The organism is Microbacterium sp. HJ5 (genome assembly GCF_054824025.1).
The window spans coordinates 111,626-166,504 of the sequence record NZ_JSYE01000012.1; the positions used below are offsets into that span (position 1 = coordinate 111,626).

Consider the following 54,879-nt stretch of genomic DNA (forward strand, 5'->3'; position numbering starts at 1 on the left):
CCGCGCTCACCGCCTTCCGCGAGCGCAGCGCCGACATCGTCCTGCTGGACCTCATGCTGCCCGGGATGCCGGGCACCGAGGTCTGCCGGCAGATCCGCACCACCTCGACCGTGCCGATCATCATGCTCACGGCCAAGGACTCCGAGGTCGACATCGTGGTGGGCCTCGAACTCGGCGCCGACGACTACGTGACCAAGCCCTACTCGGCACGCGAGCTGCTCGCCCGCATGCGGGCGGTGCTGCGACGCTTCTCGCAGGTCGACTCCGACCTCGACGAGCGCGTGCTCGAAGGCGGGCGGGTCGTGCTCGACATCGACCGCCACACCGTGGCCGTCGACGGGGGCGAGATCAGCATGCCCCTCAAGGAATTCGAGCTGCTCGAGGTGCTGATGCGCAACGCCGGCCGCGTGCTCACGCGCGGGCAGCTGATCGACCGCGTGTGGGGGAGCGACTACTTCGGCGACACGAAGACCCTCGACGTGCACATCAAGCGCATCCGCTCGCGCATCGAGCTCAACCCGAGCGCCCCCGAGATGCTCGTGACCGTGCGTGGCCTCGGCTACCGCTTCGAGGGCTGAGTCGCTTCGAGGTGAGCGCCGACACGACGAAGGCCGCCCCGCGCCGAGCGCGAGGCGGCCTTCGTGTCGAAGAAGGGGAGCCGCCGGGTCAGGGGACCAGCGGGGCCAGGTAGTTCAGCTCGCCGTCGAGGACGGGGACCGAGATCAGGGTGCCCTCGCCGTCGCCCGACTGGAAGTAACCGGGGATGTCGGATCCGGGAAGGGTGTCGAGGTTCTCGACGAGGATGGGGTCTTCGCCCTCCGCGCCGAGGCTGACGGTGGTCCGCGCTGCGACCCGGATCGTGATGGGGTCGGTGCCCGAGCCGTCGCCGAGTTCGATGCGCAGCGTGTGCGACTCATCGGTCGGGTTGACGATGGCGGCGACGAAATTGCCCTCGGCGCCGTCTTCGGTGGCGACGATGAACGCGTTGCGCACGTCGAGCGGTCCGGAGTTGTAGACGTTCACGCCCTCCGCCGCCGAGTACTCGATCGTCGTCGCCTGCGGCGAGATCATGCTGCAGCCGGTCGTGCCGAGAACCAGAGCGGTTCCGACGGCGATCGACGCGATGAGGCGCGGTTTCACAGATCCTCCCAGGACGGATGCGGGCTTCCTCAGCATTCTAGGGGTTCGCCGCGACCGTCGTGGAGCCGGGTGCCGCGCCCGGGGCGGAGAACCTTAGCGTATGTCGCCTGTGGTATCCTGGAGGTTGCCGAAAGGACATAACTCCATGCTTTTTGAGGTTGGCGAGACGGTCGTTTACCCCCACCACGGCGCGGCAACGATCATCGAGGTCAAAGACCGCATCATCAAGGGCGAGACCAAGAGATACCTGAAGCTCAACGTCACGCAGGGCGACCTGATCATCGAGGTCCCCGCTGAGAACGTCGATCTGGTCGGCGTCCGCGATGTCATCGGCAAAGAGGGTCTCGACAAGGTCTTCGAGGTGCTGCGCGCCCCCTTCACGGAAGAGCCCACGAACTGGTCTCGCCGCTACAAGGCGAACCTCGAGAAGCTCGCCTCGGGCGATGTGATCAAGGTCAGCGAGGTCGTGCGCGACCTGTGGCGCCGCGATCAGGACCGCGGGCTCTCGGCCGGCGAGAAGCGCATGCTCGCGAAGGCCAAGCAGATCCTCATCTCGGAGCTCGCGCTCGCCGAGAAGACCGATGAAGAGAAGGCCAGCGTCATCCTCGACGAGGTCCTCGCGTCCTGACGTCTACCGGGTGCGGCGCGGCCGGTAGCGTGATCGGGTGACCATCGCACCCGTACCCCGCGTCGGCATCATCGTGGTCGCGGCCGGATCGGGCACGCGTCTCGGCGCCGGCGCGCCGAAGGCGTTCGTCGGCATCGACGGACACACGATCCTGCGCCACGCGCTCGAACGCGTCTTCGCGGCGCCGTCCGCGCAGGTGGTCGTCGTCGTACCGTCCGGCCGCGAGGGCGACGCGCTGAGCGAAGCGCTCGAGGCCGCCGGAGAACGGCGCGACCTGGTGTCGGTCGTCGTCGGCGGGCAGACGCGGCAGGCGTCGGTGCAGGCCGGCCTCGGTGCACTGTGGGCCGACGTCAAGATCGTGCTGGTGCACGATGCGGCGCGGGCGCTCACCCCGCCCGAGGTGTTCGGGCGCGTCGTCGCTTCGATCGATGCAGGCCGCGCGGCCGCGATCCCGGTGCTGCCGGTCATCGACACGATCAAGCGGGTCGACGGCGCCGAGGTCGTCGCGGCTGTGGACCGCTCCGAGTTGTCCGCCGCGCAGACCCCGCAGGCGTTCCGGCGCGACGTCCTCGAGCGGGCGTACGCCGAGGCGGTCGCCGACTTCACCGACGACGCCGCCCTGGTCGCCGAGGCCGGTCACGCGGTCGCGGCTGTGGCGGGGCATCCGCTCGCCTTCAAGATCACCACGGCGTCAGACCTCGACCGGGCGCGATCACTGGTGGCCGCGGCGCCCATCGCGCCCGCCGCCGCCAGGCTCGAGCACGACGTCGCGATCCCGCGCGTCGGCCTGGGGACCGATGTCCACGCCTTCGGCGGGGACGGACCGCTCTGGCTCGCCGGACTCGAATGGCCGGGCGAGCCGGCGCTGTCGGGTCACTCCGACGGCGACGCGGTCGCGCACGCGATCGTCGACGCCCTGCTGGCCGCCGCGGGCCTGGGTGACATCGGCACGCACTTCGGCACCGACCACCCCGAGTACGCCGGCGCGCACGCCGACGTCTTCCTGGCGCGCACGCTCGGCCTGCTGGGCGAGGCGGGCTTCCGCGTGGGGAACGTCTCGGTGCAGGTGCAGGCGAATCGGCCGCGCTTCGCCGCACGCCGCGCCGAGGCGGAAGCCGCGCTGTCGGCCGCGCTCGGCGGTGCGCCCGTGTCGGTGTCGGCGACCACCACCGACGGGTTGGGCTTCCCGGGCGCCGGCGAGGGCGTCGCCGCGTTCGCCGTGGCGCTGGTCGTCAAGGCCTGATCCGGTCGCCCGCGCCGAGCCCCGGCTCACAGCGCGCGCGTCATGAAGACCGAGTAGGGGTCGAGGACGTACCCCTCGAAGGGGCCGCAGGTCGCGAAGCCCTCGCTCTCGTAGAGGCGCTGCGCCGGAAGGAACTCGGGCGTGCTGCCGGTCTCGAGCCACAGGCTCGTCATGCCCCGCTCGCGCGCCTCGTCCATGACGTGCCGCAGCAGCGCCCGGCCGACGCCGAAGCCGAGGAACCGGTCGTCGACGCGCATCGACTTCACTTCGCCCCGGCCGGCGCCGATCGCCTTCAGCGCGCCGATTCCGGCCAGCTCGCCGTCGACCCACGCCGACCAGAACGACACGGCGGGATCGCCGAGCGCCTCGAGGTCGAGCGCGTGCACGCTCTCGGGCGGCGACGTGTCGTGCATCCCGGCGAGGTGGAAGGCGATGAGGCGCCGGGTGGCGTCACCGCTGAGGTCGTCCGGCCGGATCAGGATCGTCGCGCGCATGTCGCCCTCAGTGTGCCACCCGCGCGTTGCGAGAAGGTTTCGTCAGGCCTCGACCGCGTAGGGCTTCGGATCGCGCGGCGAACGCGAGCCCCACGCCAGCAGCGCGAGCCCGGCCGCGAGGACGATGAGCCCGATGATCGCCAGCGCCGACAGGCGCTCGCCCAGCACCGTGATGCCCAGGACGCTGGCCGTCAGGGGCTCGCCGAGGGTCAGCGTCGCCGCCGTCGCGGCCGTGAGCCCCGACAGACCCCAGGTGAACAGCACGTACGCCACCGAGATCGTCGCGAGCCCGAGCCACAGCGCCATGACCACGCCGCTCGCGGTGCCGAGCCACGCGAGGTCGACGAAAGGCACGGCGAAGGCGCAGATCACCGCCGACGACGCGCCCATCGCGCCCACGACGGTGAACGGGTCCCAACCCTCGTCGAGCAGCCGGCGCTGGGCGTTGGCGATGACCGCGAACGACGCTCCCGCGCCGATCGAGCCGAGCAGTCCGATGGGGTCGGTGCCTCCGGCGCCCCCGGCGCCGCCCGCCTCCCCGCCGAACCCGAGCAGCACGACGCCGAGGGTCGCGAGCGCCGTCGCTCCCATCCACGTCGGTGTCGGCATCCGTCGCGTGAGCGCCCATTCGAGCAGCCCCGCGAGGATCGGCGCAGACCCGAGAGCGACGACCGTGCCCACGGCGACGCCGTTCAGCGACGTGCCGAGGAAGAACAGCGGCTGGTAGATCGCGAGGCATGCACCGGTCAGCACCATGAGCGAGAGGGGCCGCGGGCCGAGCCGCGGCGGAGGAGCGGCGTCGACCGGTCGCCGCCGCGCGTGACGCGCGGCGAGGAGGAAGGCGATGACCGCGAGCCCGGTGCCGCCGATCACCATGCGCATGACGCCGATCGAGAGCGGTGTCGTGCCGTCGGGTCCGAGCGCCTGCGACGTGCCGGTCGTGCCGAACAGCATCGCGGCGGCCAGGACGGCGAGCACATGCATCACACTCAGTTCTAGCGGAAACCCGGCCGGTAGGCTGGTGCGGTGACGGTTCAGCTCTACGACAGCAAGGCACAGGCCCTGCGCGACTTCGTTCCGCTCGACCCCTCGAACATCACGATCTACGTCTGCGGCCCGACGGTGCAGTCCGGTCCGCACATCGGCCATCTGCGCGGCGCGCTGAGCTTCGACATCCTGCGCCGCTGGCTCGCCCACCGGTATGAGCGCGTGACGTTCGTGCGCAACGTGACCGACATCGACGACAAGGTGCTCGCCAACGCGTCCGACGGCGAGGCGTGGTGGGCGCTCGCCTACCGCATGGAACTCGAGTTCTCACGCGCGTACGCGGCGATCGGCATCCTTCCCCCTACGTACGAGCCGCGGGCGACCGCCTCCATCACGCAGATGCAGGAGATCATTCAGCGCCTCATCGAGGCGGGTCACGCATACCCCGCAGAAGAGGGATCGGATGCCGCGGGCGACGTCTACTTCGACGTGCGGTCGTGGCAGGCCTACGGCGAGCTGACCCGTCAGAGCCTCGACGCCATGGAGCCCGCCGCCGACGCCGACCCGCGCGGCAAGCGCGACCCGCGCGACTTCGCCCTCTGGAAGGGCGCCAAGGCCGGGGAGCCCTCGTCGGCGACGTGGGACTCGCCGTGGGGTCCCGGCCGCCCGGGCTGGCACATCGAGTGCTCGGCGATGTCGCGCCGCTACCTGGGGCCGGAGTTCGACATCCACGGTGGCGGCCTCGACCTGCGCTTCCCGCACCACGAGAACGAGCTCGCGCAGTCCACTGCGGCGGGCGACGCGTTCGCCCGCTACTGGGTGCACAACGGTCTCGTGACCGTCGACGGCCAGAAGATGTCGAAGTCGCTCTTCAACTTCGTGCTCGCACGCGACGCGCTGGACGAGTTCGACCCGCTGGTGATCCGCTACGCCCTCGTGGCCGCGCACTACCGCTCGAGCCTCGACATCTCGCAGCGCGGCTTCGACGAGGCCGCTGCCGCGGTCGATCGCATCCGCACCTTCCTCGAGCGCGTGCAGCGCGTGCCGAGCCCGTTCGAGTGGCGGGCGGACCGGCCGACGGACTCCGACCCGGACACGGGCGCGTTCGAGCCCGAGCCCGGCCGCGCCTTCTCCGACGAGCCGCCGGCTTCCTTCGCCCAGGCGATGGATGACGACCTCGGGGTGCCGCAGGCGCTCGCGGTGATCCATGAGGCCGTGCGAGCCGGCAACTCGGCTCTGGATGCGGGCGACGACGAGACGGCGTGGGAGCGGGCGCTGCAGGTACGGAAGATGACCGGGATCCTGGGCATCGACCCCCTCGACCCGCAGTGGTCGAAGACGGATGCCTCGGCCGAGGCATCCGCTCTCGACACACTCGTGCAGACGATGCTGGCCCAGCGCGCCGACGCGCGGGCCGCGAAGGACTGGGCGGCGGCCGATCGCATCCGCGATGCGATCGCCGCCGCAGGGATCACGCTGGAAGACAGCGCCGACGGAACGCATTGGAGTGTCGCCGACACTCCTGCTCCGCGCAGCGGAGCCGACGGGGCGCAGCCCCGCGTGAGGAGAACAGATGGCTAAGCCAGGACGCCCGGGCGCCGCAAAGGGCAAGAAGGGCCCCACCAAGGGCACCGGCGGCAAGAACAAGCGCTCTCTCGAGGGTCGCGGGCCGACCCCCAAGGCCGAGGACCGCGCGTGGCACCCCGCCGGCAAGCGCAAGGCCGCGGCTGAGCGCTACGCCGCCGCGGGCGGCAAGGGCAAGCCCGGCGGTGCGGGCGGTCAGAACCGGACTACGCGCGCGAAGAAGGACGACGACACCGAGACGGTCACCGGCCGCAACTCAGTGCTCGAAGCGCTGCGGGCGAAGATCCCGGCGACGGCGTTCTACATCGCGCAGCGCGTCGAGATGGACGACCGCGTCAAGGAGATGCTGTCGATCGCGACGCACCGCGACATCCCCGTGATGGAGGTCACGCGTCCGGAGCTCGACCGCATGGCGGGCTTCGACGGGGTGCACCAGGGCGTTGCGCTCAAGGTGCCGCCGTACGAGTACGCGCATCCGCAGGACCTCCTCGCGGAAGTCATCGACGCCGGGCAGACGCCGCTCTTCGTGGCCCTCGACGGCATCACCGATCCCCGCAACCTCGGCGCGATCATCCGCTCGACGGCCGCCTTCGGCGGTCAGGCCGTCATCGTGCCGCAGCGGCGCTCGGCGAGCGTCAACTCCGCCGCGTGGAAGACGAGCGCCGGCGCGGCCGCGCGCATCCCCGTGGCGATCGCGGCGAACCTCACGTCGATGCTCAAGGAGTTCAAGAAGCAGGGCGTGTTCATCCTCGGCCTCGACGGCGGCGGCGACGTCTCGCTGCCGAGCCTCGAGCTCGCCGATCGTCCTGTCGTGATCGTCGTCGGCTCCGAGGGCAAGGGCCTCTCGCGCCTCGTCACCGAGACGTGCGACCAGATCGTGTCGATCCCCATCTCGGGCGCCACCGAGTCGCTGAACGCCGGGATTGCGGCATCCGTCGCCCTCTATCAGGTCGCGACCCTGCGGACGCAGTCCGACAGCTGAGCGGATCCCGCAACCCGCCGTATTCGCGGGAATGAATCGCTCCGCGCCCGGCTTGGGCCTGACATCACCAGCGAAAGGGAGACCATGGCACGCATCGCCGTCATCGGAGGGACCGGCTACGCCGGCAGCCACATCGTCGCGGAGGCGGTGAGCCGCGGCCACACGGTGGTGTCGGTCGCCCGCTCCGTGCCTGCCGAGCGCGTCGAGGGCGCGACGTACATCGAGGGCACGCTCCTCGACGTGCCCAGCCTCGTGGCCGAGCTCGAGGGCGTCGACGTCGTGGTCCTCGCGGTGCCCGCGCGCGGCGACATGGAGGGCAATGTGCGCTCGAACGTCGACGAGCTGCTGGTCGAGCTTCCGGCCGACGTGCGTGTCGGCGTGATCGGCGGCGCCGGCGGGAGCCTCATCGAGCCCGGGGGCGAGCGTCTCGTCGACCAGCCGTCGTTCACCGAGGAGTACAAGCCCGAGGCGCTCGAGGCGATCGGCATCCTCGAGGATCTGAAGGGCGGACCCGCCGCGCGCGACTGGTTCTACGTGCACCCCGCGGGCGGCTTCGGCGCCTGGAACCCGGGCGAGCGCACCGGCTCGTACCGTGACGGCGGCGACGTGCTGGTGACGGATGCCGAGGGCGAGTCGTTCATCTCAGGCGCCGACCTGGCCGTGGCCGTCGTCGATGAGATCGAGGAGCCGAAGCACTCGCGCGAGCGCTTCACCGTCGGCTACTGACGGCTGTCGAAGGCGCGTGTCCGGCTCGTCCGGGTGCGCGCCTTCGCCGTTCTCACACCAGGTCGCGCCAGTCGATCTCTTCGTCTTCGTCGTCGTCGACCACGGGCATGCTCGAGGTGATGACCGACAGCGAGACCGTCTCGGTCGGCGGGCCCATGAGCGTCGCCTCGTCCCGCCTATGGCGCAGCACCTCGTCGATGTAGCTCGAGAGCACCTCGGCCAGCGGCACCGCCTTGCCCCGCGCCTGCGACATGTACCAGCGGTGCTCGAGCACCTGGTGGAACACCTCGGCCGGCTCGAGCTTGGCGCGGAGGTCCCACGGGATCGCCTTGACGACGGGCTCGAAGACGCGCGTCAGCCACTCGTGGGCGACCATCTCCTCGTCGTCGCCGAGGCGCGAGATGCGCACGCGGAACTCGTCGAGGTCGTTGAGGAGGCGACGGGCCTGGTTCTCCTCGACATCGAGTCCGGTGAGCCGGATGAGGCGCCGCTGGTGGTGGCCGGCGTCGACGACCTTCGGCTGGATCGAGACACGTGTGCCGTCGGCCGTCGTCTTGATCGACATCTCGCCGATGTCGAAGCCGAGGTCGTTGAGCCGCTGGACGCGCTCGGTCAGCCGCCAGGCCTCGTCGGCGCCGAACGACTCCTTGTCGGTGAGCGCGGCCCACAGCGAGTGGTACGACGAGACGATGCCGTCGGCGATGGCGATCGCGTCGACGCCGCCCTCCAGGCGCCCGCCCGCCTCGAGGTCCATGATCTCGCCGGCGATGTTCGTGCGCGCCACGTCGAGGTCGTGCGCGCGCTGGCCGGGGGTGAGTCCCGACTCGTGGAGCTCGCCCGTCTCGGCGTCGACGAGGTAGGCGGCGAAGGCCCCGGCGTCACGGCGGAAGAGGGTGTTCGACAGCGAGACGTCGCCCCAGAAGAAGCCCACGTTGTGCAGGCGCACCAGCAGGGCCGCGAGCGCGTCCACGAGCCGCGTCGCCGTGTCGGGGCGCAGCACCTGAGTGAACAGGGCGCGATAGGGGAGGGAGAACTTCAGGTGCGCGGTCACGAGGGCGGCCGGCAGGGGCTGGCCCGCGGCATCCGTCCGCCCGGCGATCACGGCGACGCGCTGCACGCACGGCACGTCCAGGCGATCGAGGTTGCCGAGCATGTCGTACTCGCGCCGGGCCATCTGCTCCGTCGTCTCCTTGATCGCGACGACGCGACCCGAGAGGTTGGCGAACCGCACCAGGTGCCGCGAGATGCCCTTGGGCAGGTACACGATGTTGCTCGACGGCCAGTCTGCGAGGGTCGTCGACCAGGGCAGCGTGAGCAGGCCGGGATCGACACTGCTGGCTGTGATGCTCAGCGCCTCGGGCACGGCCACCACCCTCCTGGAAATGCGCGACGGCGCGGGGGGAATTCTCCCACCCGCGCCGTCGCGACCGAAATTCGGTTACGCCGAGGCGATCGCCTGCTGCGTGAGGCGGTCGCCAGACTCGAGGTCGAACACGTGCACGTGACCGGGAACCGGCGCGAGCGTGACGGTGTCGCCGGCCATCGGGTGGCGGCGGCCGTCGACGCGGGCGACGATGTCGGTGCGCTTGCCGTTGACGTCGGTGTGACCGTAGAGGTAGCCGTCGGCGCCGAGCTCCTCGACGAGGTCGACCTTGACCGAGAGGCCCTTGCCGTCTTCGGGAGCCACGACGATGTCCTCGGGACGGACGCCGATCGTGACCTCGGTGCCGTGGGCGCGGCCGAGCGTGTCGGCCTCGATGCCGACGACCTTGTCGCCGAACTGGATGCCGCCCTCGGCGAGGTGCGCCGGGAAGAGGTTCATCGCGGGCGAGCCGATGAAGCCGGCCACGAAGACGTTCTTCGGCGTCTCGTAGAGGTCGCGCGGCGTGCCGACCTGCTGGAGCAGGCCGTCCTTGAGCACGGCGATGCGGTCGCCCATCGTGAGGGCCTCGGTCTGGTCGTGCGTGACGTAGACCGTGGTGACGCCGAGGCGGCGCTGGAGCGAGGCGATCTGGGTGCGCGTCTGCACGCGGAGCTTGGCGTCGAGGTTCGACAGCGGCTCGTCCATGAGGAACACCTGGGGCTGACGCACGATGGCGCGGCCCATGGCGACGCGCTGACGCTGGCCGCCCGAGAGCGCCTTCGGCTTGCGGGTCAGATACTGCTCGAGGTCGAGGAGCTTGGCCGCCTCGAGGACGCGCGCGGCGCGCTCCTCCTTGCCGACGCCGGCGATCTTGAGCGCGAAGCCCATGTTCTCGGCGACGGTCATGTGCGGGTACAGCGCGTAGTTCTGGAAGACCATCGCGATGTCGCGGTCCTTCGGCGGGACGTCGGTGACGTCGCGGTCGCCGATGAGGATGCGGCCGGAGTTGACCTCTTCGAGGCCGGCCAGCATGCGCAGCGACGTGGACTTGCCACAGCCGGAGGGGCCGACGAGGACCAGGAACTCGCCATCGGCGACGTCGAGGTCGAGCTTGTCGACAGCGGGGCGCGTGCCCCCGGGGTACAGACGGGTTGCGTTGTCAAAGGTGACGGACGCCATGTTCTCTTCTCCTTCACCGGCAGGTACGTGCCGGACGATCCGTAGTGATGGAATGAGCGGGGGCTTGCCCGCACGCCCGTCATCGGGCGCAAGGTCAAGTATGACACGGCGCGCGTGGAGCCTCCGTCTGGGCATTTCACAGGGTGGCTGACTAGCATCGTCAACGGCCCATTTCCCCGGAAGGCCACGCCCACCCAGGCCCCCGCATCCGTCCCGAGAGGTTCCATGTCGAGCGACGAGTCACCGAACGCCGCTGCCGCGAGCGAGCGGCGTGACGCCGTGCGCGAGAAGGCGCAGCAGGTGCAGGCGCGGCAGTCTCGTGCGCGCGCCATCCGCGGTGCGACCATCGCGACCGTGGTCCTCGCGGTCGTCGCCGTCGCCGCAGTCGTGGTGACCTGGGCCGTCTCGTCGGCCGCTTCCAAGCCGATGCTGAGCCCCGAGAACGTCACCGACGACGGCTTCGTGGTGACGGGCGTCACCGGTCTCGGCCTGACGGCTGAGGACCCCTCGAACAGCGGCGCCATCGAGGGCGAGGCGACGCCCACGGCGACCCCCACCCCCGAGCCCACCGCCGACCCCACGGCGACCGCGCAGCCGGCGGTCGACATCCGCGTCTACGTCGACTACCTGTCGACGGGTTCGCGCGACTTCCAGCTGGCGAACGTGCAGCAGCTGTCGAAGTGGGTCAGCGAGGACGCGGCGACCCTGACCTACTACCCGGTCGCGATGCTCACGTCGAAGTCGAACGGCACGAAGTACTCGCTGCGTGCCGCAAGCGCGGCGGCCTGCGTCGCGACGCACTCGCCCGACTACTTCTTCGCCTTCAACAACACCCTGCTCACGCAGCAGCCCGACGTCGACTCCGACGGCTATACCGACAGCGAACTGGCCGCGATGGCGATCGCCTCCGGTGCCGAGGGCGCGAAGGTGGTGCGCTCGTGCATCGAGGACCAGGCGTTCACGTCGTGGGCCAAGACGGCGACCGAGCGCGCGCTCGGCGGGCTGCCCGACACCGACGACGTCGCCCTCACCGGCACGCCGATGGTCCTCGTGAACGGCACCCCCTACATCGGCGCCCTGAACGACCCGAAGGAGTTCGCGCAGTTCGTGCTCACGGTCGCCAGCGACGCCTACTACGACGAGACGCCGAGCCCGACTCCGACTCCCACGCCGACCCCGTAGCGGTCGCCGAACGCGGCGGTGCGGCTGCCCGCCGTTAGACTGGTGGCCTGCCGGCTTGGCGCAATTGGTAGCGCACCTAACTTGTAATTAGGGGGTTACGGGTTCAAGTCCCGTAGCCGGCTCGATGAGCTCCTCTTCCTCGCCGCGATCGGGCGTGCCCGTCTGGGTCGCGCTCACGGCGGCGGCGGTCATCGGCATGCTGACGGCGATCCAGGCACGCGTGAACGGTCAGCTCGGCGTCCGGCTCGGCGACGGCTTCGTCGCCGCCGTGGTCTCGTTCGGGTCGGGGCTCGTGATCCTCATCGTGCTGTCCTCCGCGATGCCATCGGGCCGGGCGGGCTTCGGCCGGCTCGTCGCGGGGGTGCGCTCGCGCGGCATCCCGTGGTGGATGCTGGCGGGTGGCGCCGCCGGAGCGCTCACGGTCGCGACGCAGGGTCTCGCCGTCGGGCTGATCGGCGTCTCGCTCTTCACGGTCGGCGTCGTGGCGGGGCAGACGGTCAACGGACTCGTGCTCGACCGCATCGGCTACGGCCCGGCGGGCGTCGTCGCCGTCACGGTGCCCCGACTGCTCGGCGGCGCGCTCGCGCTCGCCGCCGTCGGGATCGCGCTCGTGGGCGACGGGCTCGCCGACGTGCCCGTGTGGATGCTGGTGCTGCCGTTCGCGGCCGGAGCCGGCATCGCGTGGCAGCAGGCGACGAACGGCAGGCTGCGCCAGCGCGTCGGGACTCCGCTCACGGCCACCCTGGTGAACTTCATCGGCGGGACGGTGCTGCTTGCGATCGCGGCGATCGTGCACGTCGCGATCGTCGGACCGCCCCGGCCGTTCCCGACCGATCCGTGGGTCTACCTCGGCGGCCCGATCGGCGTCGCCTACATCTTCCTGTCCGTGGTGATCGTCAAGTACACGGGAGTGCTGCTGCTCGCGCTGGGCTCGGTGGTGGGCCAGCTGCTGACATCGGTGCTGCTCGACGCCCTGTGGCCGGCGCCCGCGGGCCCCGGACTCGGCCAGCAGGCGGCGATGGTCGCCGTGGCGCTCGCCTCCGTGGTCGTCGCGGCGGTTCCGTGGCGCCGCCGGAGCTGACGCCGCCCCGACCGCCGAGCGCTGTGCGCCGCCGACCCGCCGGAATCAGTCCTTCTTCGCCTTCGGCATGCGCGACACGTGCTTGCGAGCCTCGACGCCCTTGCGGCGGCCGAGGCGAGCGCGAGGCGGCTTGCCGCCGACGTACAGCCAGCCCAGCAGCTCCTCGTTCTTGTCGAGGCCGTGGGCCTTGGCGACCGCCTTCGATCGCGTGTAGCCGCCGGTGCGCCAGATCACGCCCCAGCCCGCTTCGTCGAGGAGGAGGCTGAGCACGTGCGCGACGCCCGAGGCCACCGCCTCCTGCTCCCACCGGGGCACCTTGTCGCTCTTGCGGTAGCTGGCGACGACGGCGATCAGCAGCGGCGCGCGCAGCGGCTTCGACGAGGGGCTCTTGTCGCCCTCGGCCTTCGCGATGGCGCGTCCGAGTCTTTCGCGGTCGGAGCCGCGCAGCTCGATGAGGCGCCAGGGGCGCAGCGACGAGTGATCGGCGACGCGGCCGGCGGCGGAGACGAGAGTCAGCAGCTCGGCGTGGGTGGGGGCCGCGTCGGTGACCTTCGACCACGAGCGCCGCGCGCGCACGGCGTCGAGCGCCGGGCGCTCCGGCGCGTCGGCCGCCGGCTCCGGCGAGTGGTCGCCGGTCACTCCGTCTCTTCCGGTGTGAACTGCAGCGAGAGCGAGTTCATGCAGTAGCGGTCGCCGGTGGGCGTGCCGAAGCCGTCGGGGAAGACGTGCCCGAGGTGCGAGCCGCACGTCGCGCAGCGCACCTCGGTGCGCACCATCCCGTGGCTGTTGTCCTCGATGAGCTCGACGGCCTCCGGGCGGATGGACTCGTAGAAAGAGGGCCACCCGCAGTGCGAGTCGAACTTGGTGCCGCTCTTGAACAGCTCGGCGCCGCACGCCGCGCACGCGTAGAGGCCGGCCCGGCTCTCATCGAGCAGCTCGCCCGTCCAGGCCCGCTCGGTGCCGGCTTCGCGCAGCACCGCGTACTGCTGCGGGGTGAGCTCTTCGCGCCACTGGTCGTCGCTCTTGTCGACGGTGTACGTCATGAGTCCTCCGGTGCTCGTGCGAGTGGAACCCCTCCATTCAACCCCAGTCCCGGCGGGGTCGGCCCGCCGCGGCGGAGAGCATGCCGTGACAATGGACGGATGAGATCGGATGCCGCGTCCGCCGTCGCCGAGCGCTACCGGCGCTTCGCGCGCGACGAAGCACCGGGCCGGTCCGCGCTCTACGCCGACTGGGCGGCCGGCGTCGCCGGCGACCCGGCGACCGCCGGCATCCTCGCCCACATCCCCGAGACGCACCGCCAGCCGCCGCTCGTGTTCGCCGTGACCCGCCTGCTGGGTGCGCCCGAGGTGCCCTTCGCGGCCTGGTCGGCGTGGCTGGCCGCCCACGCCGACGACGTCGTCGCCGAGGCATCCGCTCGCCGTCTGCAGACCAACGAGCCGCAGCGCTGCGCCGCGCTCCTGCCCGCGCTCAGCACCGTGGAGGGGCCCATCGCGCTGCTGGAGCTGGGCGCGAGCGCGGGCCTGTGCCTGTACCCCGACCGCTATTCGTACCGGTTCCGCGGCGGTCCGTCGCTCGACCCTCCGGATGGTCCGTCGGCGGTGTTGCTCGCGTGCGACCTCACGGGCGATCCGCCGCTGCGGCTGCCCGAGGTGGTGTGGCGCGGGGGAGTGGACCTCTCGCCGCTCGATGCCTCCGACCCGTCGGACCGCCGGTTCCTCACCGCGCTCGTGTGGCCGGGCGAGGAGGGCCGGGCGGCGCGCATCGAGGCGGCCCTCGACATCGTGGCCGACGAGCCGCCGAGGCTGTTCACCGGCGACGCGTCCGATCCCGCGGTGCTCGCCGCCGCAGCGGCGCACGCCCCGGCGGGAGCGACCCTCGTCGTGACGACCCCCGGCGTGCTGCCGCACATCCCGCGCGCGGGGCGCGAGCGCCTGCTCGATGCGCTGCGCCGGCTCGAAGCGGTGTGGATCTCGATCGACCCGCCCGGCCTGCACGACGCATGGCGGCCGGCCGTCGACCCCGACACCTGGGGCGGGTTCGTCCTCGGCCGCGACGGCGAGCCCCTCGCCACGGTGGATCCGCTCGGCGCCTCCGTGGAGTGGCGCGCCGGCGCGGCGCCCCGCCGCGGCTAGCGTGAGGACGTGCCCCTCTCCGACCGCGACCTCGCCATCCTCGCCTTCGAGGCGGAGTGGCGCCGGCACGCCGGGGCGAAGGAGGAGGCGATCCGCGCCGAGCTCGGGCTGGCTCCCGCCCGCTACTACCAGCTGCTGGGCCGCCTGATCGAAACGGCCGACGCGCAGGCGCACGACCCCATGCTGGTGAAGCGCCTGCGGCGTCTCCGCGACGCACGTGCGCAGGCCCGGGCGGGCCGGGCGGGCTCCCAGGCGCGCGCCCGGTAGCATCGTCGGGTGCCGAATACGACCTTCCCCCGGGATCGCTTCGACGATCTTCCGGATGCCGGGCGAGTCGGCGCCCACCGGGCTGAGAACCCGCGCATGCGCGGCTGGGTCGTGCTGCTGTGGGCCGCGCTCGCGACCATCGTCCTCATCGTCGTCGGCATCTTCGGCACTCTGCTGGTCTCCGGCCGCATCGAGCTGTTCCCCACGCCCGAGCCCACCGCCCAGCCCACCGCGCAGGTGACCCCGGTCCTCGACACGAGCTATCAGGTGGTCATCCTCAATGCGACGCCGGAGCAGGGTCTCGCGACCCAGATGAAAGACGTCGTCGTCGGGGCGGGATGGACCGACGGCCAGGTCCTTCCGAGCGACGCGAGCGCCGACGACTTCGCCGAGACGACGGTGTACTACGTCACCCCCGAGGACCAGGCGGCGGCTGCCGGCCTCGCCGAGGCGATCGGCGGCGCGCGCGTCGAGCAGAGCGAGGTCTACCAGCCCGCCGACCCCGAGACCAGGCAGCTGACGATCGTCATCGGGCTCGACCGCACGGCCGCCGGTCAGTCGGCGACACCCACCCCCTGACGCCGGTGGCGGGCCGGGTGTTACGCCCCGGTAAACAGTTGTGTCCCCCTGTGTCAACAAGTCGCCGAGCGGTCGTCGGCCGGTATCGCCGCGTGCATACGATGAAGCCAGTCGTACCAGCATCAGGAGATTCGCATGACTCAGGGCACCGTCAAGTGGTTCAACGCCGAGAAGGGCTTCGGCTTCATCACGGCGGAAGGACAGGACGTCTTCGTCCACTACTCGAACATCGACATGTCGGGCTTCCGCGTGCTCGAAGAGGGGCAGACCGTGGAGTTCACGGTCGGCACCGGCCAGAAGGGGCCGCAGGCGGAGTCGGTGCGCGTGGTCTGACCCGGCGCTTCCGAAGACCAGGGACGGGATGCCGCGGCATCCCGTTTCTGCGTGTTGCGGCGCCTCTCACGGTGGCTTGCACTCCCCAGGGGTGAGTGCCAGAATGGATTAGCACTCCGGTTCGCTGAGTGCTAATCCATAAGCCCCGTCCTGGGAGGACGAAACACACATGGCAAAGATCATCGCTTTCGATGAGGAGGCCCGTCGCGGTCTCGAGCGCGGCCTGAACACGCTGGCCGACGCCGTCAAGGTGACCCTGGGCCCCCGCGGTCGCAACGTGGTTCTCGAGAAGAAGTGGGGCGCACCCACGATCACGAACGACGGTGTCTCCATCGCCAAGGAGATCGAGCTCGACGACCCGTACGAGAAGATCGGCGCGGAGCTCGTCAAGGAGGTCGCGAAGAAGACCGACGACGTCGCCGGTGACGGCACGACGACGGCCACCGTCCTCGCCCAGGCGCTCGTGCGCGAGGGCCTGCGCAACGTCGCGGCCGGCGCCGACCCCATCTCGCTCAAGAAGGGCATCGAGAAGGCCGTCCAGGCCATCACGACCCAGCTGCTCTCCGACGCCAAGGAGGTCGAGACCAAGGAGGAGATCGCCGCCACCGCGTCCATCTCCGCCGGCGACCCCGAGATCGGCGCGCTCATCGCGGAGGCCATCGACAAGGTCGGCAAGGAGGGTGTCGTCACCGTCGAGGAGTCGCAGACCTTCGGCACCGAGCTCGAGCTCACCGAGGGCATGCGCTTCGACAAGGGCTACATCAACCCCTACTTCGTCACGGACCCGGAGCGCCAGGAGGCCGTCTTCGAGGACCCGTACATCCTCATCGCGAACCAGAAGATCTCGAACATCAAGGACCTTCTGCCGATCGTCGACAAGGTGATCCAGGACGGCAAGGAACTCCTGATCATCGCCGAGGACGTCGAGGGCGAGGCCCTCGCGACGCTCGTGCTCAACAAGATCCGCGGCATCTTCAAGTCGGTCGCCGTCAAGGCCCCCGGCTTCGGCGACCGTCGCAAGGCTCAGCTGCAGGACATCGCGATCCTCACGGGTGGCCAGGTCATCACCGAGGAGGTCGGTCTCAAGCTCGAGAACGCCACCCTCGACCTGCTCGGCCGTGCGCGCAAGGTCATCATCACCAAGGACGAGACCACCATCGTCGAGGGTGCCGGTGAGGCGTCGCAGATCGAGGGTCGCGTGACCCAGATCCGTCGCGAGATCGAGAACACCGACAGCGACTACGACCGCGAGAAGCTTCAGGAGCGCCTCGCCAAGCTCGCCGGCGGCGTCGCCGTCATCAAGGCGGGCGCGGCGACCGAGGTCGAGCTCAAGGAGCGCAAGCACCGCATCGAAGACGCGGTCCGCAACGCGAAGGCGGCCGTCGAGGAGGGCATCGTCCCCGGCGGTGGCGTCGCGCTCATCCAGGCCGGCAAGGCAGCCTTCGCGGGCCTCGAGCTCTCGGGCGACGAGGCGACCGGTGCGAACATCGTGCGCGTCGCGATCGAGGCTCCGCTGAAGCAGATCGCCCTCAACGCCGGCCTCGAGCCGGGCGTCGTGGCGAACAAGGTCGCCGAGCTCCCCGCGGGCCAGGGCCTCAACGCCGCCACGGGCGAGTACGTCGACATGCTGGCCGCCGGCATCAACGACCCGGTGAAGGTGACCCGCTCCGCGCTGCAGAACGCCGCGTCGATCGCCGGTCTGTTCCTCACCACCGAGGCCGTCGTCGCCGACAAGCCCGAGAAGGTCGCGGCTCCGGCCGGCGACCCGACGGGTGGCATGGATTTCTGACGCGAGACGGATCAATGCCGCGAAGCGGCGTTGACGCGGCTCGGGTCAGGGTTGAGTAGCCCGCGAAGCGCGCGTATCGAAACCCCAGCCACGCACGAAGGGCCCCTCCTCACGGAGGGGCCCTTCGTCGTTCCCGGCCTGCCAGCTCAGCGGAACAGGCTCGTCGTGGCGAGCTCGGCCTCGGCGTACTGCCGGCCGGCGGCGGCCAGTGCGACGTTGATGCCCGAGAGCGACTCCTCGACCTGACGCTGGGTCGCGCGCCAGTTGTCGGCGACGGAGTGGAACGCGATCGATGCGGATCCCGTCCATGACGACTGCAGCTGCGTGAGCTGCGTCATCATCGCGTTGGACTCGGCCTGCAGCCGCTCGAGCGTGCCGCGGACGGCCGCGGTGGTGGCGAGGACCGCGTCGCTGTCGACGGAGAAGACGGCCATGATTGCTCCCTTCGTGGGGCGACCCGATGCCGCGCCCTCGTGTCCGCCACGCTATGAGCGGTGGCCGCGGGCGGCCGGCCCTGCCGCCGATGCCGGGGAGGCATCGCCCGCGCGACCCGCTGGGGAGGAGCCGGTGCGTCAGTCGGTCCCGGGCGACGGGCGCCGGATGGGCTGCGTCTCGATGTGGACGTGCTCCGCGGCATCCGTGTCCTCATCGAGCGGGAAGGACACGCGGAACGTCGCGCCGCCGCCCGGGGTGTCGGTCACGCCGACCGAGCCGTGCAGCGCCTCGACGATCGACGCCACGATCGACAGGCCGAGACCCGACCCGCCGGTCTCGCGCGTGCGCGACGTGTCGGCGCGCCAGAAGCGCTGGAAGATCTTGTCCTTGATCTGATCGGGCACGCCCTCGCCGTGGTCGACGATCTCCACCCAGCCTGAGCGCATCGCGGGGTCGACGCCGACGCGCAGCTCGATGGGGGAATCCTCGCCGGTGAACCTGCGCGCGTTGCCGATGAGGTTCGTGACGACCTGGCGGATGCGGTTGTCGTCGCCGAGCACCACCGGCACGAGTGCTTCGGCGAGTAGGGGCTCATCGTCGACGGGAACGACCGCGGTCGCCTCCCGCACGCCCGCGGCGCTCGTCGCGGGGACCGGCTTCGGGCGCCGGCGCAGCAGCGACAGCGTCGCCCCCGCCCGCGTGAGCGCGGTCGTCGGAGGCCGGCGCTTCTCGGGTGCCCCAGGCGGCTCGTCGGGCGTCGGCGGGGCGGGGTGGTCCTCGGCGGTCGTGTCGATCACCGTCACCGGCCGCAGCGGCGCGGACGCGCGCAGGTCGAGGGCGGCGTCCCGTGCGATCGGGCGCAGGTCGACGGGGGCGATCACCACGTCGCGCCGCTCGTCGAGGCGTGCCAGCGCGAGGAGGTCCTCGACGAGGACGCCCATCCGGATGGCCTCCTTCTCGATGCGGTCCATCGACTGGGCGATGTCCTCGTCGCCGCGGATCGCTCCCATGCGGTACAGCTCGGCGTACCCGCGGACCGTGACGAGGGGCGTCCGCAGCTCGTGGCTCGCATCCCCGATGAACCGGCGCATCTGCCGCACGGTGGCATCGCGCTGCGAGAGCGCGGCGTCGACCCGGTCGAGCATGGCGTTGATCGCGGTCTTGAGCCGCCCCACCTCGGTCGAGGTCGGTTCGATGTCGGTCATGCGCAGGCTGAACTCGCCGCCGGCGATGGCCTCGGCGGTGGACTCGACCTGGCCGAGGCTGCGGAACGTGAGGGTGACCAGCCACCGCGTCGCGAAGGCGCCCGCCACGAGGATGAGGACGGCCAGAATGCTGTAGATGCCGACGTAGCTGGCGACGACCTGGTTGATCGGGGCGAGCGGCACGGCGACCATCTGGGAGTACAGGATGCCGGTGTTCTGGTACTCCTGCACCGTAACGGTGGCCTGGAAGGCCGCTTCGCCGTCCTCGGAGGGGATCGTCACGATCTCGAGCTGATCGGACTGCGCCGCATCGAGCGGGTACTTCATCGGGAAGGCGGGCGGCGACTCCGCACCGCCGCCCGCGGTCGCGAGGTGCGTGCCCTCGACCGGCTCGTACACCGCGACGAAGAAGTCTGTGGGCGGCGCGTCGTCGGCGGGCGAGACCTCGAGCTGCCCGTTGCGCACGGTGAAGTCCAGCAGCGACCCGGCGACCTCGCTGCGGGCGAGCGCGTCGACCTGCTGGTCGATGCTGAGGATGAGGCTGTTGCGCAGGAAGGCCATGGTGCCGATCCCCGCGACGAACAGCCCGATCGCCAGGAGCGCGACCGTGACCCCGGTGACCTTCGCGCGCAGGCTCGTGCCGCGCCACCACCGGGTGATCGCGTCGGTTTTCTGCGCCAGAGGTGGCTCCCTCGATCGTGCCGCGGACTACGCGGTCTTGCCCGCCTTGAGCATGTAGCCGAAGCCGCGCTTGGTCTGGATGAGCGGCTCGGACGAGTGCGGGTCGATCTTGCGCCGCAGGTACGAGATGTAGCTCTCGACGATGCCGGCGTCTCCGTTGAAGTCGTACTCCCAGACGTGGTCGAGGATCTGCGCCTTGGACAGCACCCGGTTGGGATTGAGCATGAGGTAGCGCAGCAGCTTGAACTCGGTCGGGCTGAGGTCGATGCTCGCGTCGCCGACCTGGACGTCGTGCGTGTCCTGGTCCATGGTGAGCTCGCCTGCGCGGATCATCGACTCTTCATCGGCCTGCATCGTGCGGCGGAGGATCGCCTGGATGCGCGCGACGATCTCGTCGAGGCTGAACGGCTTGGTCACGTAGTCGTCACCGCCGGCGTTGAGCCCGGTGATCTTGTCCTCCGTCTCGTCCTTCGCGGTGAGGAACAGGATCGGCGCGGTGTATCCGGCTCCGCGCAGGCGCTTGGTGACGCTGAACCCGTTCATGTCGGGCAGCATCACGTCGAGGATGATGAGGTCCGGCTCCTCCTCGAGGACAGCCGAGATCGTCTGAGCGCCGTTGGACACGGCCCTCACCTGGAACCCCGCGAAGCGGAGGCTCGTGATGAGCAGGTCGCGGATGTTCGGCTCGTCGTCGACGACGAGGATGCGAGGTGCTGTCATGCCCTCATTATGGCCACGTAAGTCATGCCCTGTCTGGAAATCACCCGGAGAGGCGGAGATGCCGATGCCTCAGTCGAGACAGGCGCGCACGGCACGCTCGACCACGGGACGGATCTCGGCATCAGGATCGACGGTCACGCGATGGAGGATGAGCCCGTCGCCCGCGGCCATGAGCGCGCGGACGGCCTCGTCGGGAGAGCGGGCGCCGACGCGGGCGAGGAGGGCCGTGGTCCACTCGACGAACACGCGTCGCTGGGCCAGCAGCGGTGCCAGCATCTCGGCGTCGCCCGCGCCCTCGAGGAAGAGGGCGAAGCGCGCCTTCGTGCGAGGAGCGAGCGGGCCGCTCTGAAGGGCGATCACCTGGCTGAGCGCGTCGATGAGCTGCTCGGGGGTGTCGATGGCCGGTGCCTCCGTGCCGCCGAAGTCGGCGCGCTCGCTCTCGGCGAGCCATGTCGCGACGCCCGCGACGAGCGCGGCACGCGTGCGGAACCAGTTCGACGTCGAGCCCTTGGGCAGGCCGGCGCGTTCGTCGACCCGGGCATGGGTGAGCGCGCGGATGCCCTCGGTGCCGACCAGCTGGACGGCCGCGTCGAGTGCGCGTTAGCGGGTGGTGCTCATGGCGGGAAGCCTATGCTCGTCGGTTTACTATCTATGTAGTGACACGGTACTACGAAAGTAGTATCATGACGCCCATGACCGAGACCACCGGCATCCGCTCACGAACGGTCACCGCGAACGGACTGCGCATGCACGTGACCGAAGCCGGCGCGGGGGCGCCGGTCCTGCTGCTTCACGGGTTCCCGCAGAGCGCACGCGAGTGGGCGCCCGTCATGGCCGCGCTGTCGGGTCGTGCGCATCTCATCGCGCCGGACCTGCGCGGCGCGGGGGAGACCGAGGCGCCGGACGGCGGCTACGACTCGGCCACCGTCATGCGCGATCTGATCGCGCTGCTCGATGACCTCGGTCTCGACCAGGTCGACCTCGTCGCGCACGACTGGGGAGCGCTCGTGGGGTTCGACCTGTGCCTGGACCACCCCGACCGCATCCGCCGCTATGTCGCGGTCGCCGTGCCGGCGCCGTACTTCCGGATGAACCGCGCGCTCGCGGTGGGGATGATGAAGGCGATGCCGCACCTGTGGTTCCAGTGGGCGATCGCGACGCCCGGGCTCGGCCCACGCCTGCTCTCGGGCGGTCGGCAGCGGCTCACGCACTGGCTGCTTCGCGGGTTCGAGACGAAGCCGATGGACGCCGCCGATGTCGCCGCCTACGTCGAGGCGCTGCGCGATCCCCGCCGGGCTCGGGCCGCCTCGAAGCTGTACCGCGGACTCATCCTGCCCGGATTCATGAACATCATGCGCGGCCGCTACCTGGGGCGCGTCCTCCAGACCCCCACGCTGGTGCTGTTCGGCGCCGACGATGCCCTGTTGCCGAAGGACGCGATGAACGTGCGCCCGGAGGACGCCCCGCACACGCGGGTGGAGTTCGTCCCGGGCGGCGCGCACTTCCTCGTCGACGACAACCCCGCGGAGGTGTCTCGGAGGATCGCCGCCTTCCTGCTCGACTGACGCCCGCGCGCTCGCGAGGCCGCGGCGCAGCGAGGCGATCTCGCGAATCGAGGGCGGGCGCGCGGCATCCGTCCTCTCCCGGCGATTCCTCCTCGCCCACGTGCGCCGACGGCGCCGACGCGGCCGGCGCGCCGACGCGCCGACGCGGCCGGCGCGGCCTCAGGCGGCGATGCCGTCGGCGTCGAGGATCGTGTAGGCGTAGCCCTGCTCGGCGAGGAAGCGCTGGCGGTTCTGGGCGAAGTCCTGGTCGACCGTGTCGCGCGCGATGAGCGTGTAGAAGCTCGCCGTGTTGCCGGACTCCTTCGGGCGCAGCAGGCGTCCGAGGCGCTGGGCCTCCTCCTGGCGCGATCCGAACGAGCCCGACACCTGGATGGCGACGGATGCCTCGGGCAGATCGATCGAGAAGTTGGCGACCTTCGACACCACGAGCAGCGAGATCTCGCCGACGCGGAACGCCTGGTACAGCTCCTCGCGCTCGTCGACCGGCGTCGCCCCTGTGATCTTCGGCGCGTTCAGCGCCTCGGAGAGCACGTCGATCTGGTCGAGGTACTGCCCGATCACGAGGATGCGCTCGCCTGCGTGACGGTCGACGAGCCGGCGCACCACGCCGATCTTCGCGGGCGCCGTGGCGGCGAGGCGGTAGCGCTCGTCGTCGGCAGCGGCTGCGTACTCGAGGCGGTCGCCCGCGGGCAGGTCGACGCGCACCTCGTAGCAGACCGCGGGCGAGATGAATCCCTGGGCCTCGATCTCCTTCCACGGCGCGTCGAAGCGCTTGGGGCCGATGAGGCTGAACACGTCGCCCTCGCGGCCGTCTTCGCGCACGAGGGTCGCGGTGAGGCCGAGGCGGCGGCGGGCCTGCAGGTCGGCGGTGAGCTTGAACACCGGCGCGGGGAGCAGGTGCACCTCGTCGTAGACGATGAGGCCCCAGTCGAGGGCGTCGAGCAGAGCGAGGTGGGCGTACTGTCCCTTCCGCTTCGCGGTGAGGATCTGGTACGTCGCGATCGTGACGGGCTTGATCTCCTTCGACTGCCCGGAGTACTCGCCGATCTCCTCCGGAGTGAGCGACGTGCGCTTGAGCAGCTCGTCACGCCACTGCCGGGCGCTCACCGTGTTGGTCACGAGGATGAGCGTCGTCGTCTTCGTCGCGGCCATCGCGCCGGCGCCGACGAGCGTCTTGCCCGCGCCGCACGGGAGCACCACGACGCCCGAGCCGCCGTCGGTGAAGATGTCGACGGCCTGCCGCTGGTAGGGGCGCAGGTTCCAGCCGTCTTCCGCAAGATCGATCGGATGCGGCGTCCCCGGCGTGTATCCAGCGAGATCCTCGGCCGGCCAGCCGATCTTCAGCAGCTCCTGCTTGATGTGGCCCCGGGCCCACGCGTCGACGACGAAGGCGTCGGGGGAGGGACGGCCGATGAGCAGCGGCTGGATCCGCTTGTTCTTCGACACTTCGGCCAGGACCGCGGCATCCGTCGACCGGAGGATCAGCTCACCGCCGGACCCGTCCTCGGCGAGGGGGGCGCGCTCGATCACGAGCCGTCCGTACCGCCCCACCGTCTCCGAGATGTCGATCGACACCGACGGCGGCACGGGGAAGCGCGACCAGCGGTCGAGGGTCGCGAGCATGTCGGCGGCGTCGTGCCCCGCGGCGCGCGCGTTCCACAGTCCGAGCCGCGTGATGCGGTACGTGTGGATGTGCTCGGGGGCGCGCTCGAGCTCGGCGAAGATCGCGAGTTCGTGCCGGGCGCTCTCGGCGTCGGGGTGAGCGACTTCGAGCAGCACGGTGCGATCGCTCTGGACGATGAGGGGGCCGTCAGCCATAACGGGCAATTCTACCGGCGCGGGCCGCAGATGGCGCGAACCGGCCGGGTCACGCGGGTCGCATCACGCACGCCGGATCACGCAGGCCGCACGGTGACGATGCTCGCCACGGGCAGCGTCCGCTCGATGTCAGCCGCGCGGTCGCGGCCGCGCAGGCGGCCGCCGCCCAGGCCGGACGCCTCGAGCGTGAGGGTGCGCTCCGACCCGTCGGGCATGCGCACCACGACGACGATCTCGGCGCGGGCGCGCACCGCCTGCTCGAGCTCGCGGCCGAGCCATCCCTCTTCGCCCTCGGTGCCGTGGCCGCTGCGCAGCGCCGAGAGGAGCCGCGCGTACGTGTCGGCGGAGGTCGCCGCGCCGGACTCTGCGGGCGCCGACGCCGCGCGGCGTCGCACCGGCTCGGGAGCCCCGGCGTCGTCGAGCGCGATCACGGGGTAGCGCGCGTCGGCCAGCGTCCAGTAGACGGCGTCGCGGGCGACTCGCGAGACGAGCGTGTCGCCGTCGGCGAGCAGGCCGAGGGGACGCAGGGCCTGGTCGATCGCGATGGTGTCGCGGAGCGAGGCATCCGGACTCTCGATCCGCGTCCGTCCTGCGGCCTGATCGGCGCGCACGCGCACCAACCCGTGGCGAGCAGCGGTGCTCTCGATCAGGTACTCGAGCGGCTGCGGGATGCCGGTGAGCGACAGCCCCGCGAGGAAGTCGCGCATCGTCGCGGCGGTCTCGCCCTCGGTCATGCCGGCGCCGATCGAATCGGCCGTGAAGCGATAGGTGGAGGCCTGTGCCCGCGACTCGCGGATCGCGATGCCCCGCAGGCGCAGGTCGAGCGCGGGGGCCAGCGGCCCGGGCGCGATCGCCGTCAGATCGGCCTGGAGGTACACGCGGTCGATCTCGGCCGGGAGGTGCGCGGAGAGAGCGGACGGATCGGCCTCGGCGCCGGAGCGCAGCGCCGTCGTCCACGAGAACTCCACGGCATCGCCGTCGAGAAGCCCCCAGGCCCTGCCGACGCGGCGGAGGCGCTCGGCACGCGCGGGCCAGTCCGGATCGAGCGGGAATGCCTCGAGCCAGGTCGAGACGGCGGTGAAGCCGCCGTCGGCGGTGCGCAGCCCGGCCGGCAGCCCGCGGCGGAAGCCCTCGGCGATCTGCGCCCACCGCTCGGCCGTCGGCGCCTCGAGCCACCGCTCGCCTGCGTCGGTGACGACCCACTGCCGCTCCTGCGCCACGGCCAGGCCCGCCATCTCGGCGGCGGCGAGGAGGTCCTCGATGTCGTCGGTCGCGCCGACTGCGCCGGAGTCGGCCAGCCGCTTGCGCTCGGCCGCGCTCACGGCGCCCGACCCGGTGCGGGCGAACGGGCTGTGCAGGCAGGCGAGGAGCGCGTCGGCGAGCGAACCGGCGGTCGTGAAGGCTCTCTCGGCCGCCGCAGCCTCGCGCCGCTCATCGGCGGGGGCGGGGGCGGGCGGTTCCGGCCGCGGCTCGAAGGCCTCTGGGCGGCGCGAGGCGAGCTCGGTGACGCGCTCGCGTACCGGCTGGTAGGCGCGGCCGGAGTCGGCGGCGAGCGCGAGGCGCACGAGCTCGGGTTCGGAGGCGGCGTCACCGGAGGCGAGCGCGGCCAGCGAGGGGCGGGAGAGCCGGGTCAGCGCGCGGTCGACGGATGCGGCATCCAGCAGCCCTTCGGCGGCGTCGAAGAAGTCGTGCCAGGAGACCGACGGGGGAACGCCGCGACCTGCGAGCGTTGCGGCGAGCGCGTCGTAGTCACGCGCGGCAAGCCACGTCGCAAGCGCCCGCTCGTCGGAGACCACTCAGCCCCCTCGGTTGGCCCGAGACCTCCGCACGAAGCTCATGATGAGGACCGCGAGGATCATGGCGAAGGCGACGACCGGCGCGATGTAGACGAGCACGCCGACGAGCGGCCAGATGCCGGAGGCCATGTCGGCGCCCGACGCGGAGGCGATCATGATCGCGAAGAAGCTGACGATCGACAGCACGAGGAGGCCCAGCGACATGAACGCCAGGATGCGGTCGATCCGGCGGACGGGGACGTCCTCCCCAGGCGTGTTCGTGCTCATCCGCTTCAGCCTAGCGGCTGGCCTCCGCGCCGCGGACGCCGCGTCCACGCGTGCCGTAGGCTGGCATATGGGATCGGATGATCCCTCTTCCGCCATGCCCGCCGTCCATCGGCGCCATACCCAGCGAGGTCTCCATGCCCACCGGCAAGGTCAGGTTCTACGACGAGGAGAAGGGGTTCGGCTTCATCGCCACCGATGATGGCCAGGACGTCTTCCTGCACGCCTCGGCCCTGCCCGCGGGCGCGCCCGCACCCAAGGCCGGCACGCGCCTCGAGTTCGGCGTCGCCGACGGCAAGCGCGGTCTGCAGGCGCTCTCGGTGCGCGTGCTCGAGGCGCCGGTGAGCCTCGCCAAGCGGTCGCGCAAGCCCGCCGACGACATGGCGATCATCATCGAAGACCTCGTGAAGCTGCTCGACAGCATCGGCGGCGACCTGCGTCACGGCCGTTACCCCAGCGGCGCCCACGGCAAGAAGGTCGCTGCCGTGCTGCGCAAGGTGGCGGATGAACTCGACGCCTGACCCGGCCGACTCGCCCGTCGACGAGACTTCGGAAGCTGCGACGCCCGTGCCGCCTGCGCCCGAGACGGTGACGGATGCCGCGCCCGACGCGACGTCGGACGACGAGACCCCCGTCGAGCCCGAGGCCGCGACCGAGGCGTCTGCGGAGCCTGAGGAGCCTGAGGAGCCTGAGGTTCCGGCCGAGCCCCAGGTTCCGGCCGAGTCCGAGGTTCCGGCCGAGCCTGAGGTTCCGGCCGAGCCCGACCCCACTCTGCTCGAGGCGCACGACCTGGCGCTCGCGGCGCTGCGCGAGATCACTCCCGCCGCCACCATCGGCGACCCCGCCGACTACCGCGTCGAGGCGGACGGCGTCGTGTCCCTTCGCTTCGCGAACCGCCTGTCGGGGTACCCCGGGTGGTTCTGGACGGTCAGCCTCGCGCGCGTCGAGGGCTCCGAGCCGACGGTGCTCGAGGTCGAGCTGCTTCCCGGCGACGGTGCGCTCCTCGCGCCGGACTGGGTCCCGTGGGCCGTGCGCCTCGCCGAGTACCAGGCGGCGCAGGTCGCGCTCGCCGAGAGCCCGCACGCGGCGGAAGACGATGACGAGTCGGATGACGATGACGGCGACGAGCTCGACGATGTCGACGACCTCGATGCCGCCGACTTCGACGACGACGGCTCGCCGATCCTCCACGCCGGCGACGTCGACGGCGTCGACATCGACGAGTTGGACGACGAGTCGGATGACGACGGCTCGGACGATGACGATCCGGACGATGACGATCCGGACGATGACGAGTCCGACGAGGACGACGACTCGGACGACGAGGACGAAGACGAGTCCGACTCCGACTCCGACTCCGACTCCGACGAGGACGACGACGCGGAGGAGTGACTCGCCGCGTCGCCGCCCTCGGGATTCAAGGGGTGAGCGCCGCTTCGGTCACTCGAGCGGTCGTGTGCACGGCGGCCTCCGTCGACACCGTGAAGCCCGCGCTCAGGAGGACCTCGTCGCGTGACGACGGGCCCACCAGCAGCTCGAACGCTCCCGGTTCGACGACACGTCGGCCGTCGGCATCCACGATCGTGCAGTCGGCGACCGCGATCGCGAGCTCGACCGTCGCCTCGGCGCCCTGCTCGACGTCGACGACGGTGAACCCCTTGAGCTCTTTGTCGGCCCAGCTGACCGATGTCACGCTGTCGCGCACGTAGGCCTGCACGACCTCGCGCGCGGGCCGCGATCCGGTGTTGCGCACCGTCACGGTCGCGCGCACGGTGTCGTCGGCGCCGAGGACCGGCTCGAGGATCCGCAGGTCGGAGTACTCGACAGTCGTGTACGAGAGGCCCTCGCCGAACGCGTACGCGGGGCTCTGCGTGAGGTCGGCATAGCGCGAGCCGTGCTGACCGCGCAGCTGGTTGTAGTACGTCGGCTGCTGACCGACGTGGCGTGCGAACGAGATCGGCAGGCGTCCTGACGGCTCGATCTCGCCGAGCAGCAGTTCGGCGATGGCTCGACCGCCCTGCATGCCCGGATTCGCGGTCCACACCAGGGCCGCGGCATCCGTCACCGCCTGCGGCAGCACGAGGGGCTTCGATGCGAGCAGCACGACGATGAGGGGGGTGCCGGTCGCCGCGAGCGCCTCGAGCAGCGCCTGTTGGCCGCCGAGCAGCTCGAGGGTCGCCGTCGAGCGGCCCTCGCCGACGAGCTCGACGCGGTCGCCCACGACGGCGACGACGCAGTCCGCGCCCGCTGCCGCTTCCACCGCCTCGGCGATGAGCGCGGCGTCGGGCTCGACGGGCACGACGATCTGTGGGCGCGGCTGCCCGTCGGGGAAGAAGGAGCCTTCGGGATCCTCTTCGAGGGTCAGGATGTCGGCACCCCGCGCGTGCGTGATGTCCCACGTCGCCGGCGCGTGGGCGCGCAGTCCGTCGAGCACCGTCGTGATGAGCTCGCGCGGCTGCCCGTCGGGCAGCCAGTCGACCTGACCGGACGATCCGGCCCAGTCCCCGAGCTGCGTCTGCGCGTCGTCGGCGAGCGGTCCCACCACGGCGATGCGGCGCGGAGCATCGTCGGCGGCGAGGGGGAGCGTGCCGTCGTTGTGCAGCAGCACGAGCGAGCGGCGCGCGGTCTCGAGGTTGAGGGCCGTGTGCTCCGCACTGCCGATCGCCGTCTCGATGCGCGCGGCGTCGGGCAGGCGAGGGTTCTCGAACAGGCCGAACTCGAACTTCAGGCGCAGGATGCGCGAGACGGCGCGGTCGAGGTCGCTCTCGGCCAGGAGCCCGCGCTCGATCGCCTCGAGCGCGCCGGGGAAGAAGCCCGGCGTGGTCATGACCATGTCGTTGCCGGCCTTGACCGCCGCGGCGGCGGCGTGGGCGTAGTCGGGCTGGACCTTCTGCTCCCACACCATGCGGCCGACGTTGTCCCAGTCGGTGATCAGGGTGCCGGTGTAGCCCCACTCGCCGCGCAGCACGTCGTTGAGCAGCCAGTCGTTGACCGTGATCGGCACGCCGTCGGTGGTCTGATAGCCGAGCATGAAGGTGCGGCATCCCTCGCGGGCGACGCGCTCGAACGGCGGCAGGAACCACGACCGCAGCTTGCGGCGCGAGATGTCGGCCTCGCTCGCGTCACGGCCGCCCTGCGTCTCGGAGTATCCGGCGAAGTGCTTCGCCGTCGCGAGGATCGCGTCGGGGTCGTCGAGTCCGCCGCCCTGGTACCCGCGCACCATCGCCGAGGCGAGCTCGCCGATGAGGTGCGGGTCCTCGCCGAACGTCTCGTCGACTCGGCCCCAGCGCAGGTCGCGTGCGATGCACAGGACGGGGGAGAAGGTCCAGTGGATGCCGGTCGCCGACACCTCCGCGGCGGTGGCGCGTGCGACCTGCTCCACGAGCGCCGGATCCCACGTCGCCGCCATGCCGAGCTGGGTCGGGAAGACGGTGCCGCCTTCCCAGAACGCGTGGCCGTGGATGCAGTCCTCGCCGACGAGCAACGGGATCCGCAGGCGCGTCTGCAGGGTGAGGTCGCGAGCGCGCAGCACGCGCGCAGGGGAGGCGTGCAGGATCGACCCGGCGTGCATGCGCAGGATCTGGTCGTCGAGGTCCTCGCGGGCGTCGAGCTGCAGCATCTGCCCGACCTTCTCTTCGAGGGTCATGCGGCCCAGCAGGTCGGCGATCCGTGCCTCGACCGGGAGTGCGGGGTCGAGGTAGGCGTCGTTGGTCACGGGTTCTCCTGTCGGGATGTCGCGGGCTCAGTGCGGACGGCCGTGACGGTGTCGTTGACGTTCATGCCCTTCTTCTTGAGGGCGCGGGCGCGCTCGCCCGCGGAGCGCAGGCGCGGGTTGACGTACTCGTCGATGCCGAAGTTGATGAGCGAGAGCGCCACGCCGATCGCGGCGATGCACAGGCCCGGGGGCAGGAACCACCACCACTGGCCTTGGCGGAACGCGCCCTGCGCACCGGCCCAGTTGAGGATCGTGCCCCAGTTGTAGGTCGTCACCGGGATGATGCCGATGTACGACAGCGTCGTGAGGCCGATGATCGCCGCCGTCACGGTGCCGACGAAGCTCGCGGCGATGAGCGCCATGAGGTTGGGCAGCATCTCGACGGTGATGATGCGGCGCAGCGGCTCGCCGTTGGCCTTCGCGGCCTGCACGAAGTCGCGGCTGCGCAGCGACATCGTCTGCGCGCGCAGCACCCGAGCGCCCCACGCCCAGCCGATGAGGCCCAGCACGCCGGCGATGAGGATGAGGGGCGGGTCCTCGAACATCGAGGCGACGATGATGATCAGCGGGATGCCTGGGATCACGAGGAACACGTTGGTGAGCGCAGACAGTCCCTCGCTCTTCCACCCGCGCAGGTAGCCCGACATCACGCCGACCACGATCGCGAGGACGGTGGCGATGATCGCCGCGAGGAAGCCGACGACGATGACGCCGCGCGTGCCGTGGATGACCTGGCTCAGCACGTCCTCGCCGATGTGGGTGGTGCCCAGCCAGTGCGCCGCGGAGGGCGGCTGGAAGCGCGCGGTGTTGTCGACCTTGGTCGGCGAGTAGGGCGCGAGCACGTCGGCGAAGATCGCGACGAGCACGAAGAAGCCGAGGATGGACAGGCCCGCGATCGATTTCCCGTTGCGGAACATCGCGAAGGCCGAGCCGAGCTTCGACCAGAAGGTCGGCTTCTTCGGCCCGCGGGCCGGGGAAGCGGGCGCGGGGGTGCGGACGGTCGCTGTCGCCGGAGTGTTCGCCTGGCGCTGGGTCACGGTGTCGCCGGTGATGGTGTTCATGCTCAGGCCTCCGTCTGGCGCGTGCGCGGGTCGAGGAATGCGTAGGCGACGTCGGCGAGGAGGTTCGCCAGGAGCACCGAGATCGTGAGCACGAGGAACACTCCCTGCATGAGGGCGTAGTCCTTCGCGTTCGTGGCGTCGAGCAGCAGCTTGCCGACGCCGGGGTAGCTGAAGACCACCTCCATCACGATCGTGCCGCCGACGATGAAGCCGAGGGCGAGCGCGAAGCTCTGGATCTGGGGGAGCACGGCGTTCCGGGCGGCATAGCGCCAGAGCACCCGGTTGTTCGGCATGCCCTTCGCCTGTGCGACCATGACGTAGTCCTCGTCGAGCACCGTCAGCATCATGTTGCGCATGCCCAGCATCCATCCGCCGAGCGAGGCGATGATGATGGTCACCGCGGGGAGGAAGCCGTGGTGCACGACGTCACCGACGAACTCCCACGACCACTCCGGCTGGACGCCGACGCCGTAGGCCTTGCCGATGGGGAACCAGCCGAGCGAGACCGAGAACACCGAGATGGCGACGAGGCCCAGCCAGAAGTAGGGGATCGTGCCGAGGAACGTCGTGATCGGGATGAGCGCGTCGAGGCGGCTGCCGCGGCGCCAGCCGACGATCGCGCCGCCGATGGTGCCGATCGCGAACGCGATGAGCGTGGCGAAGCCGACCAGGCCGACGGTCCAGATGAGCGACTGACCGACGACCTCGGTCACGGGGCGCATGCCGTGCAGGAGCGAGATCCCCATGTCGCCGCGCAGCAGCAGTCCCCAGTAGTCGAGGTACTGCTGCCACAGCGACCTGTCGGTGTCGAGCCCGAGCAGCGCGCGCAGCGCCTCCGCCGCCTCGGGGGTGACGTTGCGGTTGCGCGCGAGGTACGCCGTCACCGCGTCGCCCTTCATGAGCCGCGGCAGGAAGAAGTTGATGGTGATCGCGGCCCACAGCGTGAACAGGTAGAACAGCACGCGGTTGCCGAGGAAGCGCCAGGGGATGCGTGCGCGGGCCTTGACGGCGCCGGTCGCGGTCGTGCCCGCCTCGACGGCGTCGAAGTCCGGGGCGGGGAGCTGGGGGGCGACGGCGCTCACTTGCCACCTCCGAGGATGCCGGCTGCGTGCGCGAAGTACGTGTCGGGATCGGGGGATGCCGCGCGCAGCTCTTGGGTGTACGGGTTCTGGGGGCGCAGGATGACGTCGTCGGCGGGACCGTGCTCCACGACGCGTCCCTGGTTGAGCACGATGATCTCGTCGCTGAAGTGGCGGGCGGTCGCGAGGTCGTGCGTGATGTAGAGCACGCCCAGCCCCTCTTCGCGCTGCAGGTCGGCGAGCAGGTTGAGCACGCCGAGTCGGATCGAGACGTCGAGCATCGAGACGGGCTCGTCTGCGACGAGCAGTTTCGGACGGGATGCCAGTGCCCGGGCGATCGCGACACGCTGACGCTGCCCGCCCGAGAGCTCGTGGGGCCGGCGCTCGATCACGGCGTCGGCGTCGAGTCGGACGCGGCCGAGCAGGCGGCGCACCTCGTCGTCGAGCTGCTCCTTCGGCACGACGCCGTCGAGCTGGAGGGGCCGCTGGATCGCGTAGCGGATCGAGTGGTACGGATTGAGCGACGCGAACGGATCCTGGAAGACCATCCGCAGCTGCTGGCGATAGGCCCGCAGGCCCTTGCCCCGGCGCGGGATCGGCTCGCCGTCGAGGCGGACCTCGCCGCTCGTGGGGGTCTCCAGCTGGGTGAGGATCTTCGCGATGGTCGACTTGCCGCTGCCGGACTGGCCGACCAGGCCGATGGTCTGGCCCGAGCGGAGCGTGAAGCTCACATCGTCGAGGGCCTTGATCTGGCCGGCGCCGCGCACGGAGTACACCTTGGTGACGGCGTCGAACTCGAGGACGGTCATCGGTGGACCACCCCCCTCTCTCCGGTGAGTCGCGGGAACGAGGCGAGGAGCGTCCGCGTGTAGTCGGTCTGCGGATCGGTCCAGATCCGCTCGGCGGTGTCGAGCTCGATGATCTCGCCGTCGCGCATGATGGCGATGCGATCGCTGATCTCGAGCAGCAGCGGCAGGTCGTGGGTGATGAAGATCACCGAGAATCCGAACTCGTGGCGCAGGTGCGAGATCTGCCGGAGGATCTCGCGCTGCACGAGCACGTCCAGCGCAGTGGTCGGCTCGTCCATCACCATGAGCTGGGGCCGCAGCGCGAGCGCCATGGCGATCATGACGCGCTGGCGCATGCCGCCCGAGAGCTCGTGCGGATACGAGCGGTGGCGCTGCGCGCCGACCTTGACGATCTCGAGCAGCTCGACGACCGCCGCGCGGCGTTCGCGGCGCGAGAGGTCGGGCCGGTGCACCTCGAAGACGTCCTCGAGCTGCGACCCGATGGTGGCGACCGGGTTGAGCGAGTTCATCGCGCCCTGGAAGACCATGGAGATCTTGTCCCAGCGGAAGCGGCGCATCTCCTCGGGCTCGAGGCCGTTGACGTCGATGTCCTGACCGCTCGCATCGTGGAAGAGGACGGAGCCGCTCGTGATGACGGCCGGCGGTTTGAGCAGGCGCTGGATGCCGTAGGCGAGCGTCGTCTTGCCGCACCCGCTCTCGCCGGCGAGTCCGAGGATCTCGCCGCGCTGAAGTTCGAGGGTGACGTTCTTGACGGCCCGGACCGGGGGATCGACGTCGTAGACGATCGAGAAGTCGTGGACGGAGAGCAGCGGATCTCTCATCGGTGCTGGTTCGCTTTCGTGAGGGCTGACGGGCGTGACGAGCAGGCGGGACGGATGCCGCGGCATCCGTCCCGCCTGCCGTTCGTCATTCGGCGGGCTGCAGCTTCGTCAGGATCTGCACGATCGCGGGCTGAGTCGGGTCGGCGGACGCGTACTGGTCCTCCTCCGACGGCCAGCCGACATAGTTGCGCGTGTTGAACTCGCCGAGCAGCGGGTGCGCGCCGAGCGGGATCGCCGGCACGTTCTCGACGAACGCGGTCTGCATGACCTCGAGCGCGGCCTGGCGGTCGGCGTCCGACGCCGCGTTGGCGTACGTGTTCAGCGCCTCGGTGACGGCGGGGTCGTCGAAGCGGCCGAAGTTGAACTGCGCCTTGTCGTCGACGATCCACTTCGGGTCCATCGTCGAGGTGTACAGGCCGTACGCGTTGCCGGTGTCCTCGAGCCAGTGGATGATCGCCTGGAAGGTGCCCTCCTGACGTGCGGCGTCCCAGCCGCCCCAGTCCGGCTGGTCGACCTTGACCTCGATGCCGAGGCCCTTCTTGAGCTCTTCCGCGATGAGCGCCTGCTCGGTGTTCCAGTCGCTCCAGCCCGCGGGGACGGAGATCGAGAAGGTGACGGGCTCGCCGTCGGGGTCGATCAGCGCCTCGCCCTCCCACGTGTAGCCGGCGTCGGTGAGCACCTCGCGGGCCTTGTCGACGTCGACGGAGTAGTTCTGGTCGGCGTATTCGGGCAGGATCTCGCCCGAGAGCAGGTCGCCGAGGCCGGTGACGCTCCAGACCGCCTCGCTCGCTCCTTCACGGGCGATGTCGACGTAGGCCTGGCGGTCGATCGTCCACGCGAGGGCCTGGCGGAGGGCCGGGTCGTTGAAGGGCTTCTCCTGCAGGTTCATGAACAGGGTGCCCGCGCCCGCGGTGGGCGACACGAGGAACTGGTTATCGGGGTCGGCCGACAGGTAGCTCTCCTCGATCTGCGGGATGAAGGCCTGCGCCCAGTCCGCCTCGCCCGTCGCGAGCGCGGTGGTGAGCGCCGCGTTGTCGCCGTACGAGACGTAGTGGAGCTCGGGCACGGTCAGCTCGCCGCCCCAGTAGTCGGGGTTCGCGGTGAGCGTGACGGACTCGGTCGTCCACGAGTCGAGCACGTACGGACCGGTGCCGACCGCCTGGCCTTCGCCGGTGACCGGGTCGGTGTTCGGGTCTTCGATGTCCTTCCAGATGTGCTCGGGCACGATCTGGAAATGCAGCACGCGGGCCTGCTGCGTGTACTTCGAGCTGTTGAAGTCGATCGTGACGGTGTCGCCGTCGACGCTCACGCTCTTGAGGTCGAGCGCGTTGGTGTCGTTGAGCTTGCCCTCGAGCACCTGGTTGAACGAGAACGCGATGTCGTCGGCGGTGAAGTCCTCGCCGTCGCTCCACTGCACGCCGCTGCGCGCCTTCGCGGTGAGCTGCGTGTAGTCGTCGTTCCACTCCACGGACTCGGCGAGCCACGGCGTGGTGCCGAGGTCGCCGGTCGGGTTGACCAGGGCGAGCGACTCGAAGATCACCTTGCCGTAGGAGTACTTCGATGCCGACGAGTCGGCGAGGTAGGGGTTGTTCGACTCGGTGGTGATCGCGCCGTCGGGCTTGGCGATGGTGAGAGCCGCGCCGGGCTCCGCATCGCCGGAGTCGTTGCCGCCGGCTGCGCAGCCGGTCAGCACGATCGCCGTGGCGATGCCGACGGCGACAAGGGAAGACCTGAGCCTCATTGCTTCTCCTTCTTACGGGGACGCCGGTGTCCTCGGAGGGAACGACGACGACGTCGCGGGGGTGATTGCGGGAATAACTTACAAGCAAGTAAGTAACCTTTGCAAGCGCGTCGTGAACGGCGGTGTCGGGCGCGTGCGTAGACTCTTGATCCGCCGGATGAGTCGAGGGGGCGGAAGCCAGTGACCGAGCAGCGCAGACAGCCGCGTTCGCGACCCGAGACTCTCGCGCGCCGACGCGACATCCTCGACGCGGCGACCGACATCTTCGGCGCCAAGGGCTTCACCGGCGGAACGCTGCAGGAGATCGCCGACCAGGTCGGCATGACCCACGCAGGCATCCTGCATCATTTCGGCTCGAAGGACGCCCTTCTCCTCGAGGTGCTGCGGCATCGTGATGAGACCGATGTCGCCGACCTCGAGGAGCAGCACATCCCGGACGGGATGGACCTCTTCCGCCACCTCGTGCGCACCGCCTTCGCCAACGCCGAGCGGCCCGGCATCGTGCAGGCCTACGCCGTGCTGTCGGCCGAGTCCGTCACGAGCGACCACCCCGGCCGCGACTTCTTCCAGAAGCGCTACGACACGCTGCGGGGCGAGGTCGCCCACGCCTTCGCCGTGGTGTGCGCCGAGCGCGGCATCGACGAGCCCGAGACGGTGGCATATGCCTCGACGAGCATCCTCGCCGTCATGGACGGTCTGCAGGTGCAGTGGCTGCTCGATCCGACGGCCCTCGACCTCGGGCGCGCGTCCGAGTTCGCCATCGAGGCGATCGTCTCGTCGGTGCTCGAGAAGGCGCCCTCGCCGCTCGTCTGAGCGGCGAGGCGGAGGTCAGAGGCGCTCGAGGGTGTAGTCGATGCTCCTGATCAGCTGACGCACGTCGTCCGGGTCGATCGAGACGAACGTCGCGATGCGCAGCTGGTTGCGACCGAGCTTGCGGTACGGCTCGGTGTCGACAATCCCGTTCGCGCGCAGGCTCTTGGCGACCGCGGCCGCATCGACGGTGTCGTCGAAGTCGATCGTGACGACGACGGGGGAGCGGTCGGCCGGGTCGGCGACGAAGGGTGTGGCGACGGCGGATGCCTCGGCCCAGTCGTACAGCGCCTGCGACGACTCGCGCGTGCGGGCGTCGGCCCACTGGAGACCGCCGTTGTCGCGGATCCAGTCGAGCTGCTTGTCGAGCAGGAAGAGCGTGGTGAGCGCGGGGGTATTGAGCGTCTGGTTGAGGCGCGAGTTGTCGAGCGCGTTCTTCAGGCTCAGGAACTCGGGGATGTAGCGGCCGGACGCGGCGATCCGCTCGATGCGCTCGATCGCGGCGGGGGACACGAGCGCGAACCACAGGCCGCCGTCCGAGCCCAGGTTCTTCTGCGGCGCGAAGTAGTAGACGTCGGCCTCGTGGATCGAGAAGTCGATGCCGCCCGCGGCGCTCGTCGCGTCGATGACCGTGAGTGCGCCCTCGTCGGCGTTCACGCGCCGCACGGGGGCGGCGACGCCGGTGGACGTCTCGTTGTGCGGCCACGCGTAGACGTCGACGCCCTCGACGGCCTCGGCCGTGGTGCGCGTGCCGGCCGGCACCTCGCGGACGTCGGGCGCTTCGAGCCACGGGGCCTTGGCGGCGGCGGCGAACTTGCCGCCGAACTCGCCGAACACGAGGTTCTGGCTGCGCTTCTCGATGAGACCGAAGGCCGCGGCATCCCAGAACGCGGTCGAGCCGCCGTTGCCGAGGATCACCTCGTAGCCGGTCGGCAGCCGGAAGAGGTCACCGAGGCCGGCGCGCACCTGGCCGACGAGGTCCTTCACCGGCGCCTGTCGGTGCGACGTGCCCAGCAGTGCCGAGCCCGGGCCCGCGAGGGCCTCGAGGTGTGCGGAGCGGACCTTCGCCGGGCCGCAGCCGAAGCGTCCGTCGGCGGGCAGGATCTCACGGGGCAGCTCGACGTGGGGCATGGGTCGATTGTAGGTCGGCCCCTCGCGCGGCCGTCGCCGCATGACGGGCCGTGACGGCGCCGCGTGTCCAGCCGCCAAGATAGGCTGTCCTAACCGGCTTTCCCCGATTCGAGGACCTCGCGACATGACCGATCTCATCGACACCACCGAGATGTACCTGCGCACGATCCTCGAGCTCGAGGAGGAGAACATCGTTCCCCTGCGCGCGCGCATCTCGGAGCGTCTCGGGCACTCGGGTCCCACGGTGTCGCAGACGATCGGGCGCATGGAGCGCGACGGGCTGGTCGTGGTCTCCGAAGACCGGAGCCTCGAGCTCACCGACGCCGGCCGCCAGAAGGCCGTCGACGTGATGCGCAAGCACCGTCTCGCCGAGCGTCTCCTGTCCGACGTGATCGGCCTCGACTGGGCGTACGTCCACGAAGAGGCATGCCGGTGGGAGCACGTGATGAGCGAGCAGGTGGAGCGCCGCCTCGTCGAGCTGCTCGGCCACCCGACCGAGTCGCCGTACGGCAACCCCATCCCGGGTCTCGCCCAGCTGGGCGACGTGCCGGCCAACGAGTTCGAGCAGGGCGTCGTGGGTCTCGTGCGCCGTCTGAACGAGGCCGGCGAGCCGATCTCGGGCACCGTGCGCCGCCTCGCCGAGCCCGCGCAGGTCGACCCCGAGCTGCTGCAGCAGCTCAAGGGCGCGGGCGTCCTGCCCGGCGCATCCGGCGATTACCGGTACAACGAGGGCTACGTCCTGGTGCAGATGCACGGCAGCGACGAGGGCCTCGAACTGCCCGTCGAGGTCGCCTCGCACATCTTCCTCGTCGACGAGCGCCGCTGACTCCTCCACAGCCTGCTTCACCACACGCGCAGGGAACTGCCAGGCGATGAGCGTGACAGATTCGTTACCTTCGGGTAGCCTCGAAAAGTCCACCAGGCGAGAAGCCCGCCGATCGGACCCCGCGTAGATTGCCTCCCTGGCTCGTCGTCCACGCGGTGAAGCCTGCATATCGTGCCCCGACACCGAATGCCGACGAGCCAGCGCCACCGGCGCAGAGGCGCCGGAGGACAGTTTGGCTGAACAGAACGATTCGCTCGCGAACGAGCCCGAGACCGCCGCGACGAGTCTGACCCGACGCACCCGTGCGCGCCGTCAGGTCGGACGCCGTCCCCGGGCCGCCGCGACCGTCGCCACCACCACCGCTTCGACCCGCCCCGCCGCGTCCACCGCTGCGAAGCGCCCGAACCCCGTCGTCAAGCCGCTGAAGAGCCTGGTCATCCTGAGCATGGTCGGCGGTCTCATCGCCACCATCGCGCTTCCCGCCTTCGGCGCGAACCTTCCCACGGCCGAGGCCAAGACGATCCAGCAGATGGCCGTCGATGACGCGCAGTCCCTGGTCGTCGCGTCGGATGCGGCATCCACCGATCTTGCTCGCGACAGCTACTCGGCGACCACGTCCGAAGAGATCGAGAAGAAGAAGGCCGCCGCGGCCGCCGCAGAGCGGGCTCGCCTCGCAGCCAGCGTCGCCTCGTCGCAGACGCGCTTCTCGGTAGACCTCAGCATGGTCGCGCCCGGTTCCGGCGCGGTGCGCTGGCCGCTCGCGAACTACCGGCTCGGCGAGGGCTTCGGCACGCGCGGCGGCGCCCACATGGGCGTCGACATGCTCGCGAACGCGGGTGAGCCGATCTACGCGGCCGCCGCGGGCGTCGTCAAGGTCTCGCAGGAGAGCTACGGCGGCTACGGCGTCGCGGTCACGATCGACCACGTCATCAACGGCCAGCGCGTCGGCACCCTCTACGGGCACATGACCTACGGCAGCCGCCAGGTGGTCCCCGGCCAGACAGTCCAGGCCGGCCAGATCATCGGCCTCGTGGGCAGCACGGGTCGCTCGACCGCGAACCACCTGCACTTCGAGACGTACATCAACGGCTCGAACGTCGACCCGTACGCGTGGCTGCAGGCCAACGCGGGCTGACCCGTCGAACGCAGTCTCCTCGATCCCCCCGGCGCCAGTCGCCGGGGGGATCGTTCGTTCGCCGACACGCCACGGGGCGTTCACCGTTCGCTGCGACCCTCGCCGCCTGTGGGTGCGTTAGCCTGAACCCGACGCTGAGAGAAGCGGAGGGAGCCGATGGGCATCACACCACGCATCCGAACCACGGATGCGCTCGGACGCCTCGTCCTTCGGCATTGCACGAGCGGATGCCACGGTCAGACCGTGGCGCCATGGCGCTGTCTATAAGACAGCGCCTTTTTTTGTTGCCCCTGCGCCCCTCGATCGTCACGAGAAGTCGAATACCGAGAAGCCGTCCCGGCCATTCGAGAGGATGATCAATGCGCACTCTGGTGCTGAACGCGGGCTATGAGCCGCTCGCCGTCGTGTCGTTCAAGCGGGCTCTCGTGCTCGTGATGAACGAGAAGGCCACCGTCATCGAGCACACCGACGGTGATCCGGTCTGGGGGACGCGACGAGCGTACGACCGCCCTGCCGTGATCATCCTCACGAGATACGTCCGGGTCCCGGGCGGTCGCCGTGTGCCGGTCACGCGACGCGGGGTGCTGCGCCGTGACGCCCACCGGTGCGCGTACTGCGGCTCGTCGGCCTCGACGATCGACCACGTGCTGCCGCGGTCGCGCGGGGGCGGGGACTCGTGGGAGAACCTCGTCGCCTGCTGCCTGAAGTGCAACAACATCAAGGGCGACCGCACTCCGCAGGAGATGCACTGGGAGCTTCGGTTCACGCCGCATCCCCCGCGGGGCGGGCAGTGGACGGTGCGCGGCACCGAGCGCACTGATCCGCGGTGGGAGCCGTATCTGGCGCTCGCCGCCTGAGCCCCGGCGCCGCCGAGCCGCCTCGATGAGGCGGATGTCCGTGGTGCGAGTTATCTTCGATTCCTGCAATTGAAGTAATAGAACATCTGTTCTATTCTGTGGGAATGAGGGCGACCGTGCAGCTCACGGCGGTGCACGCGCAAGAGCCGGCCCGAACCGGGCCGCAGAGCGAGGTGGCCCGCCTGCGGGCTCAGCTCGAGCGGGTGCAGGGGCGAAAGCTCGACACCCCGGTGCTGCCCGTTCATCCCGCTCTCGCATCGCTGCTTCCCGGTGGGGGTCTGCGGCCCGGGTCGGCGTATTCGCTGCCGCGCTCGACGTCGTTGCTGCTGGCGCTGCTGTCGCAGCCGTCGCAGTCCGGGTCGTGGTGCGGGGTCGTGGGCATGCCCCGGCTCGGAGCGGAGGCGGCCGAGGGTCTGGGGGTCGATCTCTCGCGCCTGGTGCTCATCCCCGACCCCGGTGCCCGGTGGCTCGCGGTGACGGCGACCATCGCCGAGGTGCTGCCCGTCGTCGCCGTGCGTCCGGCCGGTCGCGCTGCCGACGGCGAGATCGCCCGCCTCGCGGCGCGGTTGCGCGACCGCGGCGCCGTGCTGCTGGTGCAGGGGCCGTGGCCGCAGGCCGAGGCGGTGCTCGAGGTCGCCGACCCGGCCTGGTCGGGGGTCGGCAGAGGCCACGGCTATCTCGCCGCGCGAGAAGTGACGCTCACGTCCTCGAGCAGGCGGTGGCCGCGTTCGCGTCGGTCTCGGGTGATGCTTCCGGATGCCTCGGGGCACGTGTCGGCCGCACCCGAGACGGTGCGGGGCGTCGAGTCGCTCCGGGCGGGCACGGTCGGCGGGTCACAGGGTGACGAGCGCTTCGTCCCGCTCGAAGCGAGGGCGGTGGGCTGACATGACGGTGGAATCTCCCGTCCGGAGCCTGGTGCTGTGGTTCCCCGACTGGCCGGTCACCGCGCTGACCCGCGACGGCGGCGGGCTGGTCGGCGGCGTCCCGCTCGACCCCGCGCGGCCGGTGGCGGTCCTCGAGCACAACCTGGTGGCGGCCTGCTCGACCTCCGCCCGTGCCGAGGGGGTGCGCCGCGGGCAGCGCCGGCGCGACGCACAGGCACGCTGCCCCGGGCTGGTCGTGGTGCCGGCCGATGCGGCACGTGATCACCGCGCGTTCGCCCCTGTCGTCGCCCGCATCGAGGAGCGGGCGCCCGGCGTGCAGCTGGTGCGGCCCGGGCTGTGCGCGCTGCGCGCGAAGGGTCCTGCCCGTTACTACGGGGGAGAGATCGAGGCGGCGCGCGTGCTGCTCGACGCGCTCCGCGACCTCGGGCTCGCAGACGTCCGGGCGGGGATCGCCGACGGTCCGTTCACCGCCGAGCAGGCGGCCAAGGTGGGGGCGAGCGCCGCCGACCCGGTGTTCTCGGTGCTGGCGGGCGCGGCTCCGGGCTTCCTCGCGCCGCTGTCGGTCGGGGTGCTCGACGCCTCGTCGCTGGGGGCGGGGGCACCGGCATCCGGCTCCGCCGACCTCGTGGGCCTTCTCGCCCGGCTCGGCGTGCAGACGCTCGGCGAGTTCGCGGCGATGCCTCCCGAGCGCGTGCGCGAGCGGTTCGGAGAGCGGGGAGTCCGTCTGCACGCGCTTTCGGGCGGCCTCGATTCGCGCCCGGTCGAGCCGAGCACGCCGCCTCCCGAGCTCCATCGTGAGATCGCGTTCGAGCCGCCGCTCGAGATCGCCGACCAGGTCGCGTTCGGCATGCGCGTCACCGCCGACGACTTCATCGCCGGGCTCGGTGCGATCGACCTCGTGTGCACCGAGCTGCGGGTCGAGCTCGTCGGCGATCGCGGTGAGCGCAGCGAGCGGGTGTGGCTGCACCCGGGGTCGTTCGACGCCGCCGCGGTGGTCGACCGGGTGCGGTGGCAGCTGGCCGAAGATGTCGGCAAGCCCGGCGAAGGCGGGCTCGAAGGCGGGCTGCTGCGCAGCGGGGTCGCCGTGGTGCGCATCTCTCCCGAGGCGGTCGACGCGGCGTCCCATCACGCGCCGGCGATCTTCGGCGGCGGGCCGGAGGAGCGCGTGCACCATGCCCTGTCGCGCGTGCAGGCGATGCTCGGGCACCGGGGCGTGCTCACTCCCGAGATCGGGGGCGGGAGGTGGCTCGTCGAGCGGCAGGTCCTCGTGCCGTGGGGCGACCGGCACGCCACCGGCAGAGACGGTCTCGCCGCCCAGCGTGCGCGGCCGTGGCCGGGCAGCCTTCCCGATCCGCTGCCGACGACGGTGTTCGCCGAGCCGGTGCCGGTCGACGTGCGGGCGCTCGGCGGCGAGACCATCGACGTCGACGACCGGGGCATCGTCTCGGCCGTGCCCGCCGTGCTCGTCGAGAGCGGCCGGCGCCGGGTGATCGAGGCGTGGGCAGGACCGTGGCCGGTCGTGGAGCGGACGTGGGATCCGGTGCGCGCCCGCCGGGCGCATCGCTTCCAGGTGGTCGACGCCGACGGCGCCGCGTGGCTGCTGGTATGCGACGGCGACGTCTGGACGGCGGAGGCGGCCTATGACTGACGTGCGTCCGGGCGCTCCGCGCGGGGGAGGCGCCTGATGGGCTTCGACAACCCCTCCGTCCCGTGGTCCGAGATCGAGCGGGTGCTGAGCGACCGCCGCCGGCCGACCGGGCGTCCGGCGGGCGCCGACGGCGGCGACAGCCCGGCGTGGTCGCACAAGCGCGGGCCGTACGTCGCCCCGGGCATCGAGCGGCCGGCCGAGTCGATCCCGTACGCCGAGCTGCACGCGCACTCGTCGTTCTCGTTCCTCGACGGGGCGTCCTCTCCCGAAGAGCTCGCCGAAGAGGCCGAGCGCCTGGGACTGCACGCCCTGGCGATCACCGATCACGACGGCTTCTACGGCATCGTGCGCTTCGCCGAGGCGGCCGAGTCGCTCGAGCTCAAGACCGTGTTCGGGGCCGAGCTCTCGCTCGAGCTGCCCAAGCCGCAGAACGGCGAGCCCGATCCCACCGGCGCTCATCTGCTCGTGCTCGCGCGCGGCGAAGAGGGTTACCACCGGCTCGCCGGTGCCATCACGCACGCCCAGCTGCAGGGGGCCGAGAAGGGGCGGCCTGCCTACGACCTCGACGAACTGGCGGCGCAGGCGTCGGGGGAGTGGGGGGTGCTCACGGGCTGCCGCAAGGGGGCGGTGCGCCGCGCGCTGGCCGACGAGGGGGCGGATGCCGCGGCCCGCGAGCTCGATCTTCTGGTGAGCCTCTTCGGGCGCGACGCCGTGCACGTCGAGCTCATCGATCACGGCAACCCGCTCGACACCCGCGACAACGACGTGCTCGCGGGTCTCGCCCGCGAGCGGGGCCTGCCGCTGCTCGCGACCAACAACGTGCACTACGCCGTGCCGAAGCGGCAGCTCCTCGCTGCGGCGGTCGCCGCGGTGCGCGCAAACCGCGGACTCGACGAGCTCGACGGCTGGCTGCCGTCGCACGCGGGGGCGCACCTGCGCTCGGGCGCCGAGATGGCCGAGCGCTTCGTCCGGCATCCCGACGCCGTCGCCCGCACGGTGACGCTCGCCGACGAGCTGGCCTTTCCGCTGCGCCGCGCCAAGCCGGCGCTGCCCCAGCAGGAGGTGCCTGACGGGCACACCCCGATGTCGTGGCTGCGGCATCTGGTGTGGCAGGCGGTGCCGCGCAAGTATCCCGGCCTGCGCGAGAAAGACCGGGAGCGCATCGACAAAGAGCTCGGGGTCATCGAGATGAAGGACTTCCCGGGGTACTTCCTGATCGTGCACGGCATCGTGCAGGAGGCGCGGCGGCGCGGCATCCTGTGTCAGGGCCGCGGCTCTGCCGCGAACAGCGCCATCTGCTACCTGCTCGACATCACGGCCGTCGACGCGATCGCGTACGACCTCCCCTTCGAGCGCTTCCTGTCGAGCCTGCGCGAGGAAGAGCCCGACATCGACGTCGACTTCGACTCGGACCGCCGCGAAGAGATCATCCAGTGGGTCTACGGGAAGTACGGCCGTGATCGGGCGGCGCAGGTCGCGAACGTCATCCAGTACCGGCCGAAGAACGCGGTGCGCGACATGGCGAAGGCGCTGGGGCACTCGCCGGGTCAGCAGGATGCCTGGTCCAAGCAGGTCGAAGGATGGGGTGCGCACCTCGAGACGGGGCCGGGGCACGACATCCCGAACCGCGTGCTCGAGTTCGCGGGCGAGCTGCTGAAGGCTCCGCGGCACCTCGGCATCCATTCGGGCGGCATGGTGCTCACCGACCGGCCTGTCGGCGAGGTGGTGCCGATCGAGCACGCCCGCATGGAGAACCGCACGGTGATCCAGTGGGACAAAGACGATGCGGCCTGGATGGGGCTGGTCAAATTCGACCTGCTGGGGCTCGGGATGCTGGCCGCCCTGCAGTACTGCTTCGACATGATCCGCGCCTCCACCGGCGAGGACTGGGAGCTGTCGACGCTGCCGAAAGAGGAGAAGGCCGTCTACGACATGCTGTGCCGGGCCGACTCGATCGGGGTGTTCCAGGTCGAGTCGCGCGCGCAGATGGGACTCCTGCCCCGCCTGCAGCCGCGGCGGTTCTACGACCTGGTGATCGAGATCGCGCTGATCCGGCCGGGGCCGATCCAGGGCGGTGCGGTGCATCCGTTCGTCAAGCGCAAGCTCGGCATGGAGAAGGTGACGTACGCGCACCCCAAGCTGAAGCCGGTGCTCGAGCGCACGCTCGGCATCCCGGTGTTCCAGGAGCAGCTGATGCAGATGGGCATGGCCGTCGGGGGGCTCACCGGCGAGGACGCCGACCTGCTGCGGCGCGCGATGGGCTCGAAGCGCGGGGTCGAGCGCATCGAGTCGCTGAAAGAGAAGCTGTACGCAGGCATGGCCGAGAACGGGCTGGTGGGCGACGACGCCGACGCGATCTACGCCAAGATCCAGGCGTTCGCCAACTTCGGGTTCGCCGAGTCGCACTCGCTGTCGTTCGGGCTGCTCGTCTACGCGAGCTCGTGGATCAAACTGCACTATCCGGCGGCGTTCCTCGCGGGGCTCCTGCGTGCCCAGCCGATGGGGTTCTACTCGCCGGCGTCGCTCGTCGCCGACGCGCGGCGCCACGGCGTGGAAGTGCGCCGGCCCGACCTGCACGTGTCCGGCGTCGAGGCCGTCCTCGAGCCGGTGGAGGGAGGCGGTGAAGGCCCCACCGGCCTCGACTCATGCGCCCACCGCATGCAGCCGCCGGTCGGGCTCTTCGACATCGACGCCCCCGACGAGTCCGCGGCCCACCGCCGAGACGGCCGGTTCTCTGTGCGGCTGGGCCTCGCGGGCGTCAAGGGCATCGGTGCGAAGGTCGCCGAGCGCATCGTCGCCGCGCGCGAGGCGGAGGGTCCGTTCCGCGACCTGCGCGACCTCGTGCGCCGCACCAGCGTGACGGCGGTGCAGCTCGAGGCGCTCGCGACAGCGGGGGCGTTCGAGGGAATGGGGCTCACCCGCCGCGAGGCGATCTGGCTGGCGGGCTCGGCCGCACTCGACCGGCCGGAGTTCCTGCCCGACTCGCTCGTCGCGGTGCAGCCGCCGCTGTTCGCCGACCCGACGAGCTACGAGCGGCTCGCCGCCGACCTGTGGGCGACGGGCGTCTCGACCGACGACCATCCGATGACCCATTACCGTTCGGGGCTCGACGCGCGCGGGGTCCTCACCTCGCGCGGGCTCCGCTCGCACGAGTCGGGCCGGCGCATCGAGGTCGCCGGGCTGGTCACGCACCGGCAGCGGCCGGCCACGGCATCCGGTGTCACGTTCATCAACCTCGAAGACGAGCACGGCCTCGTCAACGTGATCTGCTCGGTGGGCGTCTGGAACCGCTACCGGCGGGTGGTGCGCGACGCGCCCGCGCTGATCGTGCGCGGTGTGCTGGAGCGCTCGGTCGAGGGCGTCACGAACTTGCTCGCCGACAGGTTCGAAGACCTGCGGGTGGGCGTTCATCACCAGTCACGGGACTTCCGATGAGGTTCGCCGCGTCGGGATGTGACCCTCCGGGCGTCAGCGGACACTATGAAGTGTGACGGATGACTCGGACGACGCCGTGTGGCAGAGGGTGGTGTCCGGCGACGCCCGCGCGTACGGCATGATTTGGGATCGGCACCGCGACCGCGTGTTCCGCCACCTGATCGTGCGCGGCAACGGAGCCGCCGACGCCGAAGACCTGACCGCCGTTGTCTTCCTCGAGCTCTGGCGCAGGCGCGGCGCCGTACGCTTCGTCGACGGATCGCTGCTGCCGTGGCTCATCGTCACCGCGCAGAACGTGCTCCGCAACGCCGACCGGTCGCAGCGCCGGCACCGCCGGTTCCTCGCGGCGCTGCCCGCGCCGGCCGACGTGCCCGATCACGCCGAGCGCATCGCCGACGAGAACGACGAGCGCGTGGTGCGGCTGCGCGCCGCCATCGCCGCCGCACGGCCGGCCGACGCGCGGCTGCTGGCGATGACGGCTCTCGAGGGGTTCACCGTGCGGGACGCGGCATCCGCTCTCGGCATTTCGGAGTCGGCCGCCAAGATGCGCCTCTCGCGGCTGCGCGCCGACCTCAGGACGTCGATCGATCCGCAGCCCGTGATGGAAGGAGGCTCATGAGTCAGTTCAGTCCCGAACGTTCCGACGCGATCCGCGCCGGGCTCATCGACGGCGTCGCAGCCACCGTGCCGCGCCGCCGCCGAACCGTATGGGCCGCGGGGCTCGTGCTCGCGGGCGTGCTCGCCGGGGCAGGGGCATCGGCCGGGGCCTTTGCGGCAACCGGGCTGCTCTCGCCCGTGGCGGCACCCGCGTTCCCCGAAGGCCGGCCGACGCCGGCGGTGCCGGATGCCGTCGTCGCGCCGGAGGGAGTGATTCCCGGCGCTCCCATCACGACCCTCTTCGACGAACCGACCATCACGCTGCCATTCGATTCGGAGACGGAGGTGTCGCTGGCCGATCGTCCCGTCGGCGCCACTCACGCCCGCGTCACGGTGTCTGCGCTCACAGCCGGTTCGGTCGTCTTCGGGATGGATCCGGGCGGGAACAACCCGTCTTCGTCGTGGACTCAGTCCGAGGTCACCGGCCCGGTCACCGCCTATACGTGGCTCGACTTCCCGCTGGATGAGTCAGTGGACACGCTCTACATCCAGCCCCGCGGGCTGGAGGGGATCGTGACCGTGCAGTACGTGACCCAGATACCGACGCTGCTGAACGTGAACGAGAACGGCGAGTCGTATGGGGCGATGGGCACGGCGCAGGGCGAGCCCGACCTGGTCTCCGTGGTCGGCGAGGCGCCGGACGGGTCTTTCGTCGATGGCTATGTCCGCTCCGAAGACCTCAACGCGTTCAGCCCCGAGCACCCGGGGCAGCCGAAGAATCCGAAGCAGGCGCTTCAGTGGCAGGACGAGCGCAGCGCGATGTATCCGAACGGGTGGGACCTGCCGGTCTACGAGCCCGACGGCGTCACCCAGATCGGAGTCTTCCACGTCGGCTGAGGTCCACCGGTCGACCCGGCGATCCCGCCACCAGGCGACCCTGCGCGGCGGGTCTCAACCGGCCTTTGCCGCCCGGAGCTTCTGGATCGTCGCGACCGTCTCGGCGACGTACTTCGCCAGGCTGCCGCTCTCACCTGCCCGGCGCCGCGCGACGGCCTCGAACGGGAAGACCAGCGTCTTCTTGGCGTCGCCGTAGAGCCCGATGCGGGTGCCGCGCTTGTCGGTCACCGACACCCAGCGCAGGTCGAGGCGGTCGACCAGGATCTGCCCGAGGCCGGCGCCGACGAGGTTCACGACGAGCGTCCCTTCCGACACCCGGGCGCGCTCGAGGTAGGCGTCGAGCACGACGGGATCGAGGTCGATGTCGAGTCGCTCGAGAGTCGCGACGTGGCCCGCGAGCCAGTCGGCGTCCTCTTCCGAGAGGTCGGTGATCTCCTTCATCGCCCCTCCCTCCGAGCCGCTGCGATAGTTGAGGCACCGTACCTCGCGACGGTGAACTCCCCGCGAACGGCGGATGTCGGTCCGCCCCGTCTCGGCGTCCCCGGCGCTGCGGCGCCGGGCGTCGATGATGAGCGGATGCTTCGCCCCGAGGCATCCGCTCGTGCACTTCGTGTTCAGCCGCGGCGGGTACCCTCGTGGAGGTGCTCCTGGTCGAGGAGCCTGGGGAAGGGATCCAGCATGAAGATCGTCGCGTCGTCCGATTGGCGAGACGATCTCGCGTTCGAGACACCGACCCTGGTCGCCGACGTCTTCCCCGGCGAGGACACCCGCTGCTCGGTCTGCGGCGGCGACTCGCAGCCGCTGCCTCGCACCGAGCTGTGGGCGGTGAAGCACCGGCATCCGAAGCAGCACGGCGGATACGTGCGGTTCTACTGCCTCGCGCACCGCCCGGCACCGCAGAAGCCGGCGGCCGCTCCGGCTCCGGTGCGCGCCGACCGTCGCGCGGCCCCGCGCCGCAGCCCGGCCGTCGAGGAACGTCCCCGCGCGGTGTGCCCCAACTGCTGGGTCGAGGTTCCGTCGACGGGCGTCTGCGGCATGTGCGGCGCCACCGTCTGACCGACGCCCCCGCCGGCCGGCGCGACCAACCGAGGCGAGCTCCTCCCGTCGTGACGCCTGGCGACGTGGCCGCACCCACCCCCGTAAAGAGAGTCCGACCCCGCCGGAGAAGTGGCGGGGCCGGACGGCGTCCTGCATAGGGGAGGTCAGGACGCGGGGACGAGCACCCGGTCGATCGTGTGGATCACCCCGTTCGCCGCGGGGATGTTGATCTTCCACAGCACCAGCCTCGGGTCGGCCAGCGCGGGTGTCTCGTCACGCAGGGTGAAGGCGCGGGGCTTGACGATGCCGCCGTTGGCCATCGTGAGTGACTTCGCCGTGATCACCTTCAGCGGGCTGAGCTTTTGGCCCGCCACCACGTGGTAGAGCAGGATGTTCGCGATCTCGTCGGTCGTGAAGGCGTTCGTGATGGTGGTCAGCGCCTCGCTCTCGGAGGCCGGCGTCGCCCCCGTGAGGTCGCGCACCAGGCGCAGGAACGCGCGGTCGTTCGGTGCGAAGACGGTCCAGGTCGCCGTCTTGTCGGCGAGTGCGCCGTCGAGGCCGGTGGCGAGCACCGCCTGCACGAGGATGTCGTAGTCCCACGGGTTGCTGTCGGGAGTGCCCCCGCCCGATGCGGCGACGGCGATGTCGACGATCGAGCCGGTCGGCTTCGCTCCGCCGGTGGCGTGCGCGGGCGCGGCGGCGAAGGTGAGGGCGGCCGCGGCGGCGATGGCGACGACCGTGCGGATGTGTTTCTTCATCGTTCAGCTCCTTCGGTGATGACGGCGGCGCCGGAGGTGGCGCTACTGGTTGTTCCGCAGTGGCACGCCGTTCGGATGCACGCGCACCGAAAAGAGGTGAGCGGATGCTGCATCCGAATCGCGCCCACCGGCGGAATGTCTTCTCGAGGGCCGTTCTTCGCGGCCGTCGGCAGACACGCGAGCGCCCCGGCGGTAGCGTGAGCCTGCCGGCCATCGACGACCGGGACGAAGCGGAACAGGGTATGGACGACGACCGAGCGGCGGAAGCCGCCCTCGACGCGCGCTTCATCGCGGGCGACGAGGCGGCGCTCGCCGAGATCTACCGCCGGTGGTCACCGGTCGTCTTCACGCTCGCGCTGCGTTCGCTCGGCGACCGCACCGATGCCGAGGACGTGACGCAGCGCGTGTTCGTTTCGGCCTGGACGTCCCGCGCCTCGTTCTCGCCCGCGAAAGGCAAGCTGTCGACCTGGCTCATCGCGATCACGCGCCGGCGGATCGCCGACATGCACGAGTCGCGCGCGAAGATCCGCCAGCTGCATGAGGAGCTCGCGCGCAACACCCGTCCGGAAGACCTGGTGCGCGAGCCACCCGACGTCGCGTCGGCCGTCCTCCTCGCCGACGAGATCGACCGACTGCCTCCGGATGCCCGGCAGGTCGTGCGGCTGGCCTTCTACGACGACCTCACCCACGAGCAGATCTCCCGCAGACTCGACATGCCGCTCGGTACCGTCAAGAGCCACTTGCGGCGAAGTCTTCTGCGGATGCGCGACAGATTGGAGGTTCCCCGTGTCGCACCTCGACCCTGACCAGCTCACGCTGCTCGCCCTCGGCGAGCCGGTCGCGAGCAGCGTCGACACGGAGCACCTCGCAGGCTGCGCTGCGTGCGCCGCCGAGCTCGCCGACCTGCGCCGCACGGTGGTGCTCGCCCGGGCGACGATCGACGACGGCCCGCTCGAGACTCCGCCCGACCGGGTGTGGGGGCGCGTCGTCGACGAGTTGGGATTGACGGATGCCGCGCCCGCGGCGACGTCCGAGCGGGAAACCGTGCCCGAGCCGACGGCACCCACCCCGCCCCCCGCCACGCCGAAGCGCGCCTCCCGCCGGCCCTGGCTCTGGGCGCTCGCCGCGTCGCTGGTGCTCGTCGCCGGCGTCGGGATCGGCGCGTGGGTGGTGACCGCGACCACGACGCCCGAGGTGGTCGCCGCGGCCGAGCTCGACCCGTTCCCCGACCACCCCGACGCGCGTGGAAGCGCCGACGTCGAAGCGGCGCGCGACGGGTCGCGCACCCTCATGGTGACCCTCGACGCGGCCGCCGCGGGCGACGGCTACCGCGAGGTGTGGCTCATCCGCAACGACGCTGCGGCGCTCATCAGCCTCGGGGTGCTCGAGGGCGAGTCGGGGAGCTTCGTGATCCCCGACGGCCTCGACCTCGCCGAGTACAGCATCGTCGACGTGTCGGTCGAGCCGATCGACGGTGACCCTGCGCACTCTGGCGACTCGATCGTGCGCGGCACCCTGAGCTGACGCGCGCGAGTCCCTCGGCCCGCCCCCGCCCGCTCCGCGTCGGGAAGGGCATCGTGGCGTTCTAGGCGGGCGGGTATCACCCGATCCTGCGTCGGACTCCTTGGTGCGGGAAGGAGTGGCCATGACGCGTCAGGCAGCGGAGGCCGCGCAGGCGGCCGCGTACCTGCACGCCGCCCGTCTCGTGCGGCTCGACGTGCACGCATCGACGTTCGTCTGGACCGATCACGAACTCCACATCATCGATCAGCACGGCGCTGTTGTGCTGAACATCCCCGGAGCGCTCGTCCACCGCGGGGCGGTGGGCATCACGAGTCCGTCGGGCCGGGATCCTCGCGTGCAGCTGCGCGTGATCGCGGCGGACGTCGAGTCGGATGCCGCGACCGTGCGTCTCTTCGACGCGACCGGCGCCGGGGTCCTCGAGGTTCCGCCGGATCTCGTCGCCGGCGTGGCGCTGGTCACGGTGGCCGACCGGATCTGAAGCGTGCCCTCGCACGGCCCGCGTTCCGGTCACGGGACCGGAAGCAGGGCGGCTGACGATCCGTAGCGGGTCAACCTGTAGCGTCGGTCGGCCGTTTCGCAGGCGTCACGCCCACGCCGAGCGCGACGGCGAGGGTGGCGCCCGCGAGCGCCGCGAGCCCGACCGGGAGGCTGACCGCGGTGGCGACGGCGCCGACGAGCAGCGGACCTGCACTGTCTCCGAGTTCGCGTCCGAGTTCGGCGGACCCCATCGTGCGGCCCATGCGCTCGGGCGGCGTCGAGTCGGCCAGCGCCGCGAACCCGTAAGGCGTCACGACGCCGATGCCCGCGCCGATGAGTACCGCCGCCGCGTACAGTCCCGCCGGTCCCCACGGGGCCGCCGCCACGAGCACGCCGGCGCTCATGACGACGAGGCCGAGCACGACGCCGGCGCGGTCCGACATCGTGGCGCGGTCACGCAGCGACCCGATCCACGGCTGCACGAGCGCCGAGGTCAGGGCGAGTACCGACGCGATGCCGATCGCGGCGAAGAGCCCCGAGCCGTCCTGCGTCGCGAGGGCGGGGAGGAACCCGACCGACGCGCCGAGCACGGCGGTCGAGGTGGCGAGCGCGAGCGTGGGGATGACGAACCGCCGATCGGTGGTCTGCCGAACGAGGTCGAGCACGGTGTACCGGGGGCGGGGGAGAGGCTTGATCGGCGGCAGGGCGACGGCGACCCAGATCGCCACGATCGCGGCTGCGCCGGCGAGCACGGCGAAGAGGAGGGGCAGGCCACCGACCCCGATGAGCGCCGCCGCCAGCAGCGGGCCGAGAGTGTAGCCGAGGCTCTTCCACGATCCGTAGCGGCCGAAGTAGCGTCCGGTGCGGCCGGGGCCGGCGAGACGCGCAACGCTGGCAGAGGATGCCGGTGAGAACGCCGCCGCCGCGGCACCCTGGCCCAGGCGGGCGATTGCGAGCAGGACCGTGTTCTCCGCGCCGAGGCCCACGAGCGAGAGGGCGGCGAAGGCGAGCAGACCGCCGACGATGACGGGCTTGGGGCCGATCCGGTCGGCGAGCGAGCCGAACACCGGCTTCAGCAGCACTTCGGCGATGTCGTAGAGCGCGAGGAGCACGCCGATCCGCAGCAGGCTGAGCCCGATCTCCTCTCCCGAGGCGCCGAGGCCCGCGGCCACGCTGAACGCGCCGAACGCCGTGACGAAGCCGGCGGCGTAGAGGGGCGCGAGCCGGGCGGGCGGAGTCTCGGTGCGGCTCGAGTCGGTCACGCGGGCCCTTCGGGTCGGTGGTGGTCCGATCCTATGGCGGGAGAGTGGCAGGCCCGGCGAGCGTTACCGCCAGCGGCGCCGCGCGCGGGTGCCCCGGAACGAGGTGAGCCCCCGACCCGGAGACACGAGGGTCTGCCGGGCCGGGGGCGCATGCCAGGGCTGGGATCAGCTCAGATCAGAGACCCAGGCCCGTCAGCAGGCGGTTGAGCAGGGCCGAGATGCCCGTCAGGGGGCCGTCTCCGTCGAGCAGACCGGCCACCGCGCACAGGAGGTTTCCGAGCAGGTTGCCCGCGCCCGGAACAGCCGTGATGTCGAGCTGGATCTCGTTCAGGTCGATCAGGAGGCCGAGCAGGTCGAGGTGAAGCGGCCCGAGGTCGAGATCGAGGATCGTGCAGTCGCTGGCGACGTCGAGGCTGTCGACCACCGTAGTGAACGAGGAGGGGGCGATGGTCTGGCCGTTCAGCACACCTTCGATGACACCGGTGAGCTGGATGTCGCCGCCGACGGCTCGAGCGGTCAGGTCGGTGATCTGACCCGTGAAGCCGTCACCCGTCACGTCGAGTGCGCTGGGCACCGCGACTTTCTGCACGACGGACTGGCTGGCGACCGGCGGTGCCGCATTGGCGGCCACGGCGGGCAGCACTCCCAACGCGGCGGAAAGGGCGAGGGCGACTCCGGCGCCAGCAATCTTGCTTTTGCGCAACATGATGTGCACTTCCTTTCAGTGGTGGTCCCGCCTCCCCCATCGGGAAGCAGACCGATCGAAGTGGCCACGCTAGGCGGGGTCCGTCGTGTAGCAAAGGGGGCTTTTCACGGCGGGGGAGCAGGGTTAGCATGCGGGAACGCGGAGGGGCGACCGGCGTGCCCTTCAGCGGGTGATCGGTGCGCTTCGCGGACGAGGATTTTCTTGTCGATAGCAGAATGAGGTCATGTTCGAGGGATTCTCGATCGGCGACCTGCCCGTCGGCGACGAGCGCGTGCACGTCAGACACGGCGGCGCCGGGCCGGCCGTGCTGCTCCTGCACGGGCATCCGCGAACCGGATCGACGTGGCACCGCGTGGCGCCGCTTCTCGTCGAGGCGGGCTTCACGGTCGTCTGCCCCGACCTGCGCGGGTACGGGCGGTCGACCAGTCCGCCGCCGTCGCCCGACCACCGAGCCCACTCGAAGCGCGCCGCCGCTGGGGACCTCCTGGGGGTGATGACCGCGCTCGGCCATGAGCGCTTCCACCTTGTCGGCCACGATCGCGGCAGCTACGTCGCGCTGCGGATGGCGCTCGACCACGAGGAGCGCATCGATCGCCTGGTGCTCATCGACTGCATCCCGATCAGCGAGCATCTGGCGCGCGCCGACGCGCGCTTCGCGACGGAGTGGTGGCACTGGTTCTTCTTCGCGCAGCCCGAGATTCCCGAGCGCGTGATCAACGCGGATCCGGATGCCTGGTACCGCGGCGACCCCGAGACGATGGGCGCCGAGAACCACGCCGAATGGCTGCGGGCCATCCGCGACCCGACGGTCGTGCGGGCGATGCTCGAGGACTATCGCGCAGGGCTCACCGTCGATCGCGCGGACGAGCTCGCCGACCGTGCGGCGCGTCGGCGGCTGCAGCTCCCGTTACTGGTGCTGTGGTCGCTGCGCGACGACCTCGAGCAGCTGTACGGCGACCCGAGCGTGATCTGGCGGAACTGGGCCGACGACGTGACGGGCCGCGGGATCGACTCCGGCCACCACGTGGCGGAGGAGGCACCGGGGGAGCTGGCAAGGGCGATCGGGGAGTTCCTCAGCGTTCGCCGGTGACCGAACGAAGAAGGGGCCGGAGAGCGATGCTCTCCGGCCCCTTGTCTGTCTCCGTGCTTACTTCGTCGCGACGAAGACGGTGTCAGACATCATGCCGGGGTTCACGGCGATGACGCCGTCGACGGGGCTCGGCACCTGGATCGCCGTGTTGCCGGTCGCGGTGGCGTCGGCGTAGAGGACGCTCGTGGTGTCCATCGCGTCCGGAGCCACGAGGAGCTTGTCGAGGCTGTTCACGGTCACGCCGTCGGCCGTGACGTAGTCGAGGGTCACCCACGCGGGCATCTGACCTTCGGCGTCGTCGCCCGTGTAGGTGACGGTGTAGTTGATGAGGAGGTACTCGGTCCCCGCGTCGGGCGACTCGTTGAACTGGTTCGCGGCGAGCACCTGGTCGGTCGCACCGGG

At 70.9% G+C, this 54,879-nt stretch carries 56 protein-coding genes and 1 tRNA gene (2 of these 57 only partly in view); 31 read left to right on the forward strand and 26 right to left on the reverse strand.

Going from position 1 to position 54,879, the window contains the following annotated elements:
* Positions 1 to 578 carry the 3' portion of a response regulator gene (locus OB08_RS06050; protein ID WP_461473147.1) on the forward strand. The gene continues 106 nt to the left of window position 1, outside the view, so 578 of the gene's 684 nt are visible here — the last part of the coding sequence; its start codon lies off the left edge, out of view; its stop codon occupies positions 576 to 578.
* Positions 579 to 666: 88 nt separating this feature from the next.
* Here OB08_RS06050 and OB08_RS06055 read toward each other — a convergent pair whose 3' ends face one another.
* Complete coding sequence (locus OB08_RS06055; RefSeq protein ID WP_461473149.1) at positions 667 to 1,140, reverse strand: DNA modification methylase; 474 nt, start codon at positions 1,138 to 1,140, stop codon at positions 667 to 669.
* A 145-nt stretch (positions 1,141 to 1,285) separates the two neighbouring features.
* Between OB08_RS06055 and OB08_RS06060 the strand changes: the two genes are divergently transcribed.
* On the forward strand, positions 1,286 to 1,768 hold the full coding sequence (locus OB08_RS06060; RefSeq protein WP_461473151.1) for a CarD family transcriptional regulator: 483 nt from the start codon (positions 1,286 to 1,288) through the stop codon (positions 1,766 to 1,768).
* A 37-nt stretch (positions 1,769 to 1,805) separates the two neighbouring features.
* Positions 1,806 to 3,011: a 2-C-methyl-D-erythritol 4-phosphate cytidylyltransferase gene (gene ispD / locus OB08_RS06065; protein WP_461473153.1), complete on the forward strand. Its 1,206-nt coding sequence runs from the start codon at positions 1,806 to 1,808 to the stop codon at positions 3,009 to 3,011.
* Between the two features lie 26 nt (positions 3,012 to 3,037).
* On the opposite strand, the gene OB08_RS06070 is transcribed toward ispD, so the two are convergent.
* Together OB08_RS06070 and OB08_RS06075 are read right to left on the reverse strand one after the other, a co-directional pair.
* Entirely contained in the window at positions 3,038 to 3,505 is a 468-nt protein-coding gene (locus OB08_RS06070) for a GNAT family N-acetyltransferase (RefSeq protein WP_461473155.1), read from the reverse strand.
* A 42-nt stretch (positions 3,506 to 3,547) separates the two neighbouring features.
* A complete protein-coding gene (locus OB08_RS06075) occupies positions 3,548 to 4,489 on the reverse strand; it encodes a DMT family transporter (protein WP_461473298.1) in 942 nt (313 codons plus the stop codon).
* Positions 4,490 to 4,531: 42 nt separating this feature from the next.
* Between OB08_RS06075 and cysS the strand changes: the two genes are divergently transcribed.
* From cysS to OB08_RS06090, 3 genes are all read left to right on the forward strand, one after another.
* Positions 4,532 to 6,073: a cysteine--tRNA ligase gene (gene cysS, locus OB08_RS06080; RefSeq protein WP_461473157.1), complete on the forward strand. Its 1,542-nt coding sequence runs from the start codon at positions 4,532 to 4,534 to the stop codon at positions 6,071 to 6,073.
* Entirely contained in the window at positions 6,066 to 7,058 is a 993-nt protein-coding gene (gene rlmB / locus OB08_RS06085) for a 23S rRNA (guanosine(2251)-2'-O)-methyltransferase RlmB (RefSeq protein ID WP_461473159.1), read from the forward strand. Before cysS ends, rlmB begins: the two co-directional genes overlap by 8 nt.
* Before the next feature lie 84 nt (positions 7,059 to 7,142).
* Complete coding sequence (locus OB08_RS06090) at positions 7,143 to 7,784, forward strand: NAD(P)-dependent oxidoreductase (protein ID WP_461473161.1); 642 nt, start codon at positions 7,143 to 7,145, stop codon at positions 7,782 to 7,784.
* 52 nt (positions 7,785 to 7,836) lie between these two features.
* Here the strand turns inward: OB08_RS06090 and OB08_RS06095 are convergent, their stop codons facing one another.
* Together OB08_RS06095 and OB08_RS06100 are read right to left on the reverse strand one after the other, a co-directional pair.
* Positions 7,837 to 9,147: a DUF4032 domain-containing protein gene (locus tag OB08_RS06095; protein WP_461473163.1), complete on the reverse strand. Its 1,311-nt coding sequence runs from the start codon at positions 9,145 to 9,147 to the stop codon at positions 7,837 to 7,839.
* 75 nt (positions 9,148 to 9,222) lie between these two features.
* Positions 9,223 to 10,326 (reverse strand): ABC transporter ATP-binding protein, encoded by a 1,104-nt coding sequence (locus tag OB08_RS06100; protein WP_461473165.1) that lies wholly within the window; start codon positions 10,324 to 10,326, stop codon positions 9,223 to 9,225.
* Positions 10,327 to 10,551: 225 nt separating this feature from the next.
* Here OB08_RS06100 and OB08_RS06105 point away from each other — a divergent pair, with 225 nt between their 5' ends.
* The 3 genes from OB08_RS06105 (at position 10,552) to OB08_RS06115 (ending at position 12,589) form a co-directional block, all read left to right on the forward strand.
* Positions 10,552 to 11,508 carry a DsbA family protein gene (locus tag OB08_RS06105; RefSeq protein WP_461473167.1) on the forward strand — a complete coding sequence of 319 codons (957 nt, stop codon included), beginning with the start codon at positions 10,552 to 10,554 and terminating at the stop codon, positions 11,506 to 11,508.
* Positions 11,509 to 11,557: 49 nt separating this feature from the next.
* A tRNA-Thr gene (locus OB08_RS06110) sits at positions 11,558 to 11,630 on the forward strand.
* Between the two features lie 2 nt (positions 11,631 to 11,632).
* A complete protein-coding gene (locus tag OB08_RS06115; protein ID WP_461473169.1) occupies positions 11,633 to 12,589 on the forward strand; it encodes a DMT family transporter in 957 nt (318 codons plus the stop codon).
* 45 nt (positions 12,590 to 12,634) lie between these two features.
* Here OB08_RS06115 and OB08_RS06120 read toward each other — a convergent pair whose 3' ends face one another.
* Positions 12,635 to 13,165: a nitroreductase family protein gene (locus OB08_RS06120; RefSeq protein WP_461473300.1), complete on the reverse strand. Its 531-nt coding sequence runs from the start codon at positions 13,163 to 13,165 to the stop codon at positions 12,635 to 12,637.
* Between the two features lie 59 nt (positions 13,166 to 13,224).
* Positions 13,225 to 13,632, reverse strand: coding sequence for a peptide-methionine (R)-S-oxide reductase MsrB (msrB, locus tag OB08_RS06125; RefSeq protein WP_461473171.1), 408 nt, complete (start codon positions 13,630 to 13,632; stop codon positions 13,225 to 13,227).
* A gap of 99 nt (positions 13,633 to 13,731) precedes the next feature.
* Between msrB and OB08_RS06130 the strand changes: the two genes are divergently transcribed.
* From OB08_RS06130 to groL, 5 genes are all read left to right on the forward strand, one after another.
* Positions 13,732 to 14,724, forward strand: a complete 993-nt coding sequence (locus OB08_RS06130) for a DUF2332 domain-containing protein (protein WP_461473173.1) — start codon at positions 13,732 to 13,734, stop codon at positions 14,722 to 14,724.
* A 9-nt stretch (positions 14,725 to 14,733) separates the two neighbouring features.
* Positions 14,734 to 14,991: a DUF3263 domain-containing protein gene (locus OB08_RS06135; RefSeq protein WP_461473175.1), complete on the forward strand. Its 258-nt coding sequence runs from the start codon at positions 14,734 to 14,736 to the stop codon at positions 14,989 to 14,991.
* A gap of 9 nt (positions 14,992 to 15,000) precedes the next feature.
* Entirely contained in the window at positions 15,001 to 15,570 is a 570-nt protein-coding gene (locus tag OB08_RS06140; RefSeq protein WP_461473177.1) for a LytR C-terminal domain-containing protein, read from the forward strand.
* A 135-nt stretch (positions 15,571 to 15,705) separates the two neighbouring features.
* Positions 15,706 to 15,903 (forward strand): cold-shock protein, encoded by a 198-nt coding sequence (locus tag OB08_RS06145; protein ID WP_127476195.1) that lies wholly within the window; start codon positions 15,706 to 15,708, stop codon positions 15,901 to 15,903.
* 169 nt (positions 15,904 to 16,072) lie between these two features.
* On the forward strand, positions 16,073 to 17,692 hold the full coding sequence (gene groL / locus OB08_RS06150; protein WP_461473179.1) for a chaperonin GroEL: 1,620 nt from the start codon (positions 16,073 to 16,075) through the stop codon (positions 17,690 to 17,692).
* 146 nt (positions 17,693 to 17,838) lie between these two features.
* Here groL and OB08_RS06155 read toward each other — a convergent pair whose 3' ends face one another.
* From OB08_RS06155 to OB08_RS06170, 4 genes are all read right to left on the reverse strand, one after another.
* The gene (locus OB08_RS06155) at positions 17,839 to 18,126 is read right to left on the reverse strand and encodes a WXG100 family type VII secretion target (protein WP_461473181.1); all 288 of its coding nucleotides are present in this window, start codon (positions 18,124 to 18,126) and stop codon (positions 17,839 to 17,841) included.
* Positions 18,127 to 18,264: 138 nt separating this feature from the next.
* Entirely contained in the window at positions 18,265 to 19,893 is a 1,629-nt protein-coding gene (locus OB08_RS06160) for a sensor histidine kinase (RefSeq protein ID WP_461473183.1), read from the reverse strand.
* A 147-nt stretch (positions 19,894 to 20,040) separates the two neighbouring features.
* Positions 20,041 to 20,733 (reverse strand): response regulator transcription factor, encoded by a 693-nt coding sequence (locus OB08_RS06165; protein WP_461473185.1) that lies wholly within the window; start codon positions 20,731 to 20,733, stop codon positions 20,041 to 20,043.
* A 69-nt stretch (positions 20,734 to 20,802) separates the two neighbouring features.
* Positions 20,803 to 21,309, reverse strand: a complete 507-nt coding sequence (locus OB08_RS06170) for a TetR/AcrR family transcriptional regulator (RefSeq protein WP_461473302.1) — start codon at positions 21,307 to 21,309, stop codon at positions 20,803 to 20,805.
* Positions 21,310 to 21,425: 116 nt separating this feature from the next.
* Here OB08_RS06170 and OB08_RS06175 point away from each other — a divergent pair, with 116 nt between their 5' ends.
* Complete coding sequence (locus OB08_RS06175) at positions 21,426 to 22,298, forward strand: alpha/beta fold hydrolase (protein ID WP_461473187.1); 873 nt, start codon at positions 21,426 to 21,428, stop codon at positions 22,296 to 22,298.
* A 159-nt stretch (positions 22,299 to 22,457) separates the two neighbouring features.
* Here OB08_RS06175 and OB08_RS06180 read toward each other — a convergent pair whose 3' ends face one another.
* The 3 genes from OB08_RS06180 to OB08_RS06190 all read right to left on the reverse strand — a co-directional run bounded on the left by OB08_RS06180 (position 22,458) and on the right by OB08_RS06190 (position 26,179).
* Entirely contained in the window at positions 22,458 to 24,116 is a 1,659-nt protein-coding gene (locus OB08_RS06180) for a DNA repair helicase XPB (RefSeq protein ID WP_461473189.1), read from the reverse strand.
* Between the two features lie 77 nt (positions 24,117 to 24,193).
* A complete protein-coding gene (locus OB08_RS06185) occupies positions 24,194 to 25,912 on the reverse strand; it encodes a helicase-associated domain-containing protein (protein WP_461473191.1) in 1,719 nt (572 codons plus the stop codon).
* Positions 25,913 to 26,179, reverse strand: coding sequence for a multidrug ABC transporter ATPase (locus tag OB08_RS06190; RefSeq protein ID WP_461473193.1), 267 nt, complete (start codon positions 26,177 to 26,179; stop codon positions 25,913 to 25,915).
* Between the two features lie 134 nt (positions 26,180 to 26,313).
* Between OB08_RS06190 and OB08_RS06195 the strand changes: the two genes are divergently transcribed.
* Both OB08_RS06195 and OB08_RS06200 read left to right on the forward strand, forming a co-directional pair.
* The gene (locus OB08_RS06195; RefSeq protein WP_461473195.1) at positions 26,314 to 26,697 is read left to right on the forward strand and encodes a cold-shock protein; all 384 of its coding nucleotides are present in this window, start codon (positions 26,314 to 26,316) and stop codon (positions 26,695 to 26,697) included.
* Positions 26,681 to 27,568, forward strand: coding sequence for a DUF3027 domain-containing protein (locus tag OB08_RS06200; RefSeq protein ID WP_461473197.1), 888 nt, complete (start codon positions 26,681 to 26,683; stop codon positions 27,566 to 27,568). Before OB08_RS06195 ends, OB08_RS06200 begins: the two co-directional genes overlap by 17 nt.
* Before the next feature lie 25 nt (positions 27,569 to 27,593).
* Here OB08_RS06200 and OB08_RS06205 read toward each other — a convergent pair whose 3' ends face one another.
* The 6 genes from OB08_RS06205 to OB08_RS06230 all read right to left on the reverse strand — a co-directional run bounded on the left by OB08_RS06205 (position 27,594) and on the right by OB08_RS06230 (position 35,402).
* On the reverse strand, positions 27,594 to 29,891 hold the full coding sequence (locus tag OB08_RS06205) for an exo-beta-d-1,3/1,6-glucosidase (RefSeq protein ID WP_461473199.1): 2,298 nt from the start codon (positions 29,889 to 29,891) through the stop codon (positions 27,594 to 27,596).
* Positions 29,888 to 30,952 carry an ABC transporter permease gene (locus OB08_RS06210; RefSeq protein WP_461473201.1) on the reverse strand — a complete coding sequence of 355 codons (1,065 nt, stop codon included), beginning with the start codon at positions 30,950 to 30,952 and terminating at the stop codon, positions 29,888 to 29,890. Before OB08_RS06210 ends, OB08_RS06205 begins: the two co-directional genes overlap by 4 nt.
* A gap of 2 nt (positions 30,953 to 30,954) precedes the next feature.
* Complete coding sequence (locus OB08_RS06215; RefSeq protein ID WP_461473203.1) at positions 30,955 to 32,034, reverse strand: ABC transporter permease; 1,080 nt, start codon at positions 32,032 to 32,034, stop codon at positions 30,955 to 30,957.
* Positions 32,031 to 32,840, reverse strand: coding sequence for an ABC transporter ATP-binding protein (locus OB08_RS06220; RefSeq protein ID WP_461473205.1), 810 nt, complete (start codon positions 32,838 to 32,840; stop codon positions 32,031 to 32,033). Before OB08_RS06220 ends, OB08_RS06215 begins: the two co-directional genes overlap by 4 nt.
* Positions 32,837 to 33,661 (reverse strand): ABC transporter ATP-binding protein, encoded by an 825-nt coding sequence (locus OB08_RS06225; RefSeq protein ID WP_461473207.1) that lies wholly within the window; start codon positions 33,659 to 33,661, stop codon positions 32,837 to 32,839. The genes OB08_RS06220 and OB08_RS06225 overlap by 4 nt, the downstream gene beginning before the upstream one ends.
* A gap of 85 nt (positions 33,662 to 33,746) precedes the next feature.
* Positions 33,747 to 35,402 (reverse strand): ABC transporter substrate-binding protein, encoded by a 1,656-nt coding sequence (locus OB08_RS06230; RefSeq protein WP_461473209.1) that lies wholly within the window; start codon positions 35,400 to 35,402, stop codon positions 33,747 to 33,749.
* 180 nt (positions 35,403 to 35,582) lie between these two features.
* On the opposite strand from OB08_RS06230, the gene OB08_RS06235 reads away from it, so the two are divergent.
* Positions 35,583 to 36,215, forward strand: a complete 633-nt coding sequence (locus tag OB08_RS06235; protein WP_461473211.1) for a TetR/AcrR family transcriptional regulator — start codon at positions 35,583 to 35,585, stop codon at positions 36,213 to 36,215.
* 15 nt (positions 36,216 to 36,230) lie between these two features.
* Here OB08_RS06235 and serC read toward each other — a convergent pair whose 3' ends face one another.
* On the reverse strand, positions 36,231 to 37,343 hold the full coding sequence (gene serC / locus OB08_RS06240) for a phosphoserine transaminase (protein ID WP_461473213.1): 1,113 nt from the start codon (positions 37,341 to 37,343) through the stop codon (positions 36,231 to 36,233).
* Positions 37,344 to 37,467: 124 nt separating this feature from the next.
* Here serC and OB08_RS06245 point away from each other — a divergent pair, with 124 nt between their 5' ends.
* From OB08_RS06245 to OB08_RS06280, 8 genes are all read left to right on the forward strand, one after another.
* Positions 37,468 to 38,169 carry a metal-dependent transcriptional regulator gene (locus OB08_RS06245; protein ID WP_461473215.1) on the forward strand — a complete coding sequence of 234 codons (702 nt, stop codon included), beginning with the start codon at positions 37,468 to 37,470 and terminating at the stop codon, positions 38,167 to 38,169.
* A gap of 232 nt (positions 38,170 to 38,401) precedes the next feature.
* Positions 38,402 to 39,304 (forward strand): M23 family metallopeptidase, encoded by a 903-nt coding sequence (locus OB08_RS06250; RefSeq protein ID WP_461473217.1) that lies wholly within the window; start codon positions 38,402 to 38,404, stop codon positions 39,302 to 39,304.
* A 359-nt stretch (positions 39,305 to 39,663) separates the two neighbouring features.
* On the forward strand, positions 39,664 to 40,161 hold the full coding sequence (locus OB08_RS06255) for an HNH endonuclease (protein WP_461473219.1): 498 nt from the start codon (positions 39,664 to 39,666) through the stop codon (positions 40,159 to 40,161).
* 104 nt (positions 40,162 to 40,265) lie between these two features.
* A complete protein-coding gene (locus OB08_RS06260) occupies positions 40,266 to 41,045 on the forward strand; it encodes a hypothetical protein (protein WP_461473221.1) in 780 nt (259 codons plus the stop codon).
* Position 41,046: 1 nt separating this feature from the next.
* Entirely contained in the window at positions 41,047 to 42,693 is a 1,647-nt protein-coding gene (locus tag OB08_RS06265; RefSeq protein WP_461473223.1) for a DNA polymerase Y family protein, read from the forward strand.
* Between the two features lie 36 nt (positions 42,694 to 42,729).
* A complete protein-coding gene (locus OB08_RS06270) occupies positions 42,730 to 46,128 on the forward strand; it encodes an error-prone DNA polymerase (RefSeq protein ID WP_461473225.1) in 3,399 nt (1,132 codons plus the stop codon).
* Between the two features lie 52 nt (positions 46,129 to 46,180).
* The gene (locus tag OB08_RS06275) at positions 46,181 to 46,747 is read left to right on the forward strand and encodes an RNA polymerase sigma factor (RefSeq protein WP_461473227.1); all 567 of its coding nucleotides are present in this window, start codon (positions 46,181 to 46,183) and stop codon (positions 46,745 to 46,747) included.
* Positions 46,744 to 47,622, forward strand: coding sequence for a hypothetical protein (locus tag OB08_RS06280; RefSeq protein WP_461473229.1), 879 nt, complete (start codon positions 46,744 to 46,746; stop codon positions 47,620 to 47,622). The genes OB08_RS06275 and OB08_RS06280 overlap by 4 nt, the downstream gene beginning before the upstream one ends.
* A gap of 54 nt (positions 47,623 to 47,676) precedes the next feature.
* Here the strand turns inward: OB08_RS06280 and OB08_RS06285 are convergent, their stop codons facing one another.
* Positions 47,677 to 48,063 (reverse strand): DUF3806 domain-containing protein, encoded by a 387-nt coding sequence (locus OB08_RS06285; RefSeq protein ID WP_461473231.1) that lies wholly within the window; start codon positions 48,061 to 48,063, stop codon positions 47,677 to 47,679.
* A 237-nt stretch (positions 48,064 to 48,300) separates the two neighbouring features.
* Between OB08_RS06285 and OB08_RS06290 the strand changes: the two genes are divergently transcribed.
* Entirely contained in the window at positions 48,301 to 48,678 is a 378-nt protein-coding gene (locus tag OB08_RS06290; protein WP_461473233.1) for a glucose-6-phosphate dehydrogenase, read from the forward strand.
* A gap of 146 nt (positions 48,679 to 48,824) precedes the next feature.
* On the opposite strand, the gene OB08_RS06295 is transcribed toward OB08_RS06290, so the two are convergent.
* A complete protein-coding gene (locus tag OB08_RS06295) occupies positions 48,825 to 49,418 on the reverse strand; it encodes a fasciclin domain-containing protein (RefSeq protein ID WP_461473235.1) in 594 nt (197 codons plus the stop codon).
* Positions 49,419 to 49,660: 242 nt separating this feature from the next.
* On the opposite strand from OB08_RS06295, the gene OB08_RS06300 reads away from it, so the two are divergent.
* The 3 genes from OB08_RS06300 to OB08_RS06310 all read left to right on the forward strand — a co-directional run bounded on the left by OB08_RS06300 (position 49,661) and on the right by OB08_RS06310 (position 51,420).
* Positions 49,661 to 50,224: an RNA polymerase sigma factor gene (locus tag OB08_RS06300; RefSeq protein WP_461473237.1), complete on the forward strand. Its 564-nt coding sequence runs from the start codon at positions 49,661 to 49,663 to the stop codon at positions 50,222 to 50,224.
* Entirely contained in the window at positions 50,205 to 50,942 is a 738-nt protein-coding gene (locus OB08_RS06305; protein ID WP_461473239.1) for an anti-sigma factor, read from the forward strand. Before OB08_RS06300 ends, OB08_RS06305 begins: the two co-directional genes overlap by 20 nt.
* Positions 50,943 to 51,063: 121 nt before the next feature.
* Positions 51,064 to 51,420 (forward strand): hypothetical protein, encoded by a 357-nt coding sequence (locus OB08_RS06310; RefSeq protein ID WP_461473241.1) that lies wholly within the window; start codon positions 51,064 to 51,066, stop codon positions 51,418 to 51,420.
* Positions 51,421 to 51,490: 70 nt separating this feature from the next.
* Here OB08_RS06310 and OB08_RS06315 read toward each other — a convergent pair whose 3' ends face one another.
* Both OB08_RS06315 and OB08_RS06320 read right to left on the reverse strand, forming a co-directional pair.
* Positions 51,491 to 52,681 carry an MFS transporter gene (locus OB08_RS06315; protein ID WP_461473243.1) on the reverse strand — a complete coding sequence of 397 codons (1,191 nt, stop codon included), beginning with the start codon at positions 52,679 to 52,681 and terminating at the stop codon, positions 51,491 to 51,493.
* A 175-nt stretch (positions 52,682 to 52,856) separates the two neighbouring features.
* On the reverse strand, positions 52,857 to 53,387 hold the full coding sequence (locus OB08_RS06320) for an ABC transporter substrate-binding protein (protein WP_461473245.1): 531 nt from the start codon (positions 53,385 to 53,387) through the stop codon (positions 52,857 to 52,859).
* A gap of 223 nt (positions 53,388 to 53,610) precedes the next feature.
* Here OB08_RS06320 and OB08_RS06325 point away from each other — a divergent pair, with 223 nt between their 5' ends.
* Positions 53,611 to 54,477, forward strand: a complete 867-nt coding sequence (locus tag OB08_RS06325) for an alpha/beta fold hydrolase (protein ID WP_461473247.1) — start codon at positions 53,611 to 53,613, stop codon at positions 54,475 to 54,477.
* A 57-nt stretch (positions 54,478 to 54,534) separates the two neighbouring features.
* Here the strand turns inward: OB08_RS06325 and OB08_RS06330 are convergent, their stop codons facing one another.
* Positions 54,535 to 54,879, reverse strand: the end of a protein-coding gene (locus tag OB08_RS06330) for a DUF308 domain-containing protein (protein ID WP_461473249.1). The gene runs 543 nt beyond the window's last position; only the last 345 of its 888 coding nucleotides appear in the window; its start codon lies off the right edge, out of view; its stop codon occupies positions 54,535 to 54,537.

What these genes read in the sequence shown, in the direction of transcription:
- OB08_RS06060 (WP_461473151.1), top strand. Translation starts at nt 1,286, where the DNA reads ATGCTTTTTGAGGTTGGCGAGACGGTCGTTTACCCCCACCACGGCGCG.
- OB08_RS06070 (WP_461473155.1), bottom strand. Translation starts at nt 3,505, where the DNA reads ATGCGCGCGACGATCCTGATCCGGCCGGACGACCTCAGCGGTGACGCC.
- OB08_RS06075 (WP_461473298.1), bottom strand. Translation starts at nt 4,489, where the DNA reads ATGCATGTGCTCGCCGTCCTGGCCGCCGCGATGCTGTTCGGCACGACC.
- rlmB (WP_461473159.1), top strand. Translation starts at nt 6,066, where the DNA reads ATGGCTAAGCCAGGACGCCCGGGCGCCGCAAAGGGCAAGAAGGGCCCC.
- OB08_RS06090 (WP_461473161.1), top strand. Translation starts at nt 7,143, where the DNA reads ATGGCACGCATCGCCGTCATCGGAGGGACCGGCTACGCCGGCAGCCAC.
- OB08_RS06100 (WP_461473165.1), bottom strand. Translation starts at nt 10,326, where the DNA reads ATGGCGTCCGTCACCTTTGACAACGCAACCCGTCTGTACCCCGGGGGC.
- OB08_RS06105 (WP_461473167.1), top strand. Translation starts at nt 10,552, where the DNA reads ATGTCGAGCGACGAGTCACCGAACGCCGCTGCCGCGAGCGAGCGGCGT.
- OB08_RS06115 (WP_461473169.1), top strand. Translation starts at nt 11,633, where the DNA reads ATGAGCTCCTCTTCCTCGCCGCGATCGGGCGTGCCCGTCTGGGTCGCG.
- msrB (WP_461473171.1), bottom strand. Translation starts at nt 13,632, where the DNA reads ATGACGTACACCGTCGACAAGAGCGACGACCAGTGGCGCGAAGAGCTC.
- OB08_RS06130 (WP_461473173.1), top strand. Translation starts at nt 13,732, where the DNA reads ATGAGATCGGATGCCGCGTCCGCCGTCGCCGAGCGCTACCGGCGCTTC.
- OB08_RS06145 (WP_127476195.1), top strand. Translation starts at nt 15,706, where the DNA reads ATGACTCAGGGCACCGTCAAGTGGTTCAACGCCGAGAAGGGCTTCGGC.
- groL (WP_461473179.1), top strand. Translation starts at nt 16,073, where the DNA reads ATGGCAAAGATCATCGCTTTCGATGAGGAGGCCCGTCGCGGTCTCGAG.
- OB08_RS06155 (WP_461473181.1), bottom strand. Translation starts at nt 18,126, where the DNA reads ATGGCCGTCTTCTCCGTCGACAGCGACGCGGTCCTCGCCACCACCGCG.
- OB08_RS06160 (WP_461473183.1), bottom strand. Translation starts at nt 19,893, where the DNA reads ATGGCCTTCCTGCGCAACAGCCTCATCCTCAGCATCGACCAGCAGGTC.
- OB08_RS06165 (WP_461473185.1), bottom strand. Translation starts at nt 20,733, where the DNA reads ATGACAGCACCTCGCATCCTCGTCGTCGACGACGAGCCGAACATCCGC.
- OB08_RS06175 (WP_461473187.1), top strand. Translation starts at nt 21,426, where the DNA reads ATGACCGAGACCACCGGCATCCGCTCACGAACGGTCACCGCGAACGGA.
- OB08_RS06180 (WP_461473189.1), bottom strand. Translation starts at nt 24,116, where the DNA reads ATGGCTGACGGCCCCCTCATCGTCCAGAGCGATCGCACCGTGCTGCTC.
- OB08_RS06190 (WP_461473193.1), bottom strand. Translation starts at nt 26,179, where the DNA reads ATGAGCACGAACACGCCTGGGGAGGACGTCCCCGTCCGCCGGATCGAC.
- OB08_RS06195 (WP_461473195.1), top strand. Translation starts at nt 26,314, where the DNA reads ATGCCCACCGGCAAGGTCAGGTTCTACGACGAGGAGAAGGGGTTCGGC.
- OB08_RS06200 (WP_461473197.1), top strand. Translation starts at nt 26,681, where the DNA reads ATGAACTCGACGCCTGACCCGGCCGACTCGCCCGTCGACGAGACTTCG.
- OB08_RS06210 (WP_461473201.1), bottom strand. Translation starts at nt 30,952, where the DNA reads ATGAACACCATCACCGGCGACACCGTGACCCAGCGCCAGGCGAACACT.
- OB08_RS06220 (WP_461473205.1), bottom strand. Translation starts at nt 32,840, where the DNA reads ATGACCGTCCTCGAGTTCGACGCCGTCACCAAGGTGTACTCCGTGCGC.
- OB08_RS06225 (WP_461473207.1), bottom strand. Translation starts at nt 33,661, where the DNA reads ATGAGAGATCCGCTGCTCTCCGTCCACGACTTCTCGATCGTCTACGAC.
- OB08_RS06230 (WP_461473209.1), bottom strand. Translation starts at nt 35,402, where the DNA reads ATGAGGCTCAGGTCTTCCCTTGTCGCCGTCGGCATCGCCACGGCGATC.
- serC (WP_461473213.1), bottom strand. Translation starts at nt 37,343, where the DNA reads ATGCCCCACGTCGAGCTGCCCCGTGAGATCCTGCCCGCCGACGGACGC.
- OB08_RS06245 (WP_461473215.1), top strand. Translation starts at nt 37,468, where the DNA reads ATGACCGATCTCATCGACACCACCGAGATGTACCTGCGCACGATCCTC.
- OB08_RS06255 (WP_461473219.1), top strand. Translation starts at nt 39,664, where the DNA reads ATGCGCACTCTGGTGCTGAACGCGGGCTATGAGCCGCTCGCCGTCGTG.
- OB08_RS06260 (WP_461473221.1), top strand. Translation starts at nt 40,266, where the DNA reads ATGAGGGCGACCGTGCAGCTCACGGCGGTGCACGCGCAAGAGCCGGCC.
- OB08_RS06265 (WP_461473223.1), top strand. Translation starts at nt 41,047, where the DNA reads ATGACGGTGGAATCTCCCGTCCGGAGCCTGGTGCTGTGGTTCCCCGAC.
- OB08_RS06270 (WP_461473225.1), top strand. Translation starts at nt 42,730, where the DNA reads ATGGGCTTCGACAACCCCTCCGTCCCGTGGTCCGAGATCGAGCGGGTG.
- OB08_RS06280 (WP_461473229.1), top strand. Translation starts at nt 46,744, where the DNA reads ATGAGTCAGTTCAGTCCCGAACGTTCCGACGCGATCCGCGCCGGGCTC.
- OB08_RS06285 (WP_461473231.1), bottom strand. Translation starts at nt 48,063, where the DNA reads ATGAAGGAGATCACCGACCTCTCGGAAGAGGACGCCGACTGGCTCGCG.
- OB08_RS06290 (WP_461473233.1), top strand. Translation starts at nt 48,301, where the DNA reads ATGAAGATCGTCGCGTCGTCCGATTGGCGAGACGATCTCGCGTTCGAG.
- OB08_RS06295 (WP_461473235.1), bottom strand. Translation starts at nt 49,418, where the DNA reads ATGAAGAAACACATCCGCACGGTCGTCGCCATCGCCGCCGCGGCCGCC.
- OB08_RS06300 (WP_461473237.1), top strand. Translation starts at nt 49,661, where the DNA reads ATGGACGACGACCGAGCGGCGGAAGCCGCCCTCGACGCGCGCTTCATC.
- OB08_RS06310 (WP_461473241.1), top strand. Translation starts at nt 51,064, where the DNA reads ATGACGCGTCAGGCAGCGGAGGCCGCGCAGGCGGCCGCGTACCTGCAC.
- OB08_RS06320 (WP_461473245.1), bottom strand. Translation starts at nt 53,387, where the DNA reads ATGTTGCGCAAAAGCAAGATTGCTGGCGCCGGAGTCGCCCTCGCCCTT.
- OB08_RS06325 (WP_461473247.1), top strand. Translation starts at nt 53,611, where the DNA reads ATGTTCGAGGGATTCTCGATCGGCGACCTGCCCGTCGGCGACGAGCGC.